This window comes from Bradyrhizobium sp. WSM4874 (assembly GCF_055811835.1).
Genome location: NZ_JBVVPR010000040.1, coordinates 1 through 56118, shown reverse-complemented (window position 1 = coordinate 56118; position 56118 = coordinate 1). Strand labels below are relative to the sequence as shown.

Genomic DNA, 56118 nt, shown 5'->3' with positions numbered 1-56118 from the left:
CAAGGCGTCGCCACTGCCCGTCGCCTACAACTGGTCGGGCTTCTACGCCGGCGTGAATGTCGGGTATGGGTGGGGCGATGGTGCGAACGATCTCGTGCCGCATGATCCGGTGTTCACCGCGGGCGTGCTCGACGTCGCACTGGCGGGCGGCCTTGTCCCGGCTTCGCTGGCAACAAACGCGCGTGGCGTGATGGGCGGCTTGCAGGCCGGCTACAATGTGCAGACGGGCTCGTTGGTGTGGGGCGTCGAAGCCGATATCGCGGCGACCGACATCAAGGGTAGCTCAACGGTGACCCGAACCTTGCCGGTCTTCCCGACGATCATGACCACGCAAGATCAGAAGGTCGACTGGTTGGGGACCGTGCGCGGCCGGATCGGTGCCGCCGTTATGCCCGACTTGATGCTGTACGCGACCGGCGGTCTTGCCTATGGGCACGTCAAGGCGTCGACCTCGATCGTGGATCCCACGGGTGCGAGCGGCACGCCGTGCCTCAATGTGATCTGTAGCGCCGGCGCGGTGGAAAGCTGGCGCGTGGGCTGGACGGTCGGCGGCGGTGGCGAGTACCATTTTGCGTCGAACTGGAGCGTCAAGCTCGAATATCTCTACTACGATCTCGGCAGCGAGAAATACACGATCTTCAATCCGCTGTTCCCGTTCACGCCCGGCCCGGCGCGCGGCTTTGACTCAACCGCGAATTTCTCGGGCCACATCGCGCGCGTCGGTTTGAACTACAAGTTCGGCGCAGGCGCGGTCGTCGCAAAATACTGACCTGCAATTCTGAACAGACAAAAAGCCCCGGGCCTGGCCCGGGGCTTTTTTTATTCCCCGCCTCTTTTGGCTGGCCAGCCATTCCCCCATGCAGCTTCCGAGCTGCGAGCCTTTCTCTTATGATCCTCGTCCTCTCATCGATGATTTCGGGGCCGGCATGAAATTCGAGGCATTGTTTCAAGCGTTGCAGGTTGGTCCGTACAAGCTCGCGCATCGCGTCGCGATGGCGCCGTTGACGCGCATGCGGGCCGAGCGCGAGAGCTTTTCGCCGCGCCAGCTCAACGCCGAATATTACGGTCAGCGCGCTACCCAAGGCGGCCTGCTCATCGCCGAGGCCTCGCCCGTGCTCTCGCACGGCCGCGGTAATCCGGCGACGCCCGGCATCTATTCGGAGACGCAGATCGCGGGCTGGCGCAAGGTGGTCGACGCCGTGCACGCCAAGGGCGGCATCATCTTTCTCCAGCTCTGGCATGTGGGCCGCGTCTCGCATTCCTCCTTCCACGGCGGGGAGCTGCCGGTCTCGGCCTCGGCGATCCCGATCAGGGTCGAAGGCATGAAGGCAATGACCGCCGACGGCAAGATCTCCGACTATGAGACGCCCCGCGCGCTGGAGACGGACGAGGTCAAGGGAATCGTCGAGGCGTTCAGGCAGGGCGCGAAGAACGCGCTCGCCGCCGGCTTCGACGGCGTCGAGATCCACGGCGCCAACGGCTATCTGCTCGAGCAATTCCTGCAATCACGCAGCAACCAGCGCACCGATCAATATGGCGGTTCGATCGAGAACCGCGCGCGGCTTCTGCTCGAAGTGACCCAGGCCGCGATCGACGTCTGGGGCGCGGGCCGCGTCGGCGTGCGGCTGTCGCCCCACGGCATTGCCAATGATTCCGGCGAGCCAGATCCGATGCCGCTCTACACGCACGTGGTGAAGGCGCTCGACGAACTCGGCCTTGCCTATCTGCATTTCATCGAACCGCGCTCCAGCGGCTCGGGGCGCGCCGAAGTCAACTGGCAGAACGTGCCGTCGGCAATGCTGCTGTTCCGCCCGCTCTACAGCGGCGTGCTGATGACCGCCGGCGGGTTTACGGGCGAGACGGCGAACGCCGCCATAGCAGAGGGGCATGCCGACCTCATCGCTTTCGGTCGCATCTTCATCTCCAACCCCGATCTGCCGCGCCGCCTGCAGCACGATTACCCTCTGACGCCGTATAACCGTGCGACGTTCTACGGCGGCGAGGAAAAGGGGTATACGGATTATCCGGTGCATGACGAGCCGACGCCCGCGTAAGCGTTCTCGTCTGTCATTCCCGGGCGATGCGAAGCATCGAGCCCGGAATCCATTCCGCCTTCAGGTATGCCGTGCGATGGATTCCGGGCTCGCGACTTCGTCGCGCCCCGGAATGACAATCATGTATTGTCGTGGTCACGACGACAATTCAGGGAATTCACCATGGCCAAAGCCGCAGCCGCCGCAGGAGTTGCCACCGGGCAATGCCTTTGCGGCAAGGTCACCTTCGAGATTGACGTTCCCGCACGCTGGGCCTGGCACGATCACTCCGCCGCCAGCCGTCGCGCCCACGGCGCCGCCTATGCGACCTACGTCGGAAGCTGGAAGAAACGGTTTCGCATCACCGCAGGCAAGACGGCGCTGACCCGCTACGAGGATAAGGCAACGAAGACCGCACGCAGCTTCTGCGCGCATTGCGGCACGCCGATCGCATATGAGCGCCCGCGCGGGCCGCACATGGTCAACATCCCCCGTGCGCTGTTTAGGGAACGCACCGGCCGCCAGCCGCTCTATCACATCGCGATCGGGGAGCTGCAGGAATGGACCTATACCGGCGAGCCGCTGGTGCCGCTGAAAGGCTTTCCCGGTGTGGTCTGGCAGCGCTCGAAGAAGAAGAAGCGGGCGGGCGGAGAGGACCCGTTCGAGCTGGGGCGCGAGGAAATGTAACGCCTCGCGTACGCAACGCAGCCATGACCGTGCTTCCTTGGCGCCTCCCGCGATTTCGGCCATCATGCCTTCGTCCTTGCGGCAACGTCCGCTCCTGGAGGAAACATGAAGAACAAGATCACCGGCCGCTCCGCCTTTCTCGCGCTGCTTAAGGACGAGGGCATCACGCATCTGTTCGGCAATCCCGGCACCACCGAGTTGCCGATCATGCATGCGCTGAAGGACCACCCTGATCTCACCTATGTGATGGCGATGCAGGAGAGCCTGGTGGTGGCGATCGCGGATGGCTACAGCCGCGCCTCCGGAAAGCTCGTCGCCTGCAACGTCCATGTCGCGCCCGGCCTCGGCAACGCGATGGGCTCGCTCTACAACGCCCAGTTCACGGGTACGCCGATGATCCTGACAGCGGGCCAGCAGGAGCAGGGCCACGGCCTGATGGAGCCGGTGCTCTACGGCCCGCTGGTGCGCATGGCCGAGCCGCTGGTGAAATGGGCGGTCGAGGTGACGCGGCTCGAGGATCTGCCGCGCATCGTGCGCCGCGCCGCAAAAGTCGCGACCACCCCGCCGACCGGGCCAGTATTCATTTCGTTGCCCGGCGATATCCTCAACAGCGAAGCAGGCATCGACCTCGGCCGCTCCACCCGCATCGACGCCCGCACAAGGCCATCGGATGAGGCACTAAACGCGTTCGCCGCGCGGCTGCTCAAGGCAGAGCGTCCCGTGATCGTCACCATGGACGAGGTGGTGAAGAGCGACGCTCTGAAAGAGGCGGCCGAACTCGCCGAGCTTTTGGGCGCGGCTGCGTACCAATCCTCGACGCCCTACGGCTCGCACTTCCTCTCGGAGAGCCCGAGCTTCGTCGGCGCGCTGGCACGGGTTCAGAAAGTCGCGCGCGACACGCTTGCGCCGTACGATCTCTTGATCGCGCTCGGCGGCGATCCCCTGCGGATGTCAGTCTACAGCGAGGTCGATGCGCTGCCCGAGGGCCTCGGCATCGTGCAGATCGGCCTCGGCGATTGGGAGATCGCCAAGAACTACGGTGCCGAGATCGCGCTGAAGGCGGATCTGAAGGAAACGCTGCGTGCGCTGATCCCGGTGTTGAAGGAGATGGGCGGCGCTGCCCTGGCGCAACGTGCGAGGCAACGTCTCGCCGAGCTCGCGCCGAAGAACTGGACCGCACGGCGCACCGCGTTGGTCGAGCAGATCGGCAAGGCCGCAGACCGCAGCCCCATCGATCCAGACTGGCTGGTGCTGCAAATGGTGGAGGCGATGCCCGCCAATGCCATCCTCGTCGACGAGGGCCTCACTTCGAGCCGCCAGATCACGGCACTGCGTGCGCACCGCGACCGCTTCGGCTATCACGGCCTTGCCTCCGGCGGCATCGGCTGGGGCCTGCCGGCCTCCGTCGGCGCGAGCATCGCCAATCCCGATCGTCCCGTGGTCTGCTTCTCCGGCGACGGCAGCGCGATGTATTCGATCCAGTCGCTGTGGACGGCAGCGCATCACAAGCTGCCGCTCAATGTGGTCATTGCCAACAATGGCGGCTACCGCATCATCAAGCAGCGTCTGCTCGCCTTCCACGGCGACAATAATTACGTCGGCATGGATTTCGTCGATCCGCCGGTGGATTTCGCGGGCGTGGCGAAGGCGCTGGGATGCGAGGCGATCAAGGTCAGCGATCCGCGGGAGCTGACGGCGACGCTGGCGTCGGCGTTTGGCCGGCCGGGGACGAAGCTGATCGAGGTGATGGTGGACGGGAAGGTGTAGGGCACGCTGTCTCAACTCGTCGTCCTGGCCTAGTGCGCAATTGCGCACGGGGGCCAGGACCCATACCGCGTGATTTATCGATCGCAGGTGGTGCCGGTCCCGAACAACCAGTCTTCGCCAAATTGCTCCCTGGGGTTATGGGTCCCGGCCTGCGCCGGGACGACACTGAGGGTGTGGCGCGATCTTCCGCCTACCCCTTCTTCCCCACCCGATACCCCGCTGCAGGATGCGGCGCACCTAGCCGCGCACGTCCCTCGCCGAACAGCTTCTCCCGCAACGTGCCCTGCGCGTACTCCGCCTTGTACCGCCCGCGCCGCGTCAGCTCCGGCACCAGCATGTCGGCGATGTCCTCGAAATCGCCGGGTGAGATCGCGAAGGCGACGTTGAGGCCGTCGACGTCGGTCGCCTCGAACCACGCCTCGATCTTGTCCGCGACCGTCTCCGGCGTGCCGACCACGACGGGACCGGCGCCGCCGACGCCGACATGCTCGATGACGTCGCGCACGGTCCAGACGCGATCGGGATCGGCGCGGGTGACGTTGTCGAGTGCGCTGCGGCCGGCATCGTTCTGAACATGACGCACCTGCTGATCGAGCTCGTAGCCGGAGAAGTCGATGCCGGTCCATCCCGACATCAGGGCCAGCGCGCCTTCCGGGCTGATGTGGCGGCGATAGTCGGCATATTTTTCGTTCGCCTCGGCCTCTGTCCGCCCGAGGATGATCGTCATCATCGAGAACATCAGGATTTCCGCCGGATTGCGGCCGAACGCGGCGGCCTCCTGACGGATCGCCGACACGCGCGGCGCGATCACCTTGGCCGACGGCCCCGACATGAACACGCATTCGGCGTGCTGTGCCGCGAACTTCCGTCCGCGCGGCGAGGTGCCGGCCTGGTACAGCACGGGCGTCCGCTGCGGCGACGGTTCGCTGAGATGAATGGTGTTGTTGATGCGCCAGTTCGCGCCCTCGTGGTTGACGCGATGGACCTTTGTGGGATCGGTGAAGATGCCGCGCTTGCGGTCGCGCAGCACGGCGTCGTCCTCCCAGCTCCCTTCCCAGAGTTTGTAGACGACCTCCATATATTCGTCCGCGATCTCGTAGCGGTCGTCGTGCCCGATCTGCTTGTCCTTGCCGGCGCCGCGCGCGGCGCTGTCGAGATAGCCCGTGACGACATTCCAGCCGATACGTCCCTCGGTGAGATGATCGAGCGTCGACATCCGCCGCGCGAACGGATAGGGCGGCTCGAAGGAGAGATTGCTGGTGACGCCGAAGCCGAGATTCTGCGTCACCGCCGCCATGGCCGACAGCAGCAGCAGCGGATCGTTCGAGGGCGACTGGGCTGCATTGCGCAAGGCTGCGTCAGGACTGTTGCCGTAGACGTCATAGACGCCGAGCACGTCGGCCAGGAACAGCCCGTCGAAACGGCCGCGCTCCAGCGTTTTGGCAAGATCGATCCAGTAGGGCAGGCGGTTATATTCGGCAGTGCGGTCGCGCGGATGGGTCCACAAGCCCGGTGATTGGTGCGCGACGCAATTCATCGCAAATGCATTGAGCCTGATCTGCTTGGCCATGATGGTCCCCCGGCGCCCTGTACCGGGCGCTCTTCGAATGATAGAGCTGCGCCCGAACTTGGCGAAGTTCTTGCATATAGCGCGACGTTGGCAAGGCCAAAATCAGCGGCGCTGCCGCGCTTGGCAAGCCAATCTCAAGAGAGCAAGAACGAAATCCCAAGACTATCGAAGTCCCCGCCACTTTCGAAGGCCTGCCCGTATCGGGTATGCTCCTTCGTCTGACAACCTAAAAAGAAAATAATGACCAGAGCCGATGCCATCGCCCGCGCCCGTGACGATTTCAAATCCGGCGCGTTCCTCGCCGAACTCGACCGTCGCGTCGCCTACCGGACCGAGAGCCAGAATCCGAACCGGAGCGTCGAGCTGCGCGCCTATCTGGAACAGGAGATGGTGCCCGCTTTCGCCGCGCTCGATTTCGAAAGCCGCATGGTCGAATCTCCCAGCGGCAAGGCGCCGTTCCTGTTCGCCGAACACCACGAGAGCGAGACGGCCCCGACCGTGCTGATCTACGGCCATGGCGACGTCGTCGATGGCATGGAAGGCGAGTGGCGCGACGGCCGCGATCCCTGGCGCACCACGGTTTCGGGCACGCGTCTCTACGGTCGCGGCACGGCCGACAACAAGGGCCAGCACAGCATCAACATGGCCGCACTCCGCGCGGTGCGCGAGGCCCGCGGCGGCAAGCTCGGCTTCAACGCCAAGTTCATCCTCGAGATGGGCGAGGAGATCGGCTCGCCGGATCTCGGCAAGGTCTGCGATCTCAATCGCAATGCGCTCAACGCCGATCTGTTCATGGCCTCCGACGGGCCGCGCCTGTCCGCCGACCGTCCGACACTGTTTCTCGGCTGCCGTGGCGGCATCCGCATTCATCTCGATGTGAACCTTCGCGACGGCGGCAATCACTCCGGCAATTGGGGCGGCGTGCTCGCCAACCCCGCGACCATTCTGGTCAACGCGATCTCGACGCTGGTCGACGGCCACGGCCGCCTTCAGCTGGATGCGCTGAAGCCGCCCCGGCTCACCAACCAGATCCGCAGCTATCTTGCGGACGTGCAGGTGGTGCCGACCGAGGACGAGCCGGCGTTGGCCGAGAACTGGGGCGAGGAGGGTCTTTCGGCGGCCGAGCGACTCTATGCCTGGAACACGCTCGAAGTGCTGGCGATGTCGTCGGGCAATATCGAGAAGCCGGCCAACGCCATTCCCGGCCACGCCAATGCCGTGCTGCAGCTGCGTTTCGTGGTCGGTACTGAGATCGATGGGCTGATCGAGGCGATCCGCGCGCATCTGGTGCAGAAGGGCTTTCCGATGGTCGAGGTGCGGGCGGCGCAGAGCTTTGCCGCCTCGCGCACGGATTTCGACAGCCCCTGGATCGCATGGGCGGCGGATTCGGTGCGTCAGACCACCGGCAGGGTCCCGGCGGTGCTGCCCAATTTCGGCGGCTCGTTGCCCAACGACGTGTTCTCCGAGATCCTGGGCCTGCCCACGATCTGGGTGCCGCACTCCTATCCCGGCTGCTCCCAGCATGCGCCCAATGAGCACATCCTGCTGCCATTGACCGAAGAGGCCTTGACGGTGATGGCCGGGCTGTTCTGGGATCTCGGGGAATTGCCGAGACCGCTAACACACCCGCTGGCCTGAGCCGTTAACCGGAGCCGCGATCCAGCCAAAAGTCACATTCTATTCCAACCCAATTTGTGCTTGCATCCCGCCGGCATCATCCTGAAAGGGGACCAAAAAGTGAAACATTTCCGTAGCATCGGCCTCGCGCTCGCCGCGACCTTCGCCGTCGGCCAGGCCGGGGCCCAGGAGCTGACCGGCACGCTCAAGAACATCAAGGACACCGGCGCCATTACGCTCGGCTTCCGCGACTCCTCGATCCCGTTCTCATATCTCGACGACAACCAGAAGCCCATCGGTTTCGCGATGGACATCTGCTACAAGATCGTCGACGCCGTGAAGAAGGAGCTCAAGCTCGACAAGCTCGAGGTCAAGCTCAACCCAGTGACCTCGGCGACGCGTATTCCGCTGATGGCGAACGGCACCATCGACCTCGAATGCGGTTCGACCACCAACAATGCCGAGCGCCAGAAGCAGGTCGCCTTCACCAACACCCATTACCTGACCGCCAGCCGCTACGTCTTCAAGAAGTCGAGCGGCCTGAAGTCGATCGACGATCTCAAGGGCAAGACGGTGGTCTCGACCGCCGGCACCACCAACATCAAGCAGCTCACCGAAGCCAATGTTGCGAAAAGCCTCGGCGCCAACATCATCCCGGCCAAGGACCACGCCGAATCCTTCCTGATGGTCGAGACCGACCGCGCCGTCGCCTTCGTGATGGACGACATCCTGCTCGCGAGTCTCGTGGCCGGCTCGAAGTCGCCCGACGACTACGTCATCTCCAAGGACGCGTTCTCCAAGCCTGAGCCCTACGGCATCATGCTGCGCAAGGACGACGCGCCGTTCAAGAAGGTGGTCGATGCGGCGACCGCCGCGCTCTACACCTCCGGCGAAGGCCAGAAGATCTACGAGAAGTGGTTCACCCAGAAGATTCCGCCGAAGGGGCTTAACCTCAACACCCCGATCTCGGCCGAGCTGAAGAACGAGTTCGCGAAACCTTCGGACTCGCCAAACCCGGACGACTATAAGTAAGCTGAGTTGTTCGCCTCTCCCCGCTTGCGGGGAGAGGCAGCATATTCCAGCCATTCTGGAGGGAGAGTGGCCGGACATTTGCATAGGCACCAGGACATCCATGACTGGCGCGTTCGCGCGGGGGACACGTGAACTACCACTGGAACTGGGGAATTTTCTTCGAGCCGAACCCGATGGGGACCGGCACCTATCTCGACATGCTGTTGTCGGGCCTGGTGCTGACCCTCAAGACGGGTGTGCTCGCCTGGATCATCGCGCTGATCATGGGCTCGATCGTCGGCGTGATGCGCACGCTGCCGTCCAAGGGCGCGAACTGGTTCGGCTTTGCCTATGTCGAGTTCTTCCGCAATATGCCGCTGCTGGTGCAGCTCTTCCTGTGGTTTTTCGTGCTGCCGGAAGTGTTGCCAAGGTCCGCGGGATTGTGGTTGAAGCAGCTGCCGAATGCGCCGTTCTGGACGGCGGCGATCGGCATCGGCTTCTTCATGTCGGCGCGCGTCGCCGTGCAATTGCAGGCCGGCATCGGATCGCTCCCGCGCGGGCAGAAGATGGCGGCGACCGCGCTCGGCCTGACGACCTTGCAGGCTTATCGCTACATCCTGCTGCCGATGGCGTTCCGCATCATCCTGCCGCCGCTGACGTCCGAGTTCCTCAACACCATCAAGAACACGGCTGTGGCCATCACCATCGGCTTGCTTGAGCTGACCGGACAGGCGCGCTCGATGCAGGAATTCTCGTTCCAGGTGTTCGAGGCCTTCACGGCCGCGACCCTTCTCTATCTCCTCGTCAACGCCGTCGTCGTGACCGCAATGCGCTTCCTCGAGCGCTACGTCGCGATCCCCGGCTACATCACGGGGAAATAGCACCATGTTCAGCAATTTTGATTTCGGGGTCATCATCCGCACGCTGCCCTATCTATTCTATGAGGGCATGACGTTCACGCTGATGCTGACCGGGCTTGCTGCACTCGGCGGCCTTGTCTTCGGCACGGCGATCGCGCTGATGCGGCTGTCCGGCTACAAGGTGCTAGGCCGCATCGCGGGCGTCTATGTCGACTTCATGCGCTCGCTGCCGCTGGTGCTGGTGATCTTCTGGTTCTACTTCCTGGTGCCTTATATCGGGCAGTGGGTGACCGGCGCGTCGCGCCCGATCAGCGTCGGCGCGTTCGCATCCTCGCTCATCACCTTCATCATGTTCGAGGCCGCGTACTTTTCCGAGATCATGCGTGCCGGCATCCAGTCGATCTCGCGCGGCCAACCGGCCGCAGCCAACGCGCTTGGCCTGACCTACGCCCAGACCATGCGCTACGTTGTGTTGCCGCAGGCCTTCCGCAACATGCTGCCGGTCCTGATCACGCAGACCATCGTGCTGTTCCAGGACACCTCACTGGTCTACGTGCTGTCGATCACCGATTTCCTCGGTGCGGCAAGCAAGGTCGCACAGCGCGACGGCCGTCTGGTCGAAATGTATCTGTTCGCAGCAATCGTCTACTTCACCATTTCCTGTGTCGCGTCCTTCGGCGTTCGCCGCCTGCAGGCGCGCATCGCCATCATTCGATAGAGTCTGTCATGATCGAGATCAGCCACGTCGACAAATGGTACAGCCCGAGCTTCCAGGTGCTGACCGACTGCACCACGAGCGTCTCCAAGGGCGAGGTGGTCGTGGTCTGCGGCCCGTCGGGATCAGGCAAGTCGACGCTGATCAAATGCGTCAATGCGCTGGAGCCGTTCCAGAAAGGCGACATCAGCGTCGATGGCACCAAGGTCAACGATCCCAAGACCAATCTGCCCAAGCTGCGCTCGCGTGTCGGCATGGTGTTTCAGCACTTCGAGCTGTTTCCGCATCTGAAGATCATCGACAATCTCTGCCTCGCACAGCAGAAGGTGCTCGACCGGTCGCGCGACAAGGCGATGGTGAAAGGCATGCAGCTGCTGGAGCGCGTCGGCCTGAAGGAACAGGCGCAAAAGTATCCCGCGAACCTGTCCGGTGGCCAGCAGCAGCGGGTGGCGATCGCTCGCGCGCTCGCAATGGACCCCATTGTCATGCTGTTCGACGAGCCGACCTCGGCGCTCGACCCTGAAATGGTGAGCGAGGTGCTCGACGTCATGGTGGACCTCGCCCATGAGGGCATGACCATGATGGTCGTCACCCACGAGATGGGCTTTGCCCGCAAGGTTGCCAACCGCGTGATCTTCATGGACCGCGGCGAGATCGTCGAGGACGCCCCGAAGGACGATTTCTTCGGCAAGCCCCGCAGCGACCGCGCGCAGAAATTCTTGTCGAAGATCCTGTCCCATTAACTCCGTCGTCATTCCGGGATGCGCCTTTTGGCGCGGGCCCGGAATCCAAATCCCAGACTGGTGGCTATGGATTCTCAGATGCGCAATTGCGCATCAAAGCTCGTCGCTTCGCGCCGCCCCGGAATGACGAATAGAGGGGTGATCGGCCGCGGCAACTGGCGTATAAGCGCACAAAATCCCTTTTCCCCCAGGAGACCTGCCTTGGATCCGATCGCCTATGTCAACGGCTCATTCGTCCCGCTTTCGGACGCCAAAATTTCGGTCCTCGATCGCGGCTTCCTGTTTGCCGACGGCATCTATGAGGTCTCGGCCGTGCTCGACGGCAAGCTGGTCGACAATGCCTCGCATCTGGCGCGGCTGGAGCGCTCGGTCGGCGAGATCCAGCTGAAGCTGCCCGAGACGGTCGAGCGTATCACCGAGCTCCAGAAGGAGCTGATCGCACGCAACAAGGTCGAGAACGGCCTCGTCTATCTCCAGGTCACCCGCGGCGCCGACAAGGGCCGCGACTTCGCTTTCCCCAAGGGCGACGTCAAGTCGAGCCTGGTGATGTTCACGTCGGAGAAGGACATCATCAACGCCGCCTCGGCCAAGACCGGTATCAACGTGATCACCGTGCCTGACATCCGCTGGGAGCGGCGTGACATCAAGAGCGTGGCATTGCTGGCGCAGGTGCTCGCGAAGCAGGCCGCAGCCGAAGCGGGTGCGGGCGAAGCCTGGATGCTGGAGGACGGCTACGTCACCGAAGGCGGCTCGTCCTCGGCGTTCATTCTCACCAAGGACGACGTCATCGTGACCCGCAAGAACTCCAACGCGATCCTGCCGGGCTGCACCCGCAAGGCGGTGGTGGCGCTGGCGGAAGAGCGTCAGCTCCGCCTCGAGGAGCGTTCCTTTACGGTCGCCGAGGCGCTCGCCGCCAAGGAAGCCTTTGCCACCTCGGCGTCGCTGTTCGTCCAGCCGGTGGTTGCGATCGACGGCAAGAAGGTCGGCGATGGCAAGCCCGGCCCGCTTGCCGCGCGGCTGCGCGAGATCTACGTGGAGTTCGCCAAGGCGACGGCGGTTTAAGCACACACCCGGTGTCCTCGCCGGCGAAGGCGGGCGAGCCAATACTCCGTGACGAGATGTCGATGAACGCCGTCTATCCACACCGCCATCATCTATCGGCCAAGGTCAGGACCTTCATCGACATGCTCGTGCATCACAGCGCCGAGCAGCAGAAGCTGATCAATCCCGATTCATGATCGGGGTGGCGCCGGCAGCCGGCCGAATACTTTTTCAAGCGCCATGCCGAGCGCAAGCAGGCGGCGATCGCTGCTCGCGGGGCCATCCAGTTCGAGCCCGATCGGAAGTTTGCTGACCGCGCCGAGCGCAATCGGGATCTGGAGTCCCGGAATTCCGGCATTGCTGCCGGGATCGGTGTTCTGGATGAACAGGCCGAAATTTTCGAGGCTGCTGGAGTCGGGATTGGAAGCAATCGCCACGCGCGGCGTGGTCGGGAAGGCGATGGCATCGAGCCGGCTGTCCACAAAAGTCCTGCCGTAGAGCGCCTGCATGGCGGGGCGCGCGGTCCTGATGGCAGCGTCATAGATCGGCGCGGCGTCGACCAGCGTATTGTCTGGACCAGGCAGCTTGCGCGGGATCACGAGGCCGTCATAGGTGCCCTTGACGTCGGGGCTCGCGATCTCCCGCGCCAGTGCGTCGATGGTGATGCCGGTGCCGGTGTGCGCGAGATAGGCCACCATGTCATCATAGGCCTCGTACAGCGCGACGGGGAAGCCGATTTGGCCGTTGAGTTCGGCCAAATGCGGCATTTCGATCTCGACCACCGTGACGCCGTGCGCTTTCAGTTTCGCGACCGCCGCCTGGAAGGCGGTATCTGTGTCGGTATCGAGATTGATCAGCATCGACCCCACGATGCCGATGCGCATCTGCTTCAGATCGGCTGGCTGAACGGCTTCGCCACCCGCAATGATGCGGTCGAGCAGTTCGACATCCGCCATGGTCGCGGCCATCGGGCCCGCGGTGTCGCGGGTGTGCGAGATTGGCGCGATGCCAGCCTGCGGATAGCGTCCGACCGTCGGGCGGAGCGAGGCACATCCATTCAGCGCGGCGGGGACCCTGACCGATCCGCCAGTGTCAGTGCCGAGCCCGCCCGCGACGATCCGCGCGCCGATCGCGGCGCCCGTTCCGGAGGAGGAGCCGCCCGCGATCAGGGCGCGGTCATAGGCGTTGCGCACGCCGGACTCCGCGCCGGTCTTGAATGCGGTGTTGTAGCCGGAGATGCCGAAGGCGAGCTCGTGCATGCTGGTCTTGCCGATGATGACCGCGCCCGCCGCACGCAGCTTTGCGACCACCGGCGCGTCGGCCCTCGGAACGTAATGTTTCAGCGCTGGCGTTCCCGCGCTGCACGGGAGCCCCGCAACCTCGATATTGTCCTTGATCACGATGGGAACGCCGCCGAGCGGCTTGTCCTTGTTGTCGTTCGCGTCGAATGCGGCCGCAGCCTTCAGGGCGCCGGCCTCGTCCAGGGTGACGAAAGCATTCAGATCGGCACTAGCCTTGGCGCGCGCGAGAGCTTCCGTCGTGAGCGCGGTGCTCGTGATTTTTCCGGCGCGGAGGTCGGCCGCAGCCTGGGTCAGGGTCAACTGGTCGAAATCCATCATACGCCCCCCGATTGCAGGAGCGCCATCAAGGCGCCCCTCGGCTCCCGGAGGCTGAAGCCTCGTCGGCGCTCCGTCAACCGTAGGCTCGCATCTTTGCAGGTGATGGGGCGTCGAGCTCGGCGAACAGCCGTTCGACCTCGGCCTTCACCTTCCCGATCGCGGCGTCCTTAACCGGCCCGTAGCCGCGGATCTCCATCGGCGTTTTTGCAATGGCGACCAGACTTGGCAGATGCGCCGCGTCGAGCCCGCCGAGCAGCCGCTCGATGACGCCATCATACCAGGTGATCAGTTCCCGCTCGGCGCGCCGTTCCGCCGTGTAGCCGAACGGATCGAACGGCGTACCGCGCAATCCCTTCAGTCGCGCCAGCAAGGCAAGCGGCATCTGGATCCACTGCCCGAAGCTACGTTTGCGCGGACGACCGCGGGCGTCGCGCCTTGAGGGCAGGAACGGTGGGGCGAGGTGATATCGGACGCTGAATTCGCCTTCGAATTCGCCTTTCAATTCGTCGAGGGAACCACTCTGCATGTGGAGCCGTGCCACCTCGTACTCGTCCTTGTAGGCCATCAGCTTGAACAGCGCGCGTGCGACCGCTTCGGTCAATGCCTCGCTATTCAGGTTGGCTTCGGCATGCCGAACATTTGCAACGAGTGCTCGATAGCGCGCTGCATAGGCATCGTTCTGATAGGCCGTGAGGAAGTCGGCGCGGCGGTCGATCAATTGGTCGAGCGTCTCGGCCTTGGGCGCTTCATGCACCTTGGGCAAGAAGTCCGGATCGGCGGCCGCGACCCGGCCCCAGGCAAAGGCCTGCTTGTTGCTTTCGACTGCGACACCGTTGAGCTCGATCGCGCGCAACAGCGCCGACAGCGAGATCGGCAACAGCCCGCGCTGCCAGGCAAAACCCAGCATGACGATGTTGGCATAGACGGCATCGCCGAGCAGGCGCTCGGCCAGCGCGTTGGCGTTGATGGTGTCGAGATTGCCGTCGCCGATCACCTGGCCGATCGCGCGCAGGCGGGCGGGTGAGGCGAGGTCGGCGTCGCGGAAACGGACGACGTCGCCGGTCGGCATCTCGGCGGTGTTGACCGCGGCGCGCGTGCCTTTTCGATAGGTGCCGGACGCCTTCGGCGAGGAGCTGACGACGAGGTCGCAACCGATCAGCGCATCGGCCGCACCCTGGTCGACCCGGACCTGGTGTAATGCATCGGGGGATGCGGCCAGCCGGATGTAGCTCAGCACCGGTCCGAATTTCTGCGCAAAGCCGGTAAAATCCAGCACCGAGACGCCGTTTCGTTCGAGATGCGCCGCCATGCCGATCAGCGCGCCGACCGTGATCACGCCGGTGCCGCCGACGCCGGTGACGAGCAGATCATATGGTCGGTCGAGCGTTGCGGGTGGGGGCAGGGGAAGCGTGGCCGCGTGACCGACCGCGTCAATCCGGCTTGCGCCCTTCTTCCGGCGCGTAGCGCCTTCAACGGTGACGAAGCTCGGGCAGAATCCGTTGAGGCAGGAAAAGTCCTTGTTGCAGGATGAGAGGTTGATCCGGCGCTTCCGACCGAAGGGTGTCTCCTTGGGCTCGACGCTGAGACAGTTGGATTCGACCGAGCAGTCGCCGCAGCCCTCGCAGACGAGATCGTTGATATAGGCGAAGCGTTTGGGGTCGGCCATCTGTCCACGCTTGCGGCGACGCCGCTTCTCTGTCGCGCAGGTCTGCTGATAGATCAGCACCGAGACGCCGGGAATATCGCGCAGCTCGCGCTGCACATTGTCCATCTCTTCGCGCCGATGGATGGACACGCCGACCGGAAGATCGCCTGGCGAAAATTGCGCTGGATCGTCCGACACCAGCGCGATGCGCGCGACGCCCTCGGCGCGGACGCTGTGCGCGATGGCGTGGACGCTGATCGGGCCGTCGACGGGTTGGCCGCCGGTCATGGCGACGGCATCGTTGAACAGGATCTTGTAGGTGATGTTGGCTTTGGCCGCGATCGACTGCCGGATCGCCATCGAACCCGAATGGTAATAGGTGCCTTCGCCGAGATTCTGGAAAACGTGCTTGTTGCCGGTAAAGCGTGACGAGGCGGCCCAGTTCACGCCTTCGCCGCCCATCTGGATCAGCGACGAGGTCTCGCGGTCCATCCAGCTCGCCATGAAATGACAGCCGATGCCGGCCAGCGCCTTCGACCCCTCCGGCACTTTGGTCGAAATGTTGTGCGGGCATCCGGAGCAGAAATACGGCGTGCGCGTCGCACCGCTGACGTTGATCGTGCGCGCGGCCTCAGGCATCAAGCCGGCTGCACGTGCGCCGAGATTGAGGCCTGGGAACATCGGATCGAGTCGACGTGCGAGCACCCCAGCGAGCGCGCGCGGTGACAATTCGCCGATCCAGGAGATCAGCCGCGCGCCGGTTTCGTCGTGCTTACCGACCATGCGCTCGGGTTTTTCGCCCGGAAAATCGTAAAAATATTCCTTGAACTGGCTTTCGATGATGCCGCGCTTCTCCTCGACCACGAGGATCTCGCGCTTGCCCTTCACGAACGCCATTGCGTCGTGCAGCGCCAGCGGCCAGACCATGCCGACCTTGTAGATGTCGATGCCGATGCTGCGGCAGGCTGCTTCGTCGAGACCCATCAGCCGCAGCGCTTCCATCAGATCGAGATGCGCTTTGCCCGTGGTGACGATGCCGTAGCTGGCGCCCGGGATGTCGTAGATGTGACGGTCGATCGGATTGGCCTTTGCGAAGGCGTAGACCGCATGCTTCTTCGCCTCCAGCCGCTCTTCGATCTGCGGCCCCGGCAGATCCGGCCAGCGATAGTGCAAGCCGCCGGGTGGCGGTGTGAAGTCCGGCTTCTGGAAGGCGCGCGGCGGGCGCAGCGCGACGGAGGCGCCGGATTCCACGATCTCCGAGATCGCCTTGAAGCCGACCCACATGCCGGTGAAGCGGCTCAGCGCGTAGCCATATTCACCGAATTCGAGATATTCACTGACGCTTGCGGGGTGGAGCGTCGGCATGAGCCAGCTCATGAAAGCGACGTCAGACTGGTGCGGCATCGAGGACGAGACGCAGCCGTGGTCGTCGCCGGCGACCACCAGAACGCCGCCATGCGGTGAGGACCCGTAGGCGTTGCCGTGTTTCAGTGCATCGCCGGAGCGATCGACGCCGGGGCCCTTGCCGTACCAGAGCCCGAACACGCCCTCGACCTCGCGGTCCGCTTGCGTCTCGACCTGCTGCGAGCCGAGCACGGCGGTTGCGGCAAGATCTTCGTTCACGGCGGGGAGGAATTCGATTCGGTCCTGCTTCAGCCGCTCCTGGATGCGCCACAGTTCGAGGTCGATGCCGCCGAGCGGCGAGCCGCGATAGCCCGAGATGAAGCCCGCCGTGTTCAGCCCCGCGGCACGGTCGCGCCGCACCTGGTCGAGCGCGATGCGGACGATGGCCTGCGTGCCGGTGAGGAAGACGCGACCTTCTTCGCGATCGTAGCGGTCGGAAAGCTCGTAAGGATCGAGAGACGGAATGGTGTCCATGCGGACCTCCCCCCGGCATCCTTGCCGGATGGGAGAAGGGTAAGCCTGGGCAAGTGGTAGGTCTTACCTTTATTTCCGAATAGTGTGCCTATTATGGTAGAGTTATCCAATATAGTCTACATCAAGGTAGATTAATCCATTTTGGTGGCTCCCATGATCGAAGACCAGGACGCGCGGATTCTCGCCTTCCTTCAGAAGGACGGCCGCGCCACCAACCAGCAGCTCGCCGACGCGGTTGGCATGTCGACCTCGGCGTGCTGGCGCCGGGTGCGCGCGCTGGAGGAGAGCGGTGCCATCCAGGGCTATGCGGCCCTGGTCGCGCGCGAGCAGGCCGGCTTTGCGATGTCCGCGATCCTCCACGTCTCGCTGGAACGGCACGACGCAAAATTCGTCGACGAATTCGTCGCGCGGGTGACCACGCGGCGTGAGGTGCTGGAGTGCTTTGCGACCACGGGCGATGCCGATTACCATTTGCGCGTCGTCGTGCAGGACATGGCGGCCTACAACAGATTCCTCGACGACTTCATGTTCCGCATTCCCGGCATTCGCTATGTGAGGAGCAATGTGGTGCTGAAGGAGATCAAGACCGGCGTGGCGCTGCCGTTTTGAGAGGCGCTGGCTGCCGTAGGGTGGGCAAAGCGAAGCGTGCCCACCACTTCGTTTGTGGTCGCGGAAAGCTGGTGGGCACGGCGCAAGCGCGCCTTTGCCCACCCTACGACATCTCTGCTACCGCTCCTCTCGCACGAACCTGTTCCGCAACGTCCCGATGCCGGTGATGTCGATCTCCACGACGTCGCCATGTTTGATGTCAGGCGACGCACCATCCGTTCCCATCCAGATCACGTCGCCGGGCCATAACGTAAAGTATTTGGTCAGCTCGACCAGGAAGGGCACCACGCCAAAGATCATGTCGTTGGTGTGGAAGCGGTTGGTCTCCTTGCTGTTGACCCGGACGATCGTTTCCATCTTGTCGAGGTCGGCTTCGGTTTCGATCCACGGGCCCATCGGCTTGAACGTGTCGGCGTTTTTCGAGCGCCACAGGCTGCGGTCGGCCTTCTGCCAGCTCCGCTCGCTGACGTCGTTGCCGATGGTGTAGCCTAAGACGCAGTCCATGGCATTCTGTTTGGTGAGATGCTTCACCTTCTTGCCGATGACGACAACGAGTTCGCCCTCGTAGTGGATCTTGTCCGTCGCAAAGGACGGGATCACGACCTCCTCGTCATGCGCGATCAGCGCATTCTGGGCGCGATAGCCGATCTCGGGTCTGTCCGGCACTGCCGGCACCTCGCCGCGCTTGTCGGCGGCCTCCTTCAGGTGCTTCAGATAGTTGAGGCCGACGCAGTAGAAGGTGCGTGGAATCAGCGGCAGCTCGATTCTAACCTGCGACAGCGGATGCGTGCGCGAGGTGCGTTGCCATTCGCCGAAGGGATCGCCGTCGACCGCAATAACCTGGTCGCCCTCGACGATTCCCCAGGACGACTTGTCCATGGCGGTGAATTTCAGCCAGCGCATGCCGTGTCTCCGTGGTTATTCTGCGGCATCGCGCGGCTGCACTTTCCAGTCGCCGGCAGCCGGCCGCTTGAGCCCGAGATTTTCCCGCAGCGTCTTGCCGCGATATTCCCTCTGGAACAATCCGCGCCGCTGCAATTCCGGGACGATATGTTGCACGAAATCGGCATAGGAGCCGGGCACATAGGTCGCGGCGATGACAAAGCCGTCGCAGCCGCGCTCGACGAACATTTCTTCGAGCTTGTCCGCGATCTCCTTGGGGCCCCCGACCATCGCATCCTGGACCTGACCGCGCCCGGAGAAGGTGACGAAGTCGCGCGCGCTCGGATTGCTCTTGCCGGAGTTCTTGAGCACGCCGTCCCGGATGCCCAGAATGCCCTGCATGCTCTTCAATTCGTCGGTCGTCAGCGGTTCGTCGAGATCCTTGGAGGCGAAGTCGTAGTTGAGCGCTTCGGCCAGCAGCGACAGCGCATCGATCTGCAGCGGCAGCTTGTTGATCAGCGCCATCTTGTCTTCGGCCTCCGCTTTGGTCGCTGCGCACACGGGTGTCGTCAGGTTGCAGAGGAACATCGCCTCCGGATCGCGGCCGGCTTTCGCGGCCTCGTTACGCACCGACGCATAGCCTTCCTTGGCGGCGGCGAGATTGCGTGCAGCGGTGAAGATCACCTCGCCCCATCGTCCTGCAAAGCGCTGGCCGCGGCCGGACGCGCCGGCCTGGATGATCACGGGATGGCCCTGGTCGGAGCGCGGCACCGTGAAGGGACCGCGCGACTTGTAGAATGAGCCCTTGTGATCGAGCCGCTTTACTTTGGCCGGATCGGCGAAGCGGCCGCTGGTCTTGTCCATGATGAGCGCGCCGTCTTCCCAGGTATCCCAATGGCCCAGCACGATCTCCATGAATTCGTCGGCCTTGTCGTAGCGGGAATCATGTTCGGGATGAGAGTCGCGCCCCATGTTGTGTGCCTCGCCGTCGTTGAGCGAGGTGACGACGTTCCAGCCGGCGCGTCCGCCGGACATCAGGTCGAGCGTTGCGAAGCGGCGGGCGATGTCGAAAGGTTCGAAATAAGTCGTCGAGCCGGTCGCCCCCAACCCGAGCTTCTCTGTAACCATGCCCATCGTGGTCAGCACGATCAGCGGGTCCATCTTCACGCAACGGATGCCGTATTCGACGGTATGGGCGTGATCGTTGCCGTAGCGGTCCGGCATCGCGAGCCGGTCGTCGAAGAAGGCCATATGGAACTTGCCGGCTTCGAGGATTTTGGCGATCTCCTGATAATAATCCGCCGACATCGAATCGTTGCGCGAGTCCGGATGTCGCCACGAGCTGGGCAAATTCGTGCAGTTCTGCGCCTGAAGGAAGCCGACCAGTACCATCTGCCGCGTCATGCTGCTGTTCTCCGAATTGCGTCAGGCCAGATCGAGGACCGTATCGAGCCTGTACTCGCGCGCCAGCGCGCGCAGCTTTTCCCAGGTCGCATCCTCGATCTCGATGCCGTCGCGCCGGCGCTGCTGCTCGCGTATGCCCTCGATCTCGCCGGGATAGAACACGCCCTTGCTGCCCTCGGAGGGCGGGGTCGATTTGAGATAGTGTGCGAACTCGGCGACCTCGCGCTTGAAGTCCTGCAGCGGGCGAAACGCGGCGACGTTGAACACGGCCATGAAACAGCCGTCATTGTGCCGGCCCGTGGGCTCGACGCCGAAACCGAGGCCGGTGAGCAGGCCGCACAGGACCTCGACCATAGCGGCGAGACCGCTGCCCTTGTAACCCTCGGTTCCGCCTAGCGGCAGCAGCGCGCCGCCCTTGCGGTATTGGGTCGGATCGGTGGTGTGTCGTCCTTCGGCATCGATGATCCATCCCCTCGGAATCTCCTCGTCGCGGGCGACCGCGAGCTGGATCTTGCCGGCCGCGACCGCAGAGGTCGCCATGTCCAGGTAGAAGGGCGCATCGAGATCGGACGGCACCGCTATCGAGATCGGATTGGTGCCGAGCCGTGCCTCCTTGCCGCCGAACGGCGCCACGTGCTTCGGCGAGCGGCCAGAATCCGCCGTTGCGATCCCGATCATGCCTTCGCGCATCGCCATCAGCGGATAGGCGGCGAGGCGGCCGACATGGCTTTGCCGGAACACGGTGCAGGCGGCGACATTCGCCGTCTTCGCTTTCTCGATCGTCAGTGCCATCGCCTTGGCGTTGACGTGAAAGCCAAAACCCCACTGACCGTCGATCACGGTGGTCGTCGGCGATTCCCGGACGATGCTCCATTTGGCGCCGGGTACGATGTGGCCGGCCCTGATGCGGTCGATATAGGTGGGAACGGCGATCACGCCGTGGGAGTCGTGGCCGGCGAGATTGGCGTTGACGCAGCCGCTTGCGACCGCGTCGGCCTCTTCCTCGGAAGCTCCGGCAGCACGAAGCAGCGCGGCGCTGATGCGCGTGAGGCGGTCGGCCTGGACGATCGGCATGGCGTTTCCCCGGCTGGTGCCCTTAACAGGCTGCTTGTTGGGAGCCATGGTCTCAAAGCGCGGCTGCGATATCAATCTCCCGTAAACCAATACAGGGCTGCAAATTCGTAAACAGAACGCGTCTGTGGTCAAAAACCGCCATCCCGTACAGCGGGATTTCGCGCCGGTTGTTTGCAGCTCGTTCACTTTGATCGACGGTTTGCGGGAACCAATAACCCCCACTTAGGCGATCGGCTCATAAGCTACCCGGGATAAAATGGCAGAAATGCCGGGGAGTTGAGATCGTGCAGGGGACCCTCGCGCGCACACTTGCAGCGTTGAGCGACATCAACGAAGCCATCCTTTACGCGAAATCGCCGGACGAGCTGTACCAGAAGGTCTGCGACGCCGGCTTTTCGAGTGGGGACTTCATGGCCGTCGCCGTCTTCCTGGCGGAGCCGGATGGCCCGCGGCTGCGGTTTGCGGCCGGCTGCGGTGACGACGTTTCGCGGCTGCGTGCGATCAAGATCACCACGGTGGCCGGCACGCCGGAGGGATCGGGCGTCGGCGGCGAAGCCTTTCGTAGCCAGGGGATCTGCATCAGCAACGATTACCTGAACGATCCTCGCTCGCTCGCGTGGCGCGAGGGCGCGGCCGGGGCGGGCGTCGGCGCAGCCGCGGCGCTTCCCCTGATCTGCGGCGGTCGCAGTATCGGGGTGTTGTATGTGACGCGCTCGGGGGCAGGCACGCTCGACGAGGCGATGGTCTCGCTGTTCGAGCGGATGTCGAGCAATATCTCACATGCTCTGGAGAATTTCGCGCGCGAGACAGCGCGCCTGGATGGCGAGCGGGCAGTGCGGCGGCTCAACCGCATGTTCGGCGCCCTCACTGCGACGAATGAAGCAATCCTGCACGCCAGCACCGAGCAGGACTTGTACCAGCGGGTCTGCGACGCCGCTGTGTATAGCGGCAAATCGCTTGGCACTTTCGTTCTGCTGCACGAGCCGGATTCCGAATGGCTGACGCCGGTGGCAGCGACCGGACATAATCTGGATCTGATCAGACAGTCGCGCTACTCGATCGATCCGGAGAGTCCCTACGGCAAGGGCATCTCCGGTGAGGTGTTCCGGACCCAGAAAGCGATCGTCGAGGACGACCTCCTCAATCGTACCAAGGGGACGACCTGGGAGCAGGCCAACGTCAATGCCGGTGCCGTCGCCTGCGTGGCTGCTCCCTTGATCAAACGTGGTACCAGCATCGGCGTGCTGTTTTTCTTCGTGAGCAAAGCCTGGGCGAAAGACGAAGGCATCGTCGCACTGTTGCTGCGCATGACCGAAGCCGTATGCTTTGCGCTCGAGAACTTTGACCGCGACAAGGAGAAGGCTCAGATCGCCCTGGAGGAGGAACGGCTGGCGCGCATGTACGCGGCGCTAAGCGCGACGAACGAGGCCATTCTGCGGGCAAGATCCCGCAGCGAACTGTTTGACCTGGTTTGCGAAGCCACGGCGCAGGGCGCGAAGTTCGCCTCGACCTCGATCGCGTTGCTCGACGGCGACGCGGGACTGCTTCGCGTTGTCGCATCTTTTGGTCCGAACGCCGCTGAGGTACGAACCTTCAGATTGCCGGTCAGCGACAAGGTGCCGGAGGGACGTGGGTTGACCGGCACCGCGTTCCGGACGCGGCAGGCCTGCATCAGCAACGACATCCTGGCAGACGCGCGCCTCGAGCCTTGGCACGCGAGCGCGCGTCGCAACGGCATTGCGTCGTCAACCGCGCTGCCGCTGTTCAACGGCGACAGGGTCGAAGGGGTATTCCTGTTCAACTCGCGCGAGCTCGGCACTTTCACGGACGAGTTCGTCGAGCTGCTGCGCAAGCTCCAAGCCAACGTCGCCTTTGCGCTGGAGAACTTCGATCGGGCCGACGAAAAAGCGCGGGCCGACAAGCAGCGTGACCGCCTGAGTGGCATGTTCGAGGCGCTGAGCGCGACCAACGAAGCCATCATGCGCGCCAAGACGCGCGAGGAGCTGTTCGAGGTCGCGTGCCAAGCCGCGGTGCTCGGCGGCGTGTTCGCCTCTGCGACAATCGGCATTATGGACGACAAACGTGAACTCGTCCGGGTGGTCGCCGTGAAGGGACGGCTTCAGGAACGAATGGTGGGACGCACCTGCGGTGTTTCCGCCGACCATCCTGAGGGCCAGGGAATCATAGGGATGTCGCTGCGGACCCACCGGGCCAGTGTCATTAACGACTATCAGAACGATCCGCGATCGATGCACTGGCATTCCAAGGCGATCGAGGATGGAACCCGTGCTGCTGCCAGCTTCCCACTGCTGCGGGCCGGCCAGGAGCCGATTGGCATCCTGCTTTTCCTCGCACCTGAAGAGAATACGTTCACACCCGATCTGGTCGAACTGCTCGGACGCCTGGCTGAAAACGTCTCTTTCGCCCTCGACAATTTCGATCGTGCCGAGGAGAAGGCCCGTACCGAGGCGCAGAAGGAACGCCTGACGCGCATGTTTGCGTCTCTGAGCGCCACCAACGAAGCGATCATGCGGGCGAAGTCGCGCGCCGAACTGTTCGACCTCGTCTGCCTTGCCGCCTCGAATGGCGCAAAATTCACATCGACCACTATTGCACTGTCGAGGGCCGACAGCGACCAGCTGGAGATCGTGTCGAGCGCCGGACCATCGTCTGACACCACGCGCAATGTCCGCCTGTCAATCGACCCCGACCGTCCCGAGGGGCGCGGAATGAGCGGCACGGCGTTCCGCACCCGCCAGCCCTGCATCAGCAACGACTATCTCAATGACGATCGCGTTCGCGCCTTCCATGCCATTGTCCGCAACGACGGCGCGCGGTCGGGCGCGGCTTTTCCGCTCGTCGCGCACGATCAGGCCGTCGGCGTCATGATCTACATGTCCACCGAGCCGGGCACCTTCACGGCCGAGTTCGTTGAGCTGTTGCAGCGCCTCGCCGACAACGTCTCCTTCGCGATGGAGAATTTCGACCGGGCCGACGAGAAAAACGAGGCCGACGAGCGGATCGAATACCTCGCTTCGCACGACAGCCTGACCGACCTGCCGAACCGCGAGACCTTCAACGCGCTGCTGCACGAGGCGATCGACGAAGCGCAGCGCCACGATCACCGCTTTGCGGTGCTGTTCATCGACCTCGACCGTTTCAAGGTCATCAACGATTCGCTGGGCCACGAGGCCGGCGATCTGCTCCTGCTCGAAGTGGCCAACCGGCTGCGTGGTGCGTTGCGCGCAAGCGACGTGGTGGCGCGGCTCGGCGGAGACGAGTTCGTGGTGATCCTCGATCAATGTGGCGAGATCAATGACGTGCAGCGCATCGCCAACGAGCTGTTGACGGCGCTTGCCGAACCCATGGAGCTAGCGGGGCATGAGTGCCACACCACGGCCTCGATCGGCATCGCGATGTATCCAACCAACGGCTCCGACGCACAGACACTGACCAAGAACGCCGACATGGCGATGTATCTCGCCAAGGAGGACGGCAAGAACGGCTACCGCTTCTTCTCCAAGGAAGTGAAGACGCAGTCGATCGAACGGCTGTCGCTGGAGAGCGCGCTGCGCCGGGCGCTGGAGCGCGATCAATTCACTTTGAACTACCAGCCCAAGGTGGACATGGAGACCGGCCAGATCACGGGCGTGGAAGCCCTGCTGCGCTGGACGCACCCCGATCTCGGCAGCATCTCGCCGGCGCAGTTCATTCCGCTTGCGGAAGAGACCGGGTTGATCGTGCCGATCGGCCGCTGGGTGGTGAAGGAGGCCTGCGCGCAGGCCATGGCCTGGCAGCGCCGCGGCCTGTTGCCGGTGTCGATGGCGGTCAACCTGTCACCGCGACAGTTTGTCGACGAGCATCTGTTGCAGGACGTCGATGAGGCGCTGGCCGCCAGCGGCATGTCACCTGTGCTGCTCCAGTTGGAGGTCACTGAGAGCATGATGATGCGCAACGTCGGGCGCGCGCTCAAGGTGCTTGACGCCATCCAGAGCCGCGGCATTCGCTTGGCGATCGACGATTTCGGGACGGGCTATTCGTCGATGTCGCTGATGAAGCATTTCCCGATCGACACCATCAAGATCGACCGCTCCTTCGTGCGCGACTTGCCACAGGACGCGGAGGATCAGGCGATCGCGCAGGCGATCATCAGCATGGGCAAGGCACTCGGCATGACCGTGGTGGCGGAAGGCGTCGAGAACGCCGAACAGGAGGCGTTCCTGCGCGCCCATGGCTGCGACGAGATGCAGGGTTTCCTGATCTCCAAGCCGCTGCCGGCGCGGGAGATGGCCGAGCTGCTGCGGCCGATGGAGCTGCCCGTCGCGCCGCCGCTCCAGCCGGAGCCGGACCATGTCGCCACCGAGGCCGCGGCACTACGCTTGAAAAGCGCTGTCGTCTGATGGCTGCGGGTGCAGTTCGCGGACGTCCTCTTCCCTGATCTCTGCCTTGCGTGGAAAATGATCCGGCCAGGGAAGCGAGGTTTGTTCGGCGAAGAGCGTGATAAGGACATGCGCTCCTTCGGCAAAGCTCGAGCCGTCGCCAAGGCCGAGCTCGCGACACCAGGCCTGGCGCATCGGCTCATGCGTGTCGAACACTGCCATCGCCGGACCCCACCACCAGGCCGGCGCCGGCGATCGTTCGTCCTCCGGCACGGCATGCCAGAGGACGAGCTCGTCCATCATGCGCTCGAATTGCAGGCTTGCGGCCTGATGCATTCGTTCCGTGCTCCCTTGGGTCGCGCCTGAAAGCAGGCCGATGCGCGGACTCGATCGTGGCCTTCGCTGTGAAAAGCTGGCTCGCGCTATCGGCTGAGCCCATTGCGCCGCTTGTGTCGGCGGCCATAGAAAAACATGCGGCGGCCGGGAAAGTTGCCGACGCCGACTGCGACAGTCTCTTTAGCCGCTTATGAGCCCGGCCCGCAAGGCGCAATACCGGCGGCGCTGGCGTTGAAATAGCGCAGGCGGGGCTGGTAACCGTCGGCGGTCATGTCGTTGTCTACTCAGCGATTGAAGGGCCGATTGCGGCTGAACAGCAGATAGATCGCGCGAGGGTTGGTGGTCAAATAGCGCCAGAACAGGCGGCGGGGCTCGAGCAAGGTGCGCCAGGCCCATTCCAGCCCGATCTTCTGCATCCATCGCGGCGCGCGCGATCGGCTGCCCGACAAGAAGTTGAACAGGCCGCCGGATGTCTTGATGACGCCGACATTGGTGAGATGCGGAGTGAATTCCTCGACGAACGCCTGCTCGTTTGGCACGCCCAGCGCAACCCAGAGATAATCCGGCGCTAGCGCGTTGATCTCGTCGACCTTAGCACGCAGCGCATCGCCACGGAGATAACCGTGGCTGTGGCCGACGATCTTGAGGTTTGGATACATCTTCCGGACGTTCTCGACCGCGGCGGCGTTCTCGTCCTCGCTGGCGCCGAACATATAGAAGGTGCGGCCGACCGCTTCAGCCTTGCGCGCGACGACGTGAAACAGGTCCGTCGTGGCGACGCGCTCGGGCAGCGGAAACCAGGATTGCAGCCTGGACGCCGCGACCAGCGGCTGGCCATCGGCGTTGATGAGGTCCGCGCCTCGGAACAGGCGCTCGGTCTCCGGTTCAGTCGAGCACCGCGCCAGCACCTCGCCATTGGCCGAGGTCAGGTGCAGCGGACGGCCGATGCGATGGCGCGGATCGGTCGCCTCGATCATGAAATCTGCGGTCGCTTCCAGGTCGATCGCGGCCATGCGAAGGCCGCCGATGGTGATCCGCGGCACGTCGGCGGTTGCGGCCCGGCCATCGAGATTGATGCGGCGCTCAAGCATACTGTTTGCCTCGTTGGCGAGCTTGGGCCATAGGGGTGAGCTCGTCGAGCACGACGCCGACGAGCTTGCGCTCGGCACGGCCGAGCGTGCTCAATATCTCTTCCAGGCCGTCGTTGATGTCGAGGCTGGTCGGCAGCACCGCCACCAGCGCGTCGGCATCATCGAGCAGCTTACGGCTGCCGGCCGTGAGTGGTGCCGCGGGACCGTCGAGGATGACGAGGTCATAGCCGCCGGCGGAGCGCGCCTGCTCGATGGCCTTACGGATGGCGTCGGTGGCCTTGCCTGCGTCGCGTTCGGCGGCCGGCAATACCGAGATGCCGTTGAGGGTCTTGATCTCGCGCGCGGCCTTGCTGCCGATCGAAAGCCATCCGACCTTGCTCGGCTCGCTCTTGCCGGGACGGTTGACCTTGTTCGAGAGCGAGTGCGCCTGATGGTCGGCGTCGATCATCAGCACCCGGGCGCCGTCGCGCGCGGCCGCGAGCGCGAAATTCAGCGCGGTCACGCTGCGCCCGGTGGTCTCGCTGGCACCGACGAGCGCGACAACAGGCATTGTCTTTCCGCCGGCGCGCCGGCCCGCCGTAGCGCGCATGTCGCGCCAGGCGTTGAGCAGCGTCGTCAGTGGAAAGCCGGGGCGCAGCGTCGGCCAGCCCAGCCGGGTGAGGTCGATGCCGCCGCCGGTGGCGAGAATGGCGCCGAGCGTGTGGATGACGTCGGCCTCCTGGAGGCGCGCGATCAGCGGCTTTTCGATCAGGGGCTTCTCGATCATCGAAGGTTGCAGCGGCGGGGCGGCGAGTTCCGGTAGCGCCTCCGCGACTTCCGGAGCGCGCGGGACCGGCTGGGGCCGGGCAGTCTCCGGCGCCCGCGAAGGCGCTGGAGCTTGCGGCAACGAAGTGCGATTGGGACGGGCCGGCGCCGGTGCTGGCGCGAAGGCACTGGCGAACAGCAGTTCGGCTCCGACGAACCAGCTCGATGCAGCGATTGCGCCGAAAATGAAACCGATCATGGCGAACAGGCTCATCGCCGGTGGGAACGAGCGCCGCTGCGGCACCGTCGCTTCGCCGATGATTCGGGCCGCCGAGGTGTTCAGCGTCTCCTGTTCCTCGGTCTCGCGCGAGCGCTTGAGGAAGGATTGATAGACGTCACGGCTGGCATCGGCTTCGCGCTCGAGCTCGCGCAAGCGCACGGCGGCCTGGCTGAGCTGGACGCTCTGCCGCTTCTGCGCCTCCAGTGCCCGGCTGAGCGAGGCTTCAAAGTCGCGGGCGCGCGTCAAATCGTTCTTGGCGGACTGGGCGAAGCGGTCGATTTCTTCGTTGATGGTGCGCTTGAGATCCTCGACCTGCTTCTCGGTCTGGCGCAGCGCCGGATGACGCGGGCCGAGCTCGCCGGCCTGCTCCGCATATTTCTTGCGCGCGTCGGCATATTGCGCGCGCAGGTTCGCGATGGTCGGCGATTGCAGCGCCTCGGAGTTCGCGCCTGCATCTGCAGTCGTGCGTCGGCTCGCCTCGATCTGGTCGAGGCGCGCCTGCGCGTCCATCGTCGCGGCGCGGGCGGCGGAAAGCCGCTGGTTGCTGGCGGAAAGCTGCTGGTCGCTGATCAGCGCATCCTGGGTACCGACGAAATTGTTTTGAGCCTTGTAGGTCGCGAGCACGGTCTCGGCGCTGCGCAGCCGCTCGCGCAGCTCCTTCAGGCGGCCGGAGAGATCGTTGGTGGCGCGCCGCGCGGCCGAAGCCTGCGAGTTGCGGGATTCCGCGAGGTAGGCGCTGGTCAGCGTGTTGGCGAGCATCGCCGCTTTCGCCGGATCGGTCGACCAGACCTCGATGTCGACGATGAAGCTCTTCTCGGTCTTGCGGATCGTGATGTGCCGGTTCAGCGCCTCGAGGGCGGCGAGCTGCACTTCCTTCTTCTCAGCGGCGGAGGGCGCGTGGGGCTGAAGGCCGATCAGGCCGAGCAGCGACGACATCACGCCTTTGCCGTCGGCGCCGCCGCCGAATTCGGGATCCTTGTCCAGATCAGCCTGCTGGATCACCTGCAGCAGCACGCTGTTGGAGGTGATCAGGCGCGCCTGGCTCTCGACCACCATCGACATGCCGGATACGTCCTGCGCGCGGGGCGTTAGCTCGCGATCGACGAGCTGAAGCTCGCGCGGGTCGACATAGAGCTGGGCGGTGGCGGTGTAGCGGGGCGTCAGGCTCTTGCCCACGGTGACGGCAAGCGTCGCACCCAGCAGCGCGGCAACGGCAATCGCGATCTTCCGCCGCCAGAGCAGATTGACCAGCTCCAGCACGTTGAAGCCGACCTGAGGCCGCTGCTGAGGGGCCTCCGGTCTGGCCCGGTCTATCGGCTGGTTATAGTCAAGCATGATCCCCAGCTTTCATTCCAAGTGCCGCGTGCTGAGGGGTTACTCTTCGCTCTACGCCACGCACCTCGGATATAGGTGCCCACTCAACGCAACAGGGAAAATTAACCATACTCATTGAGGGACTATTCACCGAAATGGCAAACAAAGCGTTTAAGCGCATGCCACTCTTCGACGCATCGCCGTGGCGCGTGCGGTGAGGTCCTTCAGAGCTTAACGGTTCGTTACCGCGTGCGTCGTGGCCGCGAGGCTTCGCTGGTCTTGCGATCGGCCGTACGCGCACCATGGCTGTCAGCTTTTCCGCAGGATGACGTGATAATCGCCGCGGCGGACGTCGGTCCCGCGCGGGAGCACGGCGTTGAGCACGGCGGCGCCGGCGTCGACCAGGGCTGCGAACAGCGGCTTGCGCCGGCGCATCTCGGGATAGCGCGGGCTCTCGACCTCACGGCGGTAGATCATCTCGAGGCCATTGGCGGCGGCGAAGGCTTCGAGCCTCGGCAGCGACACCAGGGGATGGAAGAAGGTCGGGAACGGCGGCTCGCCCGGCAAGCCGGCATCTTTGATGCCGCGAATGTGCCGGTAAAACCAGACGTGGAACCAGTGCGGCGAGTATTTGGTGACGACCCCGGACAATGAGCGCGGATTGGGCGCGCCGATCAGGATCATCCCGCCGCGCTTGAGCGCATCGCGGAAATTCAGGAGTGCGGCGTCGACGTTCGGAAGATGTTCGATCACGTTGTAGCAGATCACCAGATCGAATGTCTCGCGCCCGAAGCGGTAGGTCTGGACGTCGCCGAGGATCGCTTCGTCCGCGTAGCTGTTGTTGCGAACCTGGTCCTCGTCGATGTCGACGACGGTGACCTTGCTTCGACTCAGCAGTTCCGGTGGCAGGACGCTGCACGAGCCGCCTCCGGCTTCATAGGTGGCGAGCTGGCCCTGCGGCAGTTCGCGGCGCAGTACGTCGTGGACGGCGAGCAGGCTGTCGCGGGCTTCACCGGGGACGAGATCGTGCAGCGCCTGAGTGTGGGCGATGGCCGCGGGAATCTGGACCGCCGTGGCTGTCGCGAAATCGATCGTGGCTGGCTTGTTCATATTTTTTTCTGACCGCGCTTGTTCGACTTAAATTTACAGGAAAAATCTCGTGTAGCCGTAGAGCAAATCCGATGCCGCGACGCTTCACCCGTCACGGTGCTTACGATCGGGTTAATGGGCATGTGCGTTAACTACGGCATCGTCCGCGCCAGCCGCCATCGGCGCGGTGGACCGCGAATTGCAGTATCACGCGCGCAAGGTTTCGCAGCAGAAACAGCCGAAAGCAGTTAAGCGCATGGATGGCAGAAAATCGGCGGCGTGCCGCCGTCGCGAGGCTCCAACCGGCCGTTCATTTTGGGACGTGCCTGTCCCGCGGCGATGTGCCGTCGCGGGACGGCGCTGATCCCCGGGATCGAAGCAGGGCTTTTTCAATCTATCTCGGACATCTAGAACGTCATGACATTGATCCCGACAGACCTGTCCGCCACGCGTATCTCGGATGCCGTGCGCGATCCCAACCGGGAGATCGCGGCCAGCTCCCGGATTATCGACCTGTCGGTTGGTATCGTCGTCTGCATCCCCTGCTTCCGCCGCCCGCAGCATCTGCGGTTGACACTGGACTCGCTCGCCAGCCAGCGCACCCCGCGCTCCTTCGCCGTCGTCATGGTCGAGAACGATGCGGTACGGCGCGAAAGCGCGCCGGTGGCCGCGGAATATCTCGCCGATGGCAGGCTTCAGGGCATCTGCCTGGTCGAGAAACGGCAAGGCAATGTCCAGGCGATCAACGCCGCGTTCGAGACGGCGCTGGCGCTGTTCCCCGCCGCGACCCGGTTCCTGATGATCGATGACGACGAGATCGCTTCGCCCGATTGGCTCGAGCTGATGGTCCGCACCGCGGAGGCGACCGGCGCCGATGTGGTCGGCGGGCCGGTGCTGCCGATCTTCGAGGACGACAGCATGCCGTGGCTTTCGGGGCACCCCGTTTTCTGTCCCGCCTATGATTACAGCGGCGCGGTGCCCCTGATCTATGGCTGCGGCAATTGCCTGATCACGCGTGCGGCGTTCGAGAGGTTCGCCCGGCCCGCTTTCGATCCGCGCTTCAACTTCCTCGGGGGCGGCGACTGCGATTTCTTCGTGCGCTGCCGCGATGCCGGCATGACGTTCCACTGGACGGCGGAGGCTGTCATCACCGAGACGGTGCCGCAAAGCCGCACCGGTTTCGGCTGGATCGTGAAGCGAGGCCTGCGCATCGGCGCGATCAATTATCGTGTGCAGTCCAAGGCCGCGCAGGGCACGGCGGCGCGAGTGTGGGTGTTTGCGCAGGTGCTCGGGAGGTTGCCGCTGTCGTTGGTGCGCGCGGCCACTCTGCTGAACTCATCGAAGGCCGTCGTCGCGATGCATCCCGTGATGGTCGCGCTCGGCTCGTTGTTCGCCGCGTTCGGCGTGGAGCCGAAACCCTATGAGGCCTCGAAGATCGTGTCCTGACGCCGAGGCGGCGGGCTAAATACCAAAGCAGGCGAGGGCAACCCTGACCGCGGAGCGCGGCAGCGATTTGAGCGAGCGGCGCCCGACCATCCCGAGATAGGCGAAGGCTTGGCGATATCTGCCGAAGCGGACCGCTTGCATCGCCGAATATGTGACGAGATGAACTTCGGCGGCCTGGCGCAGCCCGGCTGCCATGCCCGCGGGCAGTCGCGCCATGATCAGCCCGTCGTCGAACACCCGCGCGATCGCCGGAAAGAAATCCTGTGGCGTCCGCACCGCCGCGTTCATGGTATTGGCCGTGTGCAGGCGGTAGTCAAGCAGAAGGTTCGGCGCAAATTCGAACTCGCCGATCGCGGCAAGGCGGCACCAGCAGTGCCAGTCCTCGCAATATCTGAGCGAGACGTCGAAGCCGCCGATAGCGCGGAAGGCCTCTGCACGTGCGAGCGCAATGCCGCCATTGACGATGAAGTTGCCGGCCGCCAGCCGCGCCAGCACGTCGCCGGACGGCTTGCGGCGCCCTTTCAGCAGATCCCGACGGCCGATCTGCCGCCCCTCGCTGTCGATCGTGTTGTAGTCGCCGTAGACGAGAACCGCGCGCGGCGCGCCACGCGCGGCCGCCAGCAGCGCCGCGACCGCGCCGGGCCGCAGGCGATCGTCGGCATCGAGGAAGAGTAGCCATTGGCCGTTCGCATGCTGCGCGCCGAGATTGCGCGCGGCCGATACGCCCGTCGCGCCGTTGGTCATCAGGCGCAGTCGCGGGTCACGAATGGCACGGACGATGGCGGTGGTGCCGTCGGTCGAGCCGTCGTCCACGACGATCACTTCGGTGACCTCGGCTTGCGCCAGTGCGCTGGCGAGGGTTTCACCGACATAGGCCGCAACATTCTTGGCCGGGATGACGACAGACACCGATGTGGCTGAGCCGACTTGCAGCGGGAGACGCGCCGCCGGAACGACGCGCGATGCGGCGGGCAATTCGAGAATTTCTTCCGCGGTGATCAAGATACGACTCGCCTTTAACCGTCTGTTAACCAGGGCGCATCTGCGCGTTCGCAATGCGATCGATCGCAACCCTGACCGTCGCGAATGATACTCGCATTGGGAAAAAAACGTCGCCGCGACGGCTACCGCAGCGTTGGTTTCGTCAATTAGCGTTAAGCCGCCGGCATTAAGCCTGTGGCAAATTTGGAAGAGTGCGACAGCCGGTCCCATGCGAGAATGCGCAACCTGGCTGCCGCGGATGGACCCAGTGCCCGCAAAGACATTCGACTACGATCCCGACGACATGGTCCTCAACCTGTTCTACGAGGATAAGGACGATCGCTGGTTTCCCGGCGACCGGCATCTGCGGCGCATGGCGCGTCGCATGCTGCTCGGCGAGCCGCGCATGAGCGGGCAGCTCCGCGTGTTCCTCAATCTCTGTGCGGGGCTCGATCGACTCGGCATCCGCTATCGCGTCAACGACTACAGCTACATCGCGCGGCATCCGGGCGAACTCGCCTGCATCATCGGCCGCACCTTCCTGCTCGACAAATTTGCCTGGAAAAATCCGATCCTGCTCGGCGTCGCCGCCCATAATCATCCGCTCGACGATCCTGACCTGTTCAAGCGCCTGCCGGTCAAGAAAGTCGTGGTGCCGGGCCCCTGGTACGCCGACATGTATCGGCCGCATTGGCCCGACACGGAGGCCTGGCCGATCGGCATCGACACGGATCTCTGGGCACCGTCGCCGACGTCGCAAAAGAGCGTCGACCTCCTGATCTACGACAAGGTGCACTGGGATCGCGAGCGCTACGCACCGGAGCTGATCGAACCCCTCCGCGCCCGGCTCACGAAGGAAGGCCGCTCGTTCATCGAGCTGCGTTACGGCAGCTACAAGGAGGAGGACTATCGGGCTGCGCTCGCGCAATCGCGTGCGATGATCTTCCTGTGCCAGAACGAGAGCCAGGGCATCGCCTATCAGCAGGCCTTGTCTTGCGGCGTGCCGGTGCTCGCCTGGGATCCCGGCGGCCCCTGGCGGGACCCCGATTATTATCCGCATCGCGTCCAGTTCGCGCCGGTGTCGTCGGTGCCGTACTGGGACGATCGCTGCGGCGCCAAGTTCGTCGACATCGCCGGGTTCGAGGCGGGCTGGGACGAGTTCTGGGCCGGGTGCGCCGCCGAAACCTTCGATCCGCGCGGCTTCGTGCTCGACAATCTCACGCTGGAACAGCGCGCGCTGCAATATTACGAGATCGCGCGAAGCATCGTGCGGCAGGAGGCGGTGCCGCAGAGCTCCGCTGGACTGGTTGACGGATGCTTAACAGGGATCGGCTAAGACTTTGAGCTTCCCTCCGGCTTCATCACCAGCCTCGAGCCATGGATCGCAGCGCCATTGACATGACCGACGTCGAGGCCCGATCGTTCGGCGGCGTCCTGCGCGATGGGCTTGCGGGGGTCAACGCCGTGCGAGCGGCGCGCTGCCTCGTCGCAGTCGCAGCCCTGCTCCTCGTGCTGGTGACGCTCGATCCATTTCCTGACCTGCGCAACGAGGATGTCACCACCGTCGTCGGCGGACGGATGGCGCTCACTTATGTCTCCTGGGGCCTGCTGGCCGCGATCGCGGTGCTGTTCGTCGCCGCGGCGGATGCGCCCGCGCTGAAGACGCTGGTGACGCCACTGCATCTCTGCCTGATCGGCTGGCTGTTGATCAACATCGTCTTCTCCGAGAACCGCGGAGTTTCGATGCAGCGCTTCGTGCTCGCAGCCAGCGTGATGTCGCTTGCGGTGTTGTTGCCGTTGCTGCCGCCGACGCAGCGCAGCTTTAACCTGTGCCTAGGAGGCGCCGCGCTCGTATTGCTCGCACTCTGCTATCTCGGCGTCTTCATGGCGCCGCAATACTCGATCCACACCGCACTCGACGTCACCGAGTCGCAGTTGGCCGGCGACTGGCGCGGCAGCTTCGGCCACAAGAACATCGCCTCGCCGGTGATGACCATCCTGGTCTATGTCGGCATCTATCTGTCCGCCGTCGGCTCGTTCGTGATGGGTCCGGCCATCGCCGCGCTGGCCGGAATCTTCCTGATCTTCACCGGCGGCAAGACCTCCTCAGTGCTATGCCTTGCGATCTACGCGCTCGCCTCGCTGGTCTGCGTCACACCAAGCCTGTGGCTGAAGCGGATCATCTGCTTCGTGCCGCTGATCGTGATGAACCTGTTGACGGTCGGCAGCGTCGTGAGTCCGGCGCTCGGGGCAATGACGCGGCTGCTTCCGCTCGATCCCACCTTCACCGGCCGTTCCGCCATCTGGGAGTTCGCGCTCGCAGCCGTCGCCGAGAAGCCGATCATCGGTCACGGCTATGCCGCGTTCTGGGACGATGTGACCGCGCGGCAGACCGCCCAGGGCGCCGAATGGGCGACGAGCGCGGCGCACAGCCACAACAGCTATCTCGACCTCGCGGTCACCATCGGCCTGCCGGGGCTGTTGCTGGTGATCCTCATCTTTGTGCTCGCGCCGCTCGGCAATTTCCAGTCGGCCCGAACTCACAACCGCAGCGGTGCGTTAGCAAAGCTGTTCCTGACCGTGTGGCTGTTCGGCCTGTACTACGGGGCCACCGAGACCTTCCTGCTCGAACGGCAGAATCCGATCTGGTTCATGTTCGCCGTCGCCGTGGCCGGCCTGCACTTCCTGGCCAGGTTCCAATGCGTCGCGGAAACGGAACCGGCCCCTGACGGTTTGTCGCAGCCGGGTGCGGCCGCAGTGGCTTCGGCTTAACGATAAGCAGTGAGGTAACTTGTGGCTGCAACAAAACACAATCTATCTGGAAACACCCAGTAATCGTATGTCCCGCGGATGACGATCCTCAGCGTCGAGCAACCAGATGGTCTTGTGTCCAGCACGTCGGGAATCGCGGTCGATTTTGTGCGTGACTGGCGGCAGGCCGCATTTCGCCTGAATGCAGGCCATCGCACTGCATTTCAGCATGGATACTGGCTCGGTGCCTGGTATGAGGCGTTCCACGATTTCTCGCCGCTGATTGCATTGATCTCCGATGCCACGACCGGCAGGGACATCGCAATGGTGCCGATGATCAGCCACCTCAGGCGCGGCATCCGCATCGTCGAATTCGCCGATCTCGGCGTCTCCGATAACAACGCGCCGATCCTGGCGCTCGATGCCGCGTTGGACGCGGCGGCGGCGGATGCGATCGGCGAGGCGCTGATCGACGCATTGCGCGCATTGCCGGACCGCTTCGACCTTCTGCGCCTGAGGAAGATGCCGGCCCAAATCGGGGGCAACCCGAACCCGCTGGTGTCGCTCGGCCGGATCGGATCCTGCTCGCTCAACGGCAACCTCGTGCTGACCGGCGACGACTATGAAGATTACCAGGCCTCGATCAAGCGCATGCAGATGCCGCGCTGCTGGCGCGTCTTCAGCCGTCACGCCGGGGCGCGATTCGAGATCGCCACTGATGTCGAGCGTGCGCGCGAGCTGCTGGACGTGATGGATGCCCAGCAGCAGGCGCGCATGCGAAAGCTCGGCTCGCGCTTCGTCCTCAACGACGAAACCCATGCGCAGTTCTATCGCGAGGTCGCCCGCCAGGGCGTCGCGGACGGTTACGCCGTCATTTCGGCGCTGGTGTGCGACGAGGCCGTCATCGCCACCACGCTCGGCGTCAGGTTTGGTGCGACCTATTTTCTCCTGCGCATCAGCCACGCCGGCGATTCCTGGTCGAGCTGCTCGCCGGGGCTGCTCGTGACCGAGCGCACCATGGCGGCGTTGCATGCGCAGGGCGTGCGCCGTTTCGACCTCAGCATCGGCAACCAGGGCTACAAGCGCCGCTTCGGCGCCAAGTCGGTACCGCTGACCGATGTCAGCGTCGCGCTGTCCTGGCGCGGCATGCCCTTCGCGTGGCGTGACCACGCCGCGCAAGGCCTGCGCCGTCACCCCAGGCTCGCCGCCTTTGCGGCGCAAGCGGTCGGCAAGGGGACGCGTTGACGGGCGCTCCCCTCGCATCGGCCGTGTAGCTCAGCCGTGCAACTTCCTGGCTGTCTCCGCGATCTGGCGGCCCTGATAGCGTGCGCCGGCGAGCTCGTTGGCGCTAGGCTGCCGGCTGCCGTCGCCACCGGTGATAGTGGTGGCGCCATACGGCGCACCGCCGGTGACTTCATCGAGCTTCATCTGGCCGGCAAAGCCGTAGTTCAGGCCGACCACGACCATGCCGAAATGCAAGAGGTTGGTGATGATCGAGAACAGCGTCGTCTCCTGCCCGCCATGCTGGGTCGCAGTCGACGTGAAGGCACCGCCAACCTTGCCGTGCAGCGCGCCCTTGGCCCAAAGCCCACCAGCCTGGTCCAGAAAGTTCGCCATCTGCGAGGCCATCCGGCCGAAGCGGGTGCCGGTGCCGACAATGATCGCGTCGTAGTTGGCGAGGTCGTCGATCTTGGCGACGGGGGCAGCCTGGTCGAGCTTGTAATAGGACGCCTTGGCGACCTCGGCCGGCACCAGCTCGGGCACGCGCTTGATGTCGACGGTGGCACCCGCTTCGCGCGCGCCTTCGGCAACGGCATTGGCCATCGCTTCGATGTGGCCATAGGCGGAATAGTAAAGGACGAGAACTTTGGTCATGATGGTCTCCGTTGGATGCAGATTTGATGGAGCGGTGTCGGGGTGTCATGGCCGGGACAAGCCCCGCCATGACGGTGAGAGCCGTTAGGCCGCGTCGACGAGCACGATCTCGGAATCTTCCAGTGCCGTGATCTTCAGCCTGTCCTCGTCATAGATCGCGGCGCCGTCGCGGGCGTTGACGGGCACGCCGTTGATCTCGACCGACCCCGCCGCGGGCACGAGATAAAGGTGCCGCGACTTGTGCGGCGCGTACTCCGCGCTCTCGCCCGCCCTTAATGTGGTGGCGAGCACCCGCGCATCGGCGCGGATCGGCAGCGCGTCCGTGTCGTTCTCGAAGCCGCTCGCGATGGTGACGAGCTTGCCCGAGCGGTCTCCTTTCGGAAACGGCTTCGAGCCCCAGGTCGGCTGCCCGCCGCGCGCGGTCGGCTCGATCCAGATCTGGAAGATACGTGTCTTGGTCGGCTCGAGATTATATTCGGAGTGGCGGATGCCGCTGCCGGCGCTCATCACCTGCACGTCGCCCGCTTCGGTGCGTCCCTCGTTGCCGAGGCTGTCCTGATGGGTAATCGCACCCTCGCGCACATAGGTGATGATTTCCATGTTGGCGTGGGGATGGGCAGGGAAGCCGGTGTTCGGCGCGATCTCGTCGTCGTTCCATACTCGCAAGGCGCCGTGACCCATGTTGTCAGGGTCATAATGGCTTGCGAAGGAGAAATGATGCTTGGCGTTGAGCCAGCCGTGATCGGCGCCGCCGAGGGTTGCGAAGGGTCTAAGTTCGATCATCTGCGTGATTCCTTATGTTGCGACGGTGGCGCCTAGGCGCCAAAACCGCCGTCGACATTGAGCACCGTGCCGGTGACGAAGGAGGCTTCCGGGCTTGCGAGGAAGACGATTCCGGCCGCGACTTCCTCGGGGCGGCCGAAGCGCTGCAGCGCGTGCTGCTTGCGCTGGGTCTCGGCGAACTCGCCGCCGTCCTTCGGATTCATGTCGGTGTCGATCGAGCCGGGTTGCACCACGTTCACGGTGATGCCGCGCGGGCCGAGATCGCGTGCGGCGCCCTTGGTGTAACCGACCACGGCGGCCTTGGTGGCGACGTAGTCCGCAAGGCCCGGGAACGAGGCGCGGTCGGCGAGCATCGAGCCGACGGTGACGATGCGGCCGCCTTCGCCCATCAATTGCGAAGCGGCGCGGATCGCGGCGATCACGCCATGCACGTTGATGGCGTCCTGTCGGGCGAGCGCCTCGGTGTCGGCATTGGCGTCGTCGATCGCGCCGCCGCTCGCGACGCCGGCATTGTTGACCAATATGTCGAGATGGCCAAACTCCTTCGCGACGTCGTTGACTAGCTGCGTCACGTCCTTGGCCGAGGCCTGGTCGGCCTTGAAGGCGCGGGCCTTGACGCCCCGGGCCTTCAACTCGGTGACGACCGCTTCCGCCTTTTCGGGAGAGGCGACGTAGCTGATGGCGACATCAGCACCTTGATCGGCGAGTGCGCGGGCAGAGGCCGCGCCGATACCGCGCGAGCCACCGGTGACGAGGGCAACCTTGCCTGAGAGCTTCTTGGTCATTGGATTTCTCCATTCTTGAATTTCTGATGACCCTTGGATAAGCCTCCGTCTGTGGTATAGAAATAGAAACTGTGGAAACGCATTGTTTCCTCAAGCAGCCCAATTGGATTTGCTTTCATGGCCAAACTTCCCGATTTCGAGGCACTCGCGATTTTCGCAAAAGTCGTGGAATTACGGTCGTTTGCGGGGGCCGCGGGCGAGCTCGCGATGTCCAAGGCGACGGTGTCCAAGGCGGTCACGCGCCTCGAAGAGCGGCTCGGCGCCCGGCTGTTCAACCGCACCTCACGCCGGCTCGCGCTGACCGATGCCGGGCATAAGCTCGCCGAGCGTGCGACGCGCCTGCTGTCCGACGGCGAGGCGGCGGAGAACGAGGCGCTGGCGCAATCGGTCGCGCCGCGGGGCCTGGTGCGGCTCGCCGTGCCCATGTCGTTCGGGATCAAGGCGGTGGCGCCGTTGCTCCCGGAGTTCTTCGAGGCTTATCCAGAGGTCTCGGTCGATCTGCACCTGAGCGATGCGACCATCGATTTGATCGGCGAGGGCTTTGACATGGCAGTGCGGATCGCACGGCTGCCGGACTCCTCGTTGATTGCAAGGCGGCTCTTCACGATGCCGCGCTTTACGGTAGCTGCGCCGTCCTATCTGAAGCGCGAGGGACGGCCGACGCATCCGATGCATCTGGCCGCGCATAAATGCTTCAGCTATACCTATCTCTCCACGCCGAACGTCTGGCACTACACTAACGCGGCTGGCGAGCAGGCCAGCGTACGTCCGGGCGGACAGCTCCGCGTCAACAACGGCGAAGCGGTGATGCCGGCTCTGATCGCCGGTCTCGGCATCGCAGACCTTCCGGAATTCATCGTCGGTGACGCCATCTCCTCCGGCGACGTCGAGGTGATCCTGAAGGACTGGAAGCAGGCCGAAGGCGCCGTGCATCTGGTGACGCCACCCGGCGGCCCGCGCCCCGCACGCGTCGAGGCGCTCGGCGATTTTCTCGCGGCGAAGCTGCCGGGTACGTGCACGCGGCGCGCAAAGAAGAGCGAGCGAACAGCGTAGGTGCGGTAGGGTGGGCAAAGCGAAGCGTGCCCACCAATTCATGCGAAGGATCGCAAGTGCCTCAGTATCGCCGAGCGCAAGGCAACATGTTCTTCTTCACCGTCGCGCTAGCCGATAGGTCAAGTACGCTACTCGTCGACCAAGTTGATCGCCTACGTCAGATTTACCGAACGGTCGTGCAACGCCGGCCGTTCGAGACCGTCGCAATCTGTATCTTGCCTGACCACCTCCATGCGATCTGGGCGTTGCGTGAGGATGACGCCGACTTTTCGTCGCGATGGAATCTGATCAAGGGCGGATTTTCGCGGCGGCGGGAGGCCGGCGAGCGTTCAATCAGTAAATTGATGAAGCGAGAGAAGGGCATCTGGCAGCGCCGCTTTTGGGAGCACGCAATTCGTGACGATGCCGACTTGGAGCGGCACGTTGACTACATCCACTTCAATCCGGTGAAGCATGGCCTCGTCACGCGTGTGCGCGATTGGCCTTTCAGCAGCTTCCACCGCCATGTTGATCAAGGCACCCTTCCCATGGACTGGGGAGGGGATGTGCGTGACATCGTGGGGCACTTCGGCGAATGATTGGTGGGCACGGCGCTTTGCGCCTTTGCCCACCCTACGGCATATCGCCCAGTAGTACGATTACGATACCTTCTCACCATTACGCACGACAATTCGCAAGCTCGGCTTCAACGTCTCTTCCAGCTGCGATTTCAAATCATGAACACGCGGGTCGCTCGAGCGCTTCGCGCACACTGCGTATTGATGCACGGATTGCGCCAATGCGCGTCGCGCTTCCGGCGTTCGCGTCACGTCGGGCTTTGAAAGCCGCAAGACGATCGCAGCGAGATTCACCAGCATCTCGTCCAACGCCACGTCAATGGTCTGAAGTTTATTCATCGCTCCACTCCCTAGGAGGCAACGGTAGAGTCCTCGGGGCGTTCCTGACCGGGCGGAACATGGATAATGCTTCGTTAATCCTGCGCGCGCGGCTTGTTCCTGCGGACGGGCACGCTAGGCTGGCAGCGAAACAAGAAAACAGGGGGAATCTGCCATGGATCGACGCGATGTCCTGCACGCCGCTGCCGCATTGCCGTTGTTGCCTGCGTTGTCGAGCGCGGCTTTCGCGCAAGCCTATCCCGCTCGCAACATAACCATGATCGTGCCATTTCCGGCCGGCGGCCAGGCGGATCTTGCGGCCCGCCCCGTCGCACAGGCGCTGGAGCGAATCCTCGGCAAGGCGGTCATCGTCGACAACCGCGCCGGCGGTGGCGGTGGATCCGTCGGCAACGCCGCGGCGGCGCGCGCCGAGCCCGACGGCTACACGCTGCTGATGACGCTGTCCTCGCTTGCAGTGTTGCCCGAGGCCGACCGGCTGTTCGATCGTCCGGTCGCCTACGAGGTCTCGCAGTTCATGCCCATCGCACGGGTGCTGGCCGATCCCACGCTGCTCGCGGTGCCGGCCTCGGCGCCGTGGAAGACGGCGCAAGATTTCGTCGAGGACGCCAGGAAGCGGCCGGGCCAGATCACCTATGGTTCGTCGGGGCCTTACGGCACGCTGCATGTGGCGATGGAGATGTTTGCAAATAGCGCCGGCATCAAGCTGCTGCATGTGCCGTTTCGCGGCGCAGGTCCCGCACTGACCGCGCTGCTCGGCGGCACTGTGCAGGCGATTGCAGCAGCTCCCGGCACGCTGAAGCCGCAGGTTGACGACGGCAAGCTGCGGGTGCTCGGCAACAGCGGTGCGCGGCGCATCGCGAGCTTCCCCGATGTGCCGACGTTCCAGGAGCTCGGCTATAAGGACGTCGAGATGTACATCTGGGCCGGGCTCTTTGCGCAGAATGCTCTTCCTGCGCCGGTCGCGACTCGCCTGCGCGAGGCGATGGCGCAGGTGATGACGAGCCCGGACGTGCTCAAGGCCTTCGAAACGTCGGGCAGTCTCGTCGCCTATCAGGACGCGCCGGCGTTCGCCGAGTTCGTCGCAGTCGACAGCGCGCGGCTGATTGCGGCGGTCAAGAAGATCGGCAAGGTCGAATAGGTTCCTAGCTCATTTTCACATTTTTTTGTTGGTTCAGAACCTCTCCGCGTCTCATTGATTGAACAGAATTCGAGAGATCGTGAAGGAATCGGACATGCGAACAGAGCGGATTGCGCTGGGTGTGGCGCTTGCGATCGGCGGCATCGTCGCGCAGGGCGCTGCATCCGCTGAAGAGTATCGCGGAACCATGGAGCAGCAGATGGCCTGCACACCGGATGTGTGGCGGCTGTGCAGCGACCAGATCCCTGATGTGAGCCGCATTACGGCCTGCTTGCGGCAGAACACGCCGCAGCTCTCCAGCGGTTGTCGCGCGGTGTTCCAGTCCAACAATCAGATGCCGCCGCAGCAGCCGGTTCCGGGCAATCGCGCCGCGCCGGCGCCGCGCTACAATGCTGCGCCGCCGCCTTCGGCGACCCAGCCCCGGCCTTACGACGAGGATGATTAGCGCGCTTCGGACCTGACCTCGCAGACATCGACCCATTCCGCCCCGGTCAGCTCGGCCATCCGGGAGGGCGTGATGCGCACCGCGCTATGGGTCGAGCCGGCGGCCGGCACCACCACGTCGAACGCCTTCAGCGAGACGTCGCAATAGACCGGCAGCGGCGACTTCAGTCCGAACGGGCAGACGCCGCCGACCTCGTGGCCGGTGATCTCGGCGACCTCTTCAAGTCCCAGCATCTTCGGCTTGCCGCCAAACGCCGCCTTCACCTTCTTGTTGTCCATGCGCGAAGTGCCGGCTGCAACGATCAGGATCACGCGCTCGCCGATCCGCAACGACAGCGTCTTGGCGATCATCCCGGGCTCGACACCATAGGCTTCCGCGGCCAGCGGCACTGTCGCGGAGCTGATCTGGGATTCGATAACGGTGATGTCGGGGGCTTTTTCGGCGAAGAAATTGCGAACGGATTCCAGGCTCATTCCAGTCAGCTCATTCCAGACCTACGGGCGGGCGGCGATGCCTAAGCAATCCTTGGCAGCTCCGAGAGCGCTCGGACACGATGATCCGGCGCAAAGCCGAGCTCGTCCATCTGGGTGCGGATCGCCTTGAACATCGTCAGCGGTGCCACGAGTTCGTTCTCGACGCAGGCCAGCGCCATCGCCTCCGGCGTCACCCGTTCGATCCAGGCGACGTTCAGCCCGAACGCTTTCGCGCCCGCGACATCCCAGGGATTGGAGGAGACGAACAGCACCTCGTCCGGCGCGGTACCGAGCACCTCGCCGATCAGCATGTAAGCTTCCGGGCTAGGCTTGAAGATCTTCTTCGCGTCGACGCTGATTGTGGCGTCTAGCAGGGCGTCGAGGCCGGAGTTGCGCACGAGCGCATTCAGCATGTCCGGACTGCCGTTGGAGAGGATGGCGAGTTTTCGCGGTTTCAGAGCCGTGAGCGCTGCCGTCGCATCCGGATAGAGATCGAGATGCAGATATTTCTCGATCACGCGCTCGAATGCCTCGTTCTCGTAAGCGAGCCCGAGCACGCGCAGCGTATAGGCAAGCGAGTCGCGCGTGATGGCTGCAAAGTCCTGGTAGCGCCGCATCAGCGAGCGCAACCAGGTGTATTCGAGCTGCTTGATTCGCCAGATCTGCGTGATGATCTCACCGTAGCCCGGAAACGCATCCTCGGTGGTCTCCGCGACCGACTGGATGTCGTAGAGCGTTCCGTAGGCATCGAAGACAACGGCTTTGAGGCTCAATTGACCTGTCCTCCGGGATCGTTGCGGTCCACGGACTATACAAGGCGCCGCGGTATCGATCCAAGACGGAAACGCGACTTGGACGCTTAGTTTCTAGAATCTGATCACGATCTTGCCGAAATGTGAGCCGGTCCGCAGGTGCGCATATGCTTCGGCGACCTCGTCGAAACCATAGATCCGATCGACGATTGGGTGGATCGCATGTTCGGTCAGGGAGCGATTCATCGTGGCAAAGTGTTCGAGCGATCCGACGGTGACACCGATGATGTCGGCATTCTCCCACTGAAGGCGCGCGAGGTCGGGCTTGGGGCCGAACCCTGTCAAAACTCCAATCTGAACGATCTTGCCACCCGAAGCGACCGATCGCAGCGATCGGTCATAAGTGCCGGGACCGCCGAGTTCGAGGATGTGACTGGCGCCGGCGCCATTCGTCGCCTTCATGAGGGCGACATCCCAGTCAGGCGTGTCGCGGTAGTTGATGAGGATCGAGCCGCCCAGCGCCTTGGCGCGGGCGAGTTTTTCGTCCGAGGAGGATATCACGATCGCACGCGCGCCCAGCGCTGCTGCGAATTGAAGGCCGAACAGCGCGACGCCACCCGTTCCCTGGACCAGCAACGTATCGCCTTTGCCCATCCCGCCGCGTGCGACGAGGCCATGAAAAGCCGTGACGCCAGCGCAGGGCAGGGTCGCAGCCTCCACCGCGGACAAATGCGCCGGCACTGAGACCAGCGCGGTCGCCGGCAGCACGACATATTCAGCCAGCATTCCGTCAAGGGCGTTGCTGCCGAGCGCTGAGGCAATGTAGCTCGCCTTGAACGGCCCCGAGATCCAATCGCGAAAGTACGATGCGGCGACACGATCGCCCACCTGCCATTGCACGACGTCGGAGCCGACGGCGTCAACGACGCCAGCGCCGTCGCAGAGCGGTACGCGACCGTTGAGCTCACCTTGACCTGCACGGTCGAGGATCAGGAGGTCGCGGTAATTCAGGCTTGCCGCTTCGACCCGAATGCGGACCTCGCCATTGGCGGGTTCGGGTTTGCTGACGTCGACCTGCACAAGGCGGCCGGCACCAGCATGGCCATTCAAATGGTAGGCTTTCATCGTTGCTCCCTTCACAAGTGGCATTCACTCGGACGAGCAAAGTCTGTAAGGTCTGACAGTGCTGTCAGGGTCAAGAGGCTTCAGATGAAAATCGGCGAACTCTCCCGGCGGACGGGGGTCAGCGTCCGAATGCTGCGCTACTATGAAGGCGAAGGACTGCTTGCGCCGCTGCGGACCGATTCCGGTTACCGCGACTATGGCCTGGCCGAAGAGGAAACCGTTCGGCGGATCAAGATGCTCGGCGGCGCGGGAATGACGCTCGAAACCATCGAGCGGCTGCTCCCCTGCGTAAGGAACAACGATCCAACTTTCACGCCGTGCAACGAGCTACGAAAAATACTCACGCAGCAGGTCGGGCTGATCGATGAACGTATCGAGACGCTCAGCGAAAGCCGGACAATTTTGGCGGGCTATCTGGCAAGCGTGAATTGATCGCACAACGTGGTCATCAGAATCACCGCCTCTTGGTATTCCAGGCGTCGCGCTCGGCGAAGACGCGGCTGACCTCGGCCATGTGCTCCGTGCCCCACGAGCACAGCGGCACGAGCGCCTGAGCCAGGCTGTGGCCCAAAGCGGTAAGGCTGTAGTCGACCCGCGGAGGCACTTCCTTGTAGTCGGTCCGCTTCACGAGACCATCGGCCTCCAGCTCCTTGAGTTGCTGGATCAGCATCTTGTCGCTGACGTCGCGCACGGCTCGCCGCAACTCGCCATAGCGGGTCGGCCCGCCCTGGGCGAGGAAGTACAGGATCAGCGGCTTCCACTTGCCGGCGACGACCCGCAGGGTCGCGTCGAGGCCACACGTGAAGCCGGGCAAGGTCGGGGTGCAATTCTGGGCGGGCGGTGAAGCCTGCGCCGGCGGAATCGGGGCCGAAAGATCTGACGACATTTTAGGGTACTTACCAAAAGGTACATACTTGCCGATAGGTGGGTACGCCGCCAGCTCAGTGCAACCCTAATGAAGGAGCACATCATGAGCAGACTACAAGGCAAGACGGCGGTGGTGACGGGCGGTGGAACCGGGATCGGGCTTGGCGCCGCCAAGCGATTCATCGACGAAGGTGCGTTCGTCTATCTCTTCGGGCGGCGGCAGGAGCCGCTCGACGCCGCCGTGGCGCAGCTGGGTTCCTCGGCGCGCGCCGTCAGGGGCTCGGTGACGGATATGTCCGACCTCGACAGGTTATACGCGGCGGTGAAGGCCGAACGCGGCGGGCTCGATATTCTGTTCGCCAATGCTGGGACCGGATTGTTTGCGCCGCTCGGCGAGATCACGCCCGAGCATTACGATCAGATCTTCGACATCAACGTGAAAGGGTTGGTGTTCACGGTGCAGAAGGCCCTGCCGCTAATGAAGCAGGGATCATCGATCATCCTGACCGGTTCGAGCACGGGCGTGATGGGGACGCCGCAATTCAGCGTCTACAGCGCGACCAAAGCCGCGATCCGCAATCTGGCGCGCAGCTGGGCGCTGGACCTGCGCGGCACAGGCATTCGCGTCAATGTGCTGTCCCCGGGGCCGACCAAGACGGAGCTGGCGCTGGAGATCGTCGGCGAGGAAGCGTTCGACGCGCTTGGAAGCATGACGCCGCTCGGGCGTGTGGGCGACCCGAGCGAAACGGGGGCGGTGGCCGCGTTCCTGGCCTCCTCAGACAGCAGCTTCATGACCGGCGGCGAGGTCTTCGTGGATGGAGGCCTCGCACAAGTCTGAGAATTGAGCACCTAAGTGTGAGGGCTTCGGTCAATGGATCGAAGCCCTCGACGCGCTTTCTAGATCCCCAACAGCTTCCTTGCGTTGGCCTTCAACACCTTCGGCCGGATCTCGTCGCGAATCTCGATCTTGGCGAAGTCCGACAGCCAGCGGTCCGGCGTGATCACCGGCCAGTCCGAGCCGAACAGCATCTTGTCCTGCAGGATCGAGTTGATGTAGCGCACCAGGATCGGCGGGAAATATTTCGGCGACCAGCCCGAGAGGTCGATATAGACGTTCGGTTTGTGGGTCGCGACCGACAGTGCTTCTTCCTGCCAGGGGAAGGAGGGATGGGCGAGGATGATCTTGAGGTCGGGAAAATCAGCCGCGACGTCGTCCATGTACATCGGGTTGGAATATTTCAGCCGCATCCCCATGCCGCCGGGCATGCCGGAGCCAACCCCGGTCTGGCCGGTGTGGAATAGCGCGATCGCGCCGCCATTGTTGATCTCTTCATAGAGCGGATAGGCCATGCGGTCGTTGGCGTAGAAGCCCTGCATGGTCGGGTGGAATTTGAAGCCGCGCACCCCGTATTCCTCGATCAGCTTGCGCGCCTCGCGCACCCCGAGCTTGCCCTTGTGCGGGTCGATCGAGACGAAGGGGATGAGAACGTCGAGATGGTCGGAGGCGATCTCCAGCATCTCCTCGTTCTTGTAGCGGCGGAAGCCGGTCTCGCGCTCGGCGTCGACCGGGAAGATCACCGCGGCGATGTTCTTGGATCGATAGTAGGCGGCGGTCTCCGGCACGGTCGGCGGATGCTTGTGCGGCGACTTGAAATAGTCGGCCATCTGCGCCTGAAAATCGTCATAGCCGTCGTCGGGATGGGTGCCGCAGGGCTCTTCGGCATGGGTATGGATGTCGATGGCGACGACGTCGTCGATGTTCGGCAGCTTCAGCTTTGGCATGGGTTTCCTCCCGACGGGTTGCCGAATTGATTATATGATATAACGAACTTGGCAAGGCGTTGTGGGATAAGGCGTTGTAGGACAGGCGTCGTCCGAGCCAGATTGGGCCGATCCGGCCGCTTCTACTTTGCATGGGGTTGTTTTTAAGAATTTGCTGGGTGGGATTGGGGCAGTTAACATTGACATCCGGTCCTCCCATGCCTTAAGAACCGCCCCGTCCCGGGCGGTCGGTCCGCCAGCGGGAAAATCTCATTTTGCCTCATTCGCGCGTGCCGAAACGGTAGTGCCGAACACGGCCTTTCGAACGTTCAGGATTCTGCCATGAAGGTCCGTAACTCGCTGAAATCGCTGCGCGGTCGCCATCGCGCCAACCGCCTGGTCCGCCGCAAGGGCCGGGTCTATGTGATCAACAAGGTGCAGCGCCGCTTCAAGGCGCGTCAGGGCTGATATTGCCCTGCCGGACGCCAGCGCGCGCCCCGCAAGACCACGGTCTCACACGAGTTTGACGCCGCCCTGCTTTGCAAGGGCGGCTTTGCGCGTTTAGACTTCGACCATGGCAGTGAGATTCTTCGTCGCGCGCACCCTTTGTCTGGCTCTCGTACTGGGAGCCGCCGGCCTCGCTCCTGCGCTGGCACAGCAGATTAATCCGCCGGCCCCGCCCGGCAAGCAGAAGAAACTTCCGGAAGCGCCGGCCAAGCTGCCCAAGGTCGATCGCACCAAGAATCTCGATTTCCTGTTCGGCGCACTGAAAGCTGCGCCCGACGAAGCCAGCGCCAAGCACGTCGAGGCGCGGATCTGGGCGATCTGGATCCAGACCCCGAGCGACACCGCGGCGCTTTTGATGGCGCGGGCCAAGACCGCGGTCGACGCAAAGAAGATCGAGGTTGCTATCAAGCTGCTGGATTCGGTCGTCAAGCTGAGGCCCGACTATATCGAGGCCTGGAATCGTCGCGCGACGCTCTACTACATGCAGAACGATTATGGCCGCTCGCTTGCCGACATTCGCGAGGTGCTGATCCGCGAGCCCCGCCATTTCGGCGCGCTCGCAGGCCTCGGCATGATCATGCAGGAGGTCGGCGACGAAAAGCGCGCGCTCGAGGCCTACCGCAAGGCGCTCGCCGTCAATCCGCACCTCGAGAAGATCCCCGACCAGGTCAAGTCGCTGACCGAGAAGGTCGAAGGCCGCGATATTTAGCGGACAAGTCGATCATTGCTCGAGCGAATGCGGCGCAGGCGGATTAACCACGATGACACGCGCCGCCTTACGAGGGGTATGGGTGGCCCCGCCGCAGGCCTACCTTCATGGCGGGAGCACAGCCATGAAGCGTTTGATCTTTGCAGGTATATTGCTGCTGGCGTCGGGCACGGCGAGCCTTGCCGACGGACTGTTCTGGGTGGTCGGCAACCGCGCCACCGGAAAATGCAACATCGTGACCAGCAATCCCGTGATCATCGGCGACGTCTGGTTCGGTGACGGTCCCTACAAATCGAAGGCCGACGCCAAGCTTGCCCGTTCGACCATCCGCGCCTGTCCCCCACCCACGCCTGACGAGGAAAAGGACGAGGACAGCACCAATTAGGTCGACAGCGACCTAGTGCAAAACGTTGCCGCTGCGCTCGGCGAGGCCGCGATCGACCGCTGCGGCGTAGGCCTTCGCCAGCTCCGTCTCGAGGTGCTCGTTGATCAGCAGCAGCGCGCGCACGGCACCGCGAAGGTCGCCGTTGCAGCTTGCCACGATCTCGTCGATCGCAGTGTCTTTGGATCTCAGGCTCATCGAAATTCTCCGGTTCAAATCAGGATAAATCCTGCCGGTCTTTCCCGCATCCCAGAGGGTTGCGAGCACGATCGGCGCCCACCCGCGTCTAAATGGCGGAACCGACCGTGGCGATTATAAGGAAGCCGCGATGACGACTGCATGAAGCCGTTCGGGGCTGACTTACCGCGAGAAGTGCCATTGATTTCGTTGCATTTTTTCCTGCTTGAATTATGCACATATCCACAGCCCCGGCCTTTCCAGTGGAGCGCGGAGGCTCCCCGGGCGAAACTGCCGCCTGCAAGCCACGTAACTGCCCTGTGCCCTGGATCGCCCGGATTCCATCCATGATCGTGATGTCAGTCGTGACCGCGCTGGTTGTGCTGGCGCTGGTCACGCAGGCCGGCGTCCTCGCCGTGCAACGCGCCTTTCCACCGCAGGGCCGGATGATCGAGGTCGAGGGTGCGGTGCTTCACCTCGTCGATATCGGCCCGCGCGATTCCGACCTGCCGGTCGTGATGCTGCACGGCGCGAGCTCCAACCTCGAAGCGATGCGGCGGCCGCTCGGCGATCTCCTTGCCAGAGATCATCGCGTCATCCTGATCGATCGTCCCGGCCATGGCTGGAGCACGCGGGCGCGGCGGCAGGATTCGACGCCGGAGGTGCAGGCGCGGATGATCGATGAGGCGCTCGGCAAGCTTGGGATCGATCGCGCGGTCTTCGTGGTGCATTCCTGGAGCGGTGCGCTCGGCGCGCGGCTGGCGCTCGATCATCGCGGCCGCGTCGCGGGCCTTGTCATGCTCGCGCCCGTCACCCATCCCTGGCGCGGCGGCGTCGGCCGCTACAACGAGATCATCGCAACGCCGGTGATCGGCCCGCTGCTCGCCTACACCATAACCCTGCCGCTGGGCTATTTCCTGAGCGAGCCCGGCGCGCGCAACGTCTTCCTGCCGCAAATGATGCCGGATGGCTTCGTGCAGGACTCCGCGACGCCGCTGCTGCTGCGCCCGCGCGAGTTCATCGCCAATGCCTATGATCTGGTGACCCTGAAGGAAGCGGTCGCCGCGCAGGTCGCGCGCTACGGCGAGATATCGGCGCCGGTCACGATCATCGCCGGCGAACCCGACAAGACGGTGAAGACCGACATTCACGCGCGCCCGTTCGCCGCCACCGTGCAGAATGCGAAGCTGATCGTGCTGCCGGATCTCGGCCACATGGTGCAGAACGCGGTGCCCGATCTCGTGAAGACCGAGATCGAGACGATGATCGGAAACATCGTTCCGGCGCAGGCGGCCGCCGATTAGCGGCCGCCGTTCAGCCGCTTACTGCTTGATCTTCCCGTCCTTGTCGAACTGCGACACATAGGCCCAGAGATTGTTGATCTCGGTCTCGTTCTTGATGCCGGCGAACGCCATCTTGGTGCCGGGGATCTTGGCCTTGGGGTCCTTGATGTATTCCTTGAACACGGCCTCGTTCCAGGTGATGCCGGAATTCTTGTTGGCGTCGGAATAATTGTAGTCCGGCGCGGTGCCGGACTTGCGGCCGTCGAGGCCATTGAGCTCGGGGCCGACCTTGTTCTTGGCGCCTTCGCCGATCGCGTGACAGGCCAGGCATTTGTTGAACGACGACTTGCCGGCCGCGACGTCCTGCGCCATCGCGCTGGGTGCGGTGGCAATCGCGGTGAGGATGGTCAATGCGCCAAAAATCAGTTTTGTCATCGGGTGCTCTTCGTCTCTTCCCTGGGGGCTGGTCTGTTGCTTGCCTGATCGGCAATGGTCGGACCTGCCGGTTTTGGCAGGCCTGCCCGGATTGGACAAGCCGCCAAGCTATGACAGGTTTCACGATTTCCTACTTGTCCCAGAGCGAACTCGCGCAGGATCGTCGATCCGACTTTCGGATGGCCTACCCAAACCACCGCGGACGTGGTTGATTTACCGCGACAAATCGATCGTGCGGCCTCGGCCGGAAGGAAATGCCATGAAGGAAATGTTATGGCCATCATGATGCCGGCGAGCGACCAGGCCGTGCTCGCGCGCCGCGCCGAGATCGTGGCTGCATTGCGCGCAATCGTGCCGGGCGAAGGCGTGATCGACAGCACCGCCGAGATGCGGGCCTATGAATCCGACGGATTGACGGCCTATCGGCAGCCGCCGATGGTCGTGGTGTTGCCCGACACGACCGAGCAGGTTTCGCTCGTCCTGAAATATTGTGCAGGGCAGGGCATCAAAGTGGTGCCGCGCGGCTCCGGCACCTCGCTGTCCGGCGGCGCGCTGCCGCTGGAAGACGGCGTGCTCCTGGGCCTCGGCAAGTTCAAGCGCATCCGCGAGATCGACTTCGACAACCGCGCCGTCGTCACCGAGCCCGGCGTCACCAACCTCGCGATCAGTCAGGCCGTCGCCCATGCCGGATTCTACTACGCGCCGGATCCGTCCTCGCAGATCGCCTGTTCGATCGGCGGTAATGTCGCGGAGAATTCCGGCGGCGTGCACTGCCTGAAATACGGCATGACCACCAACAACGTGCTCGGCTGCGAGATCGTGCTGATGAGCGGCGAGATCCTGCGCATCGGCGGCAAGTCGGCGGAGAACTCCGGCTACGACCTGATGGGCGTCATCACCGGCTCCGAAGGCCTGCTCGGCGTCATCACCGAGATCACGGTGCGTATCCTGCAAAAGCCGGAGACGGCGCGCGCGCTGATGGTCGGCTTCGCGCAAGTCGAGGCGGCCGGCGAATGCGTGGCGCGCATCATCGGCGCCGGCATCATTCCCGGTGGCATGGAGATGATGGACAAGCCTGCGATCCACGCCGCGGAAGCCTTCGTCCATGCCGGCTATCCGCTCGACGTCGAGGCGCTCCTCATCATCGAGCTCGACGGTCCCAAGATCGAGGTCGACGAGCTGATCACGCGGGTCGAGACGATTGCGAACGCTTGCGGCTCGACCACCTGCCAGATCTCGACCTCGGAGGCCGAGCGCAATCTGTTCTGGGCCGGCCGGAAAGCTGCGTTCCCCGCCGTGGGCCGCATCTCCCCGGACTATCTCTGCATGGATGGCACCATCCCACGCGGTGCGCTGCCGAAGGCGCTGGCGCGCATCCGCGAGCTATCGGAGAAATACCAGCTCGGTTGCGCCAACGTGTTCCATGCCGGCGACGGCAATCTGCATCCGCTGATCCTCTATGATGCCAACAAGCCCGGCGAGATCGAGCGCGCCGAGGCCTTCGGCGCCGACATCCTGCGCGCCTGCGTCGAGTTCGGCGGCGTGCTCACCGGCGAGCACGGCGTCGGCATCGAGAAGCGCGATCTGATGCCGGAGATGTTCAGCGAGATCGACCTCAACCAGCAGCAGCGCCTGAAATGCGCCTTCGACGCGCAGGGCCTGCTCAATCCCGGAAAGGTGTTTCCGACCCTGCACCGTTGCGCCGAGCTCGGCCGCATGCACGTCCACGCCGGCAAGCTGGCGTTTCCTGACATCCCGCGATTCTAGCGTCGCCTCGCTGCAACGCGCCAAATTTGATTTTCGCTGCAAACTTCGTTACCCGCTACAGGCGTGGATACGCTCAAGGTACGAGACGCCAAAGACGTCGAAGAGGTGGTGCGCGCGGCGATTGCCAATGAGCAGCCGCTCGAGATCATCGGTCATGGCTCCAAGCGTAGCATCGGCCATGCGATGGCGACCAACGCCGTGCTCGACGTCTCCGCGCTGAATGCCATCACCGCCTACGAGCCCAACGAACTCATTGTCACGCTCCAGGCCGGGGCGCCGCTGGCCGACGTGCTGTCGCTGATCGATGCCAAGAACCAGCAATTCGCCTTCGAGCCGATGAACACGGCGTCACTGCTCGGCACGCCCGCGCTCGGCACCATCGGCGGCATGATCGCGGCTGGCCTGGCCGGTCCGCGCCGGATCAAGGCCGGCGGGGCGCGCGACCATCTGCTCGGGGCGCATGCCGTCTCCGGTTTCGGCGACAGCTTCAAGACCGGCGGCAAGGTGGTGAAGAACGTCACCGGCTACGACCTCTGCAAGCTTCTCGCCGGTTCCTGGGGCACGCTGTCGGTCATGACCGAGGTCACCCTGAAGGTGATGCCGAAGCCGGAGGCCGAGCGGACGCTGTTGCTGCGCGGGCTCGACGATGCCGCCGCGAACAAGGCAATGACGGCGGCGCTTGGCTCGCCCTTCGACGTTTCCGGGGCCGCGCACCTGCCGAAATCGGCGTTCCGGACCAAGATCGAAGGTCTGGGCGATATCGCAGGCCAAGGCGAGGCGCTGACCGTGCTGCGGCTCGAAGGCATTACCGCCTCGGCCGCCCACCGTGCCGGCTCGCTGCGCGAATTGCTGGCGCCGTTCGGAACCGCAACTCTCGTCGAGGACACGGTGTCAGCGGCACTGTGGACCACGATCCGCGATGTCCTGCCGTTCGCGGCTGGCGGCGCGCTGGGGGCCTGGCCGGTCTGGCGGATCGTCTGTCCGCCGGCGTCGGGCGCGGCGCTCGGGATGCAGCTGGCGCACGAGACCGGTGGCGAATTGATCTACGATTGGGGCGGTGGACTGATCTGGGCGGCGTTGCCACCGAAGGCGGACGCGCATGGCCCGGCCCTGCGCGAACGTACGAATGCGGCCGGCGGGCACGCCACGCTGATCCGGGCGGCCGAGGACATCAGGCGCGCGATCGATGTATTCCACCCGCAAGCCCCTGGCCTTGCCGCGTTGAGCGAGCGGGTCCGCGCCAGTTTCGATCCGAAGACCATCCTCAACCGGGGCCGGCTGACGCGGGGCGCTGCGGCATGAAGACCGAATTCTCACTCGCGCAGCTCGCCGATCCCGACATCGCGGAAGCCGACAAGATCCTGCGCGCCTGCGTCCATTGCGGCTTCTGCACTGCAACCTGTCCGACCTATGTGCTGCTTGGCGACGAGCTCGATAGCCCGCGCGGCCGCATCTATCTGATCAAGGAGATGCTGGAGAAGGACCAGACGCCCACGGCCGAAGTGGTCAAACATGTCGATCGCTGCCTGTCGTGCCTGGCCTGCATGACGACCTGCCCCTCGGGGGTGAATTACATGCATCTGGTCGATCAGGCCCGGGTCAGGATCGAGCAGCGTTACGAGCGGCCGCTGGCCGAGCGGCTGCTGCGCCGGGTGTTGGCCTTCGTCTTGCCGGACCCGCAGCGTTTCCGCGCCAGCATGGTGCTGGCACGGCTGGCCCGCCCGCTGGCCGCATTCCTGCCGACGCCCCGGCCATCGGCGACGCCCGGCATGATCCTGCGCCTCAAGGCGATGCTGGCGCTGGCGCCGAGCCGGCTGCCGCCGCGGGGGCCCGCCGCTGGAAGTGTGTTCGCGGCTCTCGGCAAGAAGCGCGGCCGGGTCGCGCTGCTCCAGGGCTGCGCCCAGCAGGTGCTGGCGCCGCGCATCAACCAGGCCGCCATCAGTCTCCTCACGCGCCACGGCATCGAGGTCGTCCTCGTCAGGGACGAGCAGTGTTGCGGCGCGCTGACCCATCACCTCGGCAACGACCAGGACGCATTGGCGCGGGCTCGCGCCAATGTCGCGGCGTGGCGCGCGGAAGCGGCCGGCGAGGGGCTCGACGCCATCCTGGTGACCGCGTCCGGCTGCGGCACCGTGATCAAGGACTACGGCTATCTTCTGCGAGAGGATGCTGCGTTTGCCGCCGATGCGGCGAAGGTCTCCGCGCTCGCCAAGGACATCACTGAATACGTCGCCGGCCTTGGACTCGCGGCCACAGCGCGAAAGGACAACATCGTCGTCGCCTATCACTCTGCGTGTTCGTTGCAGCACGGGCAGAAAATCACGGGCCTTCCGAAAGAATTGCTTTCCAATAATGGATTCGTGGTGAAAGATGTGCCGGAGAGCCATTTGTGTTGCGGTTCGGCGGGCACCTACAACATTCTCCAGCCCGAGCTTGCGGGCCGGTTGCGCGATCGCAAGGTCGCCAACATCGCGAGCGTCAAGCCGGACATGATTGCCGCAGGCAATATCGGCTGCATGGTGCAGATTGCCAGTGGCACGTCAGTTCCGGTCGTACACACGATTGAGCTTCTCGATTGGGCTACGGGCGGGTCGCGGCCGGCATTGAACGCGCAAGACTGAGCTTTCGAAGGCCGAGCTTTCGAAGGCTGAGCTTTCGTCCGGAGGTGACGGCTGAAGACGCCCGATCGACCATTGTTCGGCGGCAACAGGAGGACCACGATGGCGAAAGCGAAGAAGAAGAAAAGCAAGAAGGCCAAAAAGGCCAAGAAGGCAGTAGCGGCGAAGAAGACCTCAAAGAAGGCAGCCAAAAAATCCGCGAAGAAGTCTGCCAAGAAGGCCACAAAGAAATCTGCGAAGGCCGCGCCAAAGAAGGCCGCCAGGAAGTCGGCCAAGAAGGCCGCTAAGCAGGCTGCCCCTAAGAAGGCCGCCAAGAAGGCTGCGAAGAAAGCGGCGCCGAAGAAGGCGAAGGCAGCTCCCGCGCCGAAGCCGTCAACACCGGCAGCTCCGGCTCCCGAGCCCGCCGCCGAGACAAGCTGGGCGATGCCTTCGTCTTCTGCGGACACGACGCCGGCCGAAGGACAAGGTTAGGCCCGAGGTTAGGCAAAACGCTGGATCCAATCCGACGACCATGATCGACAACAGGAAGGCCGCAGCGATGCTGCGGCCTTTTTGCATCGGCGCGACTGCGCGCGCGGGATGGTCTTGTCCGGAAGCAGCCTGATTCGTGGCGCGGGCAGCACGGTACCGCGGGGCCGTACTAACTGTGGTCTCTCAGGAGGTTGTCCATCTGGTCTGAACCGAGGAAGCTGAGGTTGCGAAGCTTCAGTGTTCCAAGGAG

The 56118-nt window shown here is 64.0% G+C and carries 52 protein-coding genes and 1 pseudogene (1 of these 53 only partly in view); 31 read left to right on the top strand and 22 right to left on the bottom strand.

The window, feature by feature from the left end:
- From AC0L3P_RS30805 to AC0L3P_RS30790, 4 genes are all read left to right on the top strand, one after another.
- Window positions 1-769: the 3' portion of an outer membrane protein gene (locus AC0L3P_RS30805; RefSeq protein WP_275171042.1), read on the top strand. 95 nt of this gene lie to the left of the window's left edge; the window shows 769 of its 864 coding nt (coding positions 96-864); its start codon lies off the left edge, out of view; the stop codon is at window positions 767-769.
- A gap of 157 nt (window positions 770-926) precedes the next feature.
- Window positions 927-2054, top strand: a complete 1128-nt coding sequence (locus AC0L3P_RS30800; protein ID WP_275171043.1) for an alkene reductase — start codon at window positions 927-929, stop codon at window positions 2052-2054.
- A gap of 162 nt (window positions 2055-2216) precedes the next feature.
- Complete coding sequence (locus tag AC0L3P_RS30795) at window positions 2217-2720, top strand: GFA family protein (protein WP_275171044.1); 504 nt, start codon at window positions 2217-2219, stop codon at window positions 2718-2720.
- A 105-nt stretch (window positions 2721-2825) separates the two neighbouring features.
- On the top strand, window positions 2826-4487 hold the full coding sequence (locus AC0L3P_RS30790; RefSeq protein WP_354208291.1) for a thiamine pyrophosphate-binding protein: 1662 nt from the start codon (window positions 2826-2828) through the stop codon (window positions 4485-4487).
- A gap of 190 nt (window positions 4488-4677) precedes the next feature.
- On the opposite strand, the gene AC0L3P_RS30785 is transcribed toward AC0L3P_RS30790, so the two are convergent.
- The gene (locus AC0L3P_RS30785; protein WP_275171046.1) at window positions 4678-6057 is read right to left on the bottom strand and encodes an LLM class flavin-dependent oxidoreductase; all 1380 of its coding nucleotides are present in this window, start codon (window positions 6055-6057) and stop codon (window positions 4678-4680) included.
- A 240-nt stretch (window positions 6058-6297) separates the two neighbouring features.
- Here AC0L3P_RS30785 and AC0L3P_RS30780 point away from each other — a divergent pair, with 240 nt between their 5' ends.
- From AC0L3P_RS30780 to AC0L3P_RS30750, 7 genes and pseudogenes are all read left to right on the top strand, one after another.
- On the top strand, window positions 6298-7695 hold the full coding sequence (locus AC0L3P_RS30780; RefSeq protein WP_473307760.1) for a M20 family metallopeptidase: 1398 nt from the start codon (window positions 6298-6300) through the stop codon (window positions 7693-7695).
- Window positions 7696-7794: 99 nt separating this feature from the next.
- Entirely contained in the window at window positions 7795-8706 is a 912-nt protein-coding gene (locus AC0L3P_RS30775; RefSeq protein WP_275171048.1) for an amino acid ABC transporter substrate-binding protein, read from the top strand.
- Window positions 8707-8834: 128 nt separating this feature from the next.
- Window positions 8835-9566: an amino acid ABC transporter permease gene (locus tag AC0L3P_RS30770; RefSeq protein ID WP_473307756.1), complete on the top strand. Its 732-nt coding sequence runs from the start codon at window positions 8835-8837 to the stop codon at window positions 9564-9566.
- A 4-nt stretch (window positions 9567-9570) separates the two neighbouring features.
- Window positions 9571-10263: an amino acid ABC transporter permease gene (locus AC0L3P_RS30765; RefSeq protein WP_275171050.1), complete on the top strand. Its 693-nt coding sequence runs from the start codon at window positions 9571-9573 to the stop codon at window positions 10261-10263.
- Window positions 10264-10271: 8 nt separating this feature from the next.
- Window positions 10272-11003, top strand: coding sequence for an amino acid ABC transporter ATP-binding protein (locus tag AC0L3P_RS30760; protein ID WP_275171051.1), 732 nt, complete (start codon window positions 10272-10274; stop codon window positions 11001-11003).
- Between the two features lie 201 nt (window positions 11004-11204).
- Window positions 11205-12065, top strand: coding sequence for a D-amino-acid transaminase (locus AC0L3P_RS30755; RefSeq protein WP_275171052.1), 861 nt, complete (start codon window positions 11205-11207; stop codon window positions 12063-12065).
- Between the two features lie 53 nt (window positions 12066-12118).
- Window positions 12119-12241: pseudogene (locus tag AC0L3P_RS30750) on the top strand (LysR family transcriptional regulator); the annotation flags it as partial.
- Here AC0L3P_RS30750 and iaaH read toward each other — a convergent pair.
- Window positions 12236-13660 (bottom strand): indoleacetamide hydrolase, encoded by a 1425-nt coding sequence (gene iaaH / locus AC0L3P_RS30745; protein WP_473307797.1) that lies wholly within the window; start codon window positions 13658-13660, stop codon window positions 12236-12238. The pseudogene AC0L3P_RS30750 and the gene iaaH overlap by 6 nt on opposite strands.
- A 76-nt stretch (window positions 13661-13736) precedes the next feature.
- Window positions 13737-17186 carry an indolepyruvate ferredoxin oxidoreductase family protein gene (locus AC0L3P_RS30740; protein WP_473307751.1) on the bottom strand — a complete coding sequence of 1150 codons (3450 nt, stop codon included), beginning with the start codon at window positions 17184-17186 and terminating at the stop codon, window positions 13737-13739.
- Between the two features lie 153 nt (window positions 17187-17339).
- Here AC0L3P_RS30740 and AC0L3P_RS30735 point away from each other — a divergent pair, with 153 nt between their 5' ends.
- The gene (locus AC0L3P_RS30735) at window positions 17340-17795 is read left to right on the top strand and encodes an Lrp/AsnC family transcriptional regulator (RefSeq protein ID WP_275171054.1); all 456 of its coding nucleotides are present in this window, start codon (window positions 17340-17342) and stop codon (window positions 17793-17795) included.
- 117 nt (window positions 17796-17912) lie between these two features.
- Here the strand turns inward: AC0L3P_RS30735 and AC0L3P_RS30730 are convergent, their stop codons facing one another.
- The 3 genes from AC0L3P_RS30730 to AC0L3P_RS30720 are packed head-to-tail and all read right to left on the bottom strand — an operon-like array spanning window position 17913 to window position 21155.
- Window positions 17913-18698, bottom strand: a complete 786-nt coding sequence (locus AC0L3P_RS30730) for a fumarylacetoacetate hydrolase family protein (protein ID WP_473307746.1) — start codon at window positions 18696-18698, stop codon at window positions 17913-17915.
- Window positions 18699-18713: 15 nt separating this feature from the next.
- Window positions 18714-20081: an LLM class flavin-dependent oxidoreductase gene (locus tag AC0L3P_RS30725; protein ID WP_275171056.1), complete on the bottom strand. Its 1368-nt coding sequence runs from the start codon at window positions 20079-20081 to the stop codon at window positions 18714-18716.
- 21 nt (window positions 20082-20102) lie between these two features.
- Entirely contained in the window at window positions 20103-21155 is a 1053-nt protein-coding gene (locus AC0L3P_RS30720) for an Ldh family oxidoreductase (protein WP_473307744.1), read from the bottom strand.
- Window positions 21156-21439: 284 nt separating this feature from the next.
- On the opposite strand from AC0L3P_RS30720, the gene AC0L3P_RS30715 reads away from it, so the two are divergent.
- Complete coding sequence (locus AC0L3P_RS30715) at window positions 21440-25555, top strand: sensor domain-containing phosphodiesterase (RefSeq protein ID WP_275171058.1); 4116 nt, start codon at window positions 21440-21442, stop codon at window positions 25553-25555.
- On the opposite strand, the gene AC0L3P_RS30710 is transcribed toward AC0L3P_RS30715, so the two are convergent.
- From AC0L3P_RS30710 to AC0L3P_RS30695, 4 genes are all read right to left on the bottom strand, one after another.
- Window positions 25529-25870, bottom strand: coding sequence for a hypothetical protein (locus tag AC0L3P_RS30710; RefSeq protein ID WP_275171059.1), 342 nt, complete (start codon window positions 25868-25870; stop codon window positions 25529-25531). The genes AC0L3P_RS30715 and AC0L3P_RS30710 overlap by 27 nt on opposite strands.
- A 284-nt stretch (window positions 25871-26154) precedes the next feature.
- On the bottom strand, window positions 26155-26961 hold the full coding sequence (locus tag AC0L3P_RS30705) for a WecB/TagA/CpsF family glycosyltransferase (protein WP_275171060.1): 807 nt from the start codon (window positions 26959-26961) through the stop codon (window positions 26155-26157).
- On the bottom strand, window positions 26954-29320 hold the full coding sequence (locus AC0L3P_RS30700; RefSeq protein WP_275171061.1) for an exopolysaccharide transport family protein: 2367 nt from the start codon (window positions 29318-29320) through the stop codon (window positions 26954-26956). The genes AC0L3P_RS30705 and AC0L3P_RS30700 overlap by 8 nt, the downstream gene beginning before the upstream one ends.
- 288 nt (window positions 29321-29608) lie before the next feature.
- Window positions 29609-30409, bottom strand: coding sequence for a class I SAM-dependent methyltransferase (locus AC0L3P_RS30695; protein ID WP_063993995.1), 801 nt, complete (start codon window positions 30407-30409; stop codon window positions 29609-29611).
- A 396-nt stretch (window positions 30410-30805) separates the two neighbouring features.
- Between AC0L3P_RS30695 and AC0L3P_RS30690 the strand changes: the two genes are divergently transcribed.
- Complete coding sequence (locus tag AC0L3P_RS30690) at window positions 30806-31834, top strand: glycosyltransferase family 2 protein (RefSeq protein WP_275171063.1); 1029 nt, start codon at window positions 30806-30808, stop codon at window positions 31832-31834.
- A 15-nt stretch (window positions 31835-31849) separates the two neighbouring features.
- Here AC0L3P_RS30690 and AC0L3P_RS30685 read toward each other — a convergent pair whose 3' ends face one another.
- Window positions 31850-32836, bottom strand: a complete 987-nt coding sequence (locus AC0L3P_RS30685; protein WP_275171064.1) for a glycosyltransferase — start codon at window positions 32834-32836, stop codon at window positions 31850-31852.
- A gap of 247 nt (window positions 32837-33083) precedes the next feature.
- Between AC0L3P_RS30685 and AC0L3P_RS30680 the strand changes: the two genes are divergently transcribed.
- The 3 genes from AC0L3P_RS30680 to AC0L3P_RS30670 all read left to right on the top strand — a co-directional run bounded on the left by AC0L3P_RS30680 (window position 33084) and on the right by AC0L3P_RS30670 (window position 36811).
- A complete protein-coding gene (locus tag AC0L3P_RS30680; RefSeq protein WP_473307731.1) occupies window positions 33084-34151 on the top strand; it encodes a glycosyltransferase in 1068 nt (355 codons plus the stop codon).
- Window positions 34152-34192: 41 nt separating this feature from the next.
- Window positions 34193-35587, top strand: coding sequence for an O-antigen ligase family protein (locus AC0L3P_RS30675; RefSeq protein ID WP_473307727.1), 1395 nt, complete (start codon window positions 34193-34195; stop codon window positions 35585-35587).
- 78 nt (window positions 35588-35665) lie between these two features.
- A complete protein-coding gene (locus AC0L3P_RS30670; RefSeq protein ID WP_473307725.1) occupies window positions 35666-36811 on the top strand; it encodes a GNAT family N-acetyltransferase in 1146 nt (381 codons plus the stop codon).
- A 30-nt stretch (window positions 36812-36841) separates the two neighbouring features.
- On the opposite strand, the gene wrbA is transcribed toward AC0L3P_RS30670, so the two are convergent.
- The 3 genes from wrbA to AC0L3P_RS30655 all read right to left on the bottom strand — a co-directional run bounded on the left by wrbA (window position 36842) and on the right by AC0L3P_RS30655 (window position 39009).
- A complete protein-coding gene (wrbA, locus tag AC0L3P_RS30665) occupies window positions 36842-37441 on the bottom strand; it encodes an NAD(P)H:quinone oxidoreductase (RefSeq protein ID WP_473307723.1) in 600 nt (199 codons plus the stop codon).
- Between the two features lie 84 nt (window positions 37442-37525).
- Window positions 37526-38224, bottom strand: coding sequence for a pirin family protein (locus AC0L3P_RS30660; protein WP_473307720.1), 699 nt, complete (start codon window positions 38222-38224; stop codon window positions 37526-37528).
- Between the two features lie 32 nt (window positions 38225-38256).
- Window positions 38257-39009: an SDR family NAD(P)-dependent oxidoreductase gene (locus tag AC0L3P_RS30655; RefSeq protein WP_473307718.1), complete on the bottom strand. Its 753-nt coding sequence runs from the start codon at window positions 39007-39009 to the stop codon at window positions 38257-38259.
- 117 nt (window positions 39010-39126) lie between these two features.
- Here AC0L3P_RS30655 and AC0L3P_RS30650 point away from each other — a divergent pair, with 117 nt between their 5' ends.
- Together AC0L3P_RS30650 and AC0L3P_RS30645 are read left to right on the top strand one after the other, a co-directional pair.
- Complete coding sequence (locus AC0L3P_RS30650; RefSeq protein WP_275171071.1) at window positions 39127-40062, top strand: LysR family transcriptional regulator; 936 nt, start codon at window positions 39127-39129, stop codon at window positions 40060-40062.
- Between the two features lie 56 nt (window positions 40063-40118).
- Window positions 40119-40640, top strand: coding sequence for an REP-associated tyrosine transposase (locus tag AC0L3P_RS30645; RefSeq protein ID WP_473307715.1), 522 nt, complete (start codon window positions 40119-40121; stop codon window positions 40638-40640).
- A gap of 60 nt (window positions 40641-40700) precedes the next feature.
- Here AC0L3P_RS30645 and AC0L3P_RS30640 read toward each other — a convergent pair whose 3' ends face one another.
- Window positions 40701-40958: a hypothetical protein gene (locus tag AC0L3P_RS30640; protein WP_473307713.1), complete on the bottom strand. Its 258-nt coding sequence runs from the start codon at window positions 40956-40958 to the stop codon at window positions 40701-40703.
- Between the two features lie 154 nt (window positions 40959-41112).
- Here AC0L3P_RS30640 and AC0L3P_RS30635 point away from each other — a divergent pair, with 154 nt between their 5' ends.
- Together AC0L3P_RS30635 and AC0L3P_RS30630 are read left to right on the top strand one after the other, a co-directional pair.
- Entirely contained in the window at window positions 41113-42096 is a 984-nt protein-coding gene (locus tag AC0L3P_RS30635) for a tripartite tricarboxylate transporter substrate binding protein (RefSeq protein ID WP_473307711.1), read from the top strand.
- Between the two features lie 94 nt (window positions 42097-42190).
- Window positions 42191-42541 carry a hypothetical protein gene (locus tag AC0L3P_RS30630; protein ID WP_473307709.1) on the top strand — a complete coding sequence of 117 codons (351 nt, stop codon included), beginning with the start codon at window positions 42191-42193 and terminating at the stop codon, window positions 42539-42541.
- Here the strand turns inward: AC0L3P_RS30630 and AC0L3P_RS30625 are convergent.
- The 3 genes from AC0L3P_RS30625 to AC0L3P_RS30615 all read right to left on the bottom strand — a co-directional run bounded on the left by AC0L3P_RS30625 (window position 42538) and on the right by AC0L3P_RS30615 (window position 44891).
- The gene (locus AC0L3P_RS30625) at window positions 42538-43014 is read right to left on the bottom strand and encodes a YbaK/EbsC family protein (protein WP_473307707.1); all 477 of its coding nucleotides are present in this window, start codon (window positions 43012-43014) and stop codon (window positions 42538-42540) included. The two genes, AC0L3P_RS30630 and AC0L3P_RS30625, sit on opposite strands and share 4 nt — an antisense overlap.
- A gap of 41 nt (window positions 43015-43055) precedes the next feature.
- Window positions 43056-43787, bottom strand: coding sequence for a haloacid dehalogenase type II (locus AC0L3P_RS30620; RefSeq protein WP_473307705.1), 732 nt, complete (start codon window positions 43785-43787; stop codon window positions 43056-43058).
- Window positions 43788-43880: 93 nt separating this feature from the next.
- Window positions 43881-44891, bottom strand: coding sequence for a zinc-dependent alcohol dehydrogenase family protein (locus AC0L3P_RS30615; protein WP_473307703.1), 1011 nt, complete (start codon window positions 44889-44891; stop codon window positions 43881-43883).
- A gap of 84 nt (window positions 44892-44975) precedes the next feature.
- Between AC0L3P_RS30615 and AC0L3P_RS30610 the strand changes: the two genes are divergently transcribed.
- The gene (locus tag AC0L3P_RS30610) at window positions 44976-45323 is read left to right on the top strand and encodes a MerR family transcriptional regulator (protein WP_473307701.1); all 348 of its coding nucleotides are present in this window, start codon (window positions 44976-44978) and stop codon (window positions 45321-45323) included.
- Between the two features lie 22 nt (window positions 45324-45345).
- On the opposite strand, the gene AC0L3P_RS30605 is transcribed toward AC0L3P_RS30610, so the two are convergent.
- Complete coding sequence (locus AC0L3P_RS30605) at window positions 45346-45705, bottom strand: winged helix-turn-helix transcriptional regulator (RefSeq protein ID WP_354208365.1); 360 nt, start codon at window positions 45703-45705, stop codon at window positions 45346-45348.
- A 156-nt stretch (window positions 45706-45861) separates the two neighbouring features.
- On the opposite strand from AC0L3P_RS30605, the gene AC0L3P_RS30600 reads away from it, so the two are divergent.
- Window positions 45862-46596, top strand: a complete 735-nt coding sequence (locus tag AC0L3P_RS30600) for an SDR family NAD(P)-dependent oxidoreductase (RefSeq protein ID WP_275171080.1) — start codon at window positions 45862-45864, stop codon at window positions 46594-46596.
- A 59-nt stretch (window positions 46597-46655) separates the two neighbouring features.
- Here AC0L3P_RS30600 and AC0L3P_RS30595 read toward each other — a convergent pair whose 3' ends face one another.
- On the bottom strand, window positions 46656-47540 hold the full coding sequence (locus AC0L3P_RS30595) for an amidohydrolase family protein (protein WP_027565452.1): 885 nt from the start codon (window positions 47538-47540) through the stop codon (window positions 46656-46658).
- Between the two features lie 321 nt (window positions 47541-47861).
- Here AC0L3P_RS30595 and ykgO point away from each other — a divergent pair, with 321 nt between their 5' ends.
- From ykgO to AC0L3P_RS30580, 3 genes are all read left to right on the top strand, one after another.
- The gene (gene ykgO / locus AC0L3P_RS30590; protein WP_006611362.1) at window positions 47862-47987 is read left to right on the top strand and encodes a type B 50S ribosomal protein L36; all 126 of its coding nucleotides are present in this window, start codon (window positions 47862-47864) and stop codon (window positions 47985-47987) included.
- Between the two features lie 106 nt (window positions 47988-48093).
- The gene (locus tag AC0L3P_RS30585; protein ID WP_275171081.1) at window positions 48094-48735 is read left to right on the top strand and encodes a tetratricopeptide repeat protein; all 642 of its coding nucleotides are present in this window, start codon (window positions 48094-48096) and stop codon (window positions 48733-48735) included.
- A 124-nt stretch (window positions 48736-48859) separates the two neighbouring features.
- On the top strand, window positions 48860-49120 hold the full coding sequence (locus AC0L3P_RS30580) for a hypothetical protein (protein ID WP_354208269.1): 261 nt from the start codon (window positions 48860-48862) through the stop codon (window positions 49118-49120).
- 12 nt (window positions 49121-49132) lie between these two features.
- Here AC0L3P_RS30580 and AC0L3P_RS30575 read toward each other — a convergent pair whose 3' ends face one another.
- Window positions 49133-49315: a hypothetical protein gene (locus tag AC0L3P_RS30575; RefSeq protein ID WP_275172373.1), complete on the bottom strand. Its 183-nt coding sequence runs from the start codon at window positions 49313-49315 to the stop codon at window positions 49133-49135.
- Window positions 49316-49641: 326 nt separating this feature from the next.
- Here AC0L3P_RS30575 and AC0L3P_RS30570 point away from each other — a divergent pair, with 326 nt between their 5' ends.
- Entirely contained in the window at window positions 49642-50598 is a 957-nt protein-coding gene (locus AC0L3P_RS30570; protein WP_354208268.1) for an alpha/beta fold hydrolase, read from the top strand.
- Window positions 50599-50616: 18 nt separating this feature from the next.
- Here AC0L3P_RS30570 and cycA read toward each other — a convergent pair whose 3' ends face one another.
- Window positions 50617-51012, bottom strand: a complete 396-nt coding sequence (gene cycA, locus AC0L3P_RS30565; protein WP_027520444.1) for a cytochrome c-550 CycA — start codon at window positions 51010-51012, stop codon at window positions 50617-50619.
- Between the two features lie 273 nt (window positions 51013-51285).
- Between cycA and AC0L3P_RS30560 the strand changes: the two genes are divergently transcribed.
- The 4 genes from AC0L3P_RS30560 to AC0L3P_RS30545 all read left to right on the top strand — a co-directional run bounded on the left by AC0L3P_RS30560 (window position 51286) and on the right by AC0L3P_RS30545 (window position 55868).
- Complete coding sequence (locus AC0L3P_RS30560; RefSeq protein ID WP_354208267.1) at window positions 51286-52779, top strand: FAD-linked oxidase C-terminal domain-containing protein; 1494 nt, start codon at window positions 51286-51288, stop codon at window positions 52777-52779.
- A 63-nt stretch (window positions 52780-52842) separates the two neighbouring features.
- The gene (locus AC0L3P_RS30555; RefSeq protein WP_473307696.1) at window positions 52843-54081 is read left to right on the top strand and encodes an FAD-binding protein; all 1239 of its coding nucleotides are present in this window, start codon (window positions 52843-52845) and stop codon (window positions 54079-54081) included.
- On the top strand, window positions 54078-55400 hold the full coding sequence (glcF, locus tag AC0L3P_RS30550; RefSeq protein WP_354208265.1) for a glycolate oxidase subunit GlcF: 1323 nt from the start codon (window positions 54078-54080) through the stop codon (window positions 55398-55400). The genes AC0L3P_RS30555 and glcF overlap by 4 nt, the downstream gene beginning before the upstream one ends.
- A 99-nt stretch (window positions 55401-55499) precedes the next feature.
- Complete coding sequence (locus tag AC0L3P_RS30545; RefSeq protein ID WP_354208364.1) at window positions 55500-55868, top strand: histone; 369 nt, start codon at window positions 55500-55502, stop codon at window positions 55866-55868.
- Window positions 55869-56118: the final 250 nt, after the last annotated feature.

Bases quoted from the DNA above. Each gene is read 5' to 3' on its own strand.
- AC0L3P_RS30575 (WP_275172373.1), bottom strand. From the start codon at position 49,315: ATGAGCCTGAGATCCAAAGACACTGCGATCGACGAGATCGTGGCAAGC.
- AC0L3P_RS30670 (WP_473307725.1), top strand. From the start codon at position 35,666: ATGACGATCCTCAGCGTCGAGCAACCAGATGGTCTTGTGTCCAGCACG.
- AC0L3P_RS30600 (WP_275171080.1), top strand. From the start codon at position 45,862: ATGAGCAGACTACAAGGCAAGACGGCGGTGGTGACGGGCGGTGGAACC.
- AC0L3P_RS30545 (WP_354208364.1), top strand. From the start codon at position 55,500: ATGGCGAAAGCGAAGAAGAAGAAAAGCAAGAAGGCCAAAAAGGCCAAG.
- AC0L3P_RS30720 (WP_473307744.1), bottom strand. From the start codon at position 21,155: ATGCCGATCGTCCAGGCCGACCGCCTCACGCGCATCAGCGCCGCGCTG.
- AC0L3P_RS30675 (WP_473307727.1), top strand. From the start codon at position 34,193: ATGGATCGCAGCGCCATTGACATGACCGACGTCGAGGCCCGATCGTTC.
- AC0L3P_RS30730 (WP_473307746.1), bottom strand. From the start codon at position 18,698: ATGCGCTGGCTGAAATTCACCGCCATGGACAAGTCGTCCTGGGGAATC.
- iaaH (WP_473307797.1), bottom strand. From the start codon at position 13,660: ATGGATTTCGACCAGTTGACCCTGACCCAGGCTGCGGCCGACCTCCGC.
- AC0L3P_RS30640 (WP_473307713.1), bottom strand. From the start codon at position 40,958: ATGAATAAACTTCAGACCATTGACGTGGCGTTGGACGAGATGCTGGTG.
- AC0L3P_RS30695 (WP_063993995.1), bottom strand. From the start codon at position 30,409: ATGAACAAGCCAGCCACGATCGATTTCGCGACAGCCACGGCGGTCCAG.
- AC0L3P_RS30585 (WP_275171081.1), top strand. From the start codon at position 48,094: ATGGCAGTGAGATTCTTCGTCGCGCGCACCCTTTGTCTGGCTCTCGTA.
- AC0L3P_RS30735 (WP_275171054.1), top strand. From the start codon at position 17,340: ATGATCGAAGACCAGGACGCGCGGATTCTCGCCTTCCTTCAGAAGGAC.
- AC0L3P_RS30795 (WP_275171044.1), top strand. From the start codon at position 2,217: ATGGCCAAAGCCGCAGCCGCCGCAGGAGTTGCCACCGGGCAATGCCTT.
- AC0L3P_RS30660 (WP_473307720.1), bottom strand. From the start codon at position 38,224: ATGATCGAACTTAGACCCTTCGCAACCCTCGGCGGCGCCGATCACGGC.
- AC0L3P_RS30790 (WP_354208291.1), top strand. From the start codon at position 2,826: ATGAAGAACAAGATCACCGGCCGCTCCGCCTTTCTCGCGCTGCTTAAG.
- wrbA (WP_473307723.1), bottom strand. From the start codon at position 37,441: ATGACCAAAGTTCTCGTCCTTTACTATTCCGCCTATGGCCACATCGAA.
- AC0L3P_RS30630 (WP_473307709.1), top strand. From the start codon at position 42,191: ATGCGAACAGAGCGGATTGCGCTGGGTGTGGCGCTTGCGATCGGCGGC.
- AC0L3P_RS30650 (WP_275171071.1), top strand. From the start codon at position 39,127: ATGGCCAAACTTCCCGATTTCGAGGCACTCGCGATTTTCGCAAAAGTC.
- AC0L3P_RS30780 (WP_473307760.1), top strand. From the start codon at position 6,298: ATGACCAGAGCCGATGCCATCGCCCGCGCCCGTGACGATTTCAAATCC.
- AC0L3P_RS30560 (WP_354208267.1), top strand. From the start codon at position 51,286: ATGGCCATCATGATGCCGGCGAGCGACCAGGCCGTGCTCGCGCGCCGC.
- AC0L3P_RS30705 (WP_275171060.1), bottom strand. From the start codon at position 26,961: ATGCTTGAGCGCCGCATCAATCTCGATGGCCGGGCCGCAACCGCCGAC.
- AC0L3P_RS30655 (WP_473307718.1), bottom strand. From the start codon at position 39,009: ATGACCAAGAAGCTCTCAGGCAAGGTTGCCCTCGTCACCGGTGGCTCG.
- AC0L3P_RS30800 (WP_275171043.1), top strand. From the start codon at position 927: ATGAAATTCGAGGCATTGTTTCAAGCGTTGCAGGTTGGTCCGTACAAG.
- AC0L3P_RS30740 (WP_473307751.1), bottom strand. From the start codon at position 17,186: ATGGACACCATTCCGTCTCTCGATCCTTACGAGCTTTCCGACCGCTAC.
- AC0L3P_RS30635 (WP_473307711.1), top strand. From the start codon at position 41,113: ATGGATCGACGCGATGTCCTGCACGCCGCTGCCGCATTGCCGTTGTTG.
- AC0L3P_RS30570 (WP_354208268.1), top strand. From the start codon at position 49,642: ATGATCGTGATGTCAGTCGTGACCGCGCTGGTTGTGCTGGCGCTGGTC.
- AC0L3P_RS30765 (WP_275171050.1), top strand. From the start codon at position 9,571: ATGTTCAGCAATTTTGATTTCGGGGTCATCATCCGCACGCTGCCCTAT.
- AC0L3P_RS30595 (WP_027565452.1), bottom strand. From the start codon at position 47,540: ATGCCAAAGCTGAAGCTGCCGAACATCGACGACGTCGTCGCCATCGAC.
- AC0L3P_RS30580 (WP_354208269.1), top strand. From the start codon at position 48,860: ATGAAGCGTTTGATCTTTGCAGGTATATTGCTGCTGGCGTCGGGCACG.
- ykgO (WP_006611362.1), top strand. From the start codon at position 47,862: ATGAAGGTCCGTAACTCGCTGAAATCGCTGCGCGGTCGCCATCGCGCC.
- AC0L3P_RS30710 (WP_275171059.1), bottom strand. From the start codon at position 25,870: ATGCATCAGGCCGCAAGCCTGCAATTCGAGCGCATGATGGACGAGCTC.
- AC0L3P_RS30615 (WP_473307703.1), bottom strand. From the start codon at position 44,891: ATGAAAGCCTACCATTTGAATGGCCATGCTGGTGCCGGCCGCCTTGTG.
- AC0L3P_RS30610 (WP_473307701.1), top strand. From the start codon at position 44,976: ATGAAAATCGGCGAACTCTCCCGGCGGACGGGGGTCAGCGTCCGAATG.
- AC0L3P_RS30700 (WP_275171061.1), bottom strand. From the start codon at position 29,320: ATGCTTGACTATAACCAGCCGATAGACCGGGCCAGACCGGAGGCCCCT.
- AC0L3P_RS30625 (WP_473307707.1), bottom strand. From the start codon at position 43,014: ATGAGCCTGGAATCCGTTCGCAATTTCTTCGCCGAAAAAGCCCCCGAC.
- glcF (WP_354208265.1), top strand. From the start codon at position 54,078: ATGAAGACCGAATTCTCACTCGCGCAGCTCGCCGATCCCGACATCGCG.
- AC0L3P_RS30690 (WP_275171063.1), top strand. From the start codon at position 30,806: ATGACATTGATCCCGACAGACCTGTCCGCCACGCGTATCTCGGATGCC.
- AC0L3P_RS30725 (WP_275171056.1), bottom strand. From the start codon at position 20,081: ATGACGCGGCAGATGGTACTGGTCGGCTTCCTTCAGGCGCAGAACTGC.
- cycA (WP_027520444.1), bottom strand. From the start codon at position 51,012: ATGACAAAACTGATTTTTGGCGCATTGACCATCCTCACCGCGATTGCC.
- AC0L3P_RS30760 (WP_275171051.1), top strand. From the start codon at position 10,272: ATGATCGAGATCAGCCACGTCGACAAATGGTACAGCCCGAGCTTCCAG.
- AC0L3P_RS30785 (WP_275171046.1), bottom strand. From the start codon at position 6,057: ATGGCCAAGCAGATCAGGCTCAATGCATTTGCGATGAATTGCGTCGCG.